The organism is Segatella copri (assembly GCF_019249765.2).
Taxonomy (GTDB): domain Bacteria; phylum Bacteroidota; class Bacteroidia; order Bacteroidales; family Bacteroidaceae; genus Prevotella; species Prevotella copri_K.
In genome coordinates this window covers 3,577,843-3,635,513 of the sequence record NZ_CP152484.1, presented here as the reverse complement: position 1 = coordinate 3,635,513, position 57,671 = coordinate 3,577,843, and the positions used below count along the sequence as shown (strand labels likewise).

General features: G+C 42.8%; 45 protein-coding genes (2 of these 45 only partly in view). 29 read left to right on the top strand and 16 right to left on the bottom strand.

Annotated elements, in window-relative coordinates:
• The 9 genes from KUA46_RS15360 to traN form a co-directional block, all read left to right on the top strand.
• On the top strand, window positions 1–67 hold the final stretch of the coding sequence (locus tag KUA46_RS15360) for a TraG family conjugative transposon ATPase (RefSeq protein ID WP_218487009.1). It extends 2,492 nt beyond the left edge of the window; 67 of the gene's 2,559 nt are visible here — the last part of the coding sequence; its start codon lies off the left edge, out of view; its stop codon occupies window positions 65–67.
• A gap of 6 nt (window positions 68–73) precedes the next feature.
• Window positions 74–2,635: a hypothetical protein gene (locus KUA46_RS15355; protein WP_218487010.1), complete on the top strand. Its 2,562-nt coding sequence runs from the start codon at window positions 74–76 to the stop codon at window positions 2,633–2,635.
• Window positions 2,636–2,696: 61 nt separating this feature from the next.
• Complete coding sequence (locus tag KUA46_RS15350; protein WP_118066315.1) at window positions 2,697–3,425, top strand: hypothetical protein; 729 nt, start codon at window positions 2,697–2,699, stop codon at window positions 3,423–3,425.
• Between the two features lie 43 nt (window positions 3,426–3,468).
• Window positions 3,469–4,254 carry a DUF5045 domain-containing protein gene (locus KUA46_RS15345; protein ID WP_420377703.1) on the top strand — a complete coding sequence of 262 codons (786 nt, stop codon included), beginning with the start codon at window positions 3,469–3,471 and terminating at the stop codon, window positions 4,252–4,254.
• 6 nt (window positions 4,255–4,260) lie between these two features.
• Window positions 4,261–5,397 (top strand): hypothetical protein, encoded by a 1,137-nt coding sequence (locus KUA46_RS15340; protein WP_218487011.1) that lies wholly within the window; start codon window positions 4,261–4,263, stop codon window positions 5,395–5,397.
• Window positions 5,398–5,442: 45 nt separating this feature from the next.
• Entirely contained in the window at window positions 5,443–6,057 is a 615-nt protein-coding gene (gene traK / locus KUA46_RS15335) for a conjugative transposon protein TraK (RefSeq protein ID WP_010537146.1), read from the top strand.
• A gap of 44 nt (window positions 6,058–6,101) precedes the next feature.
• Window positions 6,102–6,494: a hypothetical protein gene (locus KUA46_RS15330; protein ID WP_218487012.1), complete on the top strand. Its 393-nt coding sequence runs from the start codon at window positions 6,102–6,104 to the stop codon at window positions 6,492–6,494.
• The gene (gene traM / locus KUA46_RS15325) at window positions 6,491–7,672 is read left to right on the top strand and encodes a conjugative transposon protein TraM (protein WP_218487013.1); all 1,182 of its coding nucleotides are present in this window, start codon (window positions 6,491–6,493) and stop codon (window positions 7,670–7,672) included. The genes KUA46_RS15330 and traM overlap by 4 nt, the downstream gene beginning before the upstream one ends.
• Window positions 7,673–7,772: 100 nt before the next feature.
• Window positions 7,773–8,639, top strand: coding sequence for a conjugative transposon protein TraN (gene traN / locus KUA46_RS15320; protein ID WP_218487014.1), 867 nt, complete (start codon window positions 7,773–7,775; stop codon window positions 8,637–8,639).
• Between the two features lie 2 nt (window positions 8,640–8,641).
• On the opposite strand, the gene KUA46_RS15315 is transcribed toward traN, so the two are convergent.
• Both KUA46_RS15315 and KUA46_RS15310 read right to left on the bottom strand, forming a co-directional pair.
• Window positions 8,642–8,950 carry a helix-turn-helix domain-containing protein gene (locus tag KUA46_RS15315; RefSeq protein WP_029425402.1) on the bottom strand — a complete coding sequence of 103 codons (309 nt, stop codon included), beginning with the start codon at window positions 8,948–8,950 and terminating at the stop codon, window positions 8,642–8,644.
• A gap of 13 nt (window positions 8,951–8,963) precedes the next feature.
• Window positions 8,964–9,515, bottom strand: coding sequence for a hypothetical protein (locus KUA46_RS15310; protein ID WP_218487015.1), 552 nt, complete (start codon window positions 9,513–9,515; stop codon window positions 8,964–8,966).
• 79 nt (window positions 9,516–9,594) lie between these two features.
• On the opposite strand from KUA46_RS15310, the gene KUA46_RS15305 reads away from it, so the two are divergent.
• The 11 genes from KUA46_RS15305 to KUA46_RS15255 all read left to right on the top strand — a co-directional run bounded on the left by KUA46_RS15305 (window position 9,595) and on the right by KUA46_RS15255 (window position 22,294).
• A complete protein-coding gene (locus KUA46_RS15305) occupies window positions 9,595–11,778 on the top strand; it encodes a type IV secretory system conjugative DNA transfer family protein (RefSeq protein ID WP_218487016.1) in 2,184 nt (727 codons plus the stop codon).
• A 101-nt stretch (window positions 11,779–11,879) separates the two neighbouring features.
• Window positions 11,880–12,362 (top strand): glycoside hydrolase family protein, encoded by a 483-nt coding sequence (locus KUA46_RS15300; protein WP_334650112.1) that lies wholly within the window; start codon window positions 11,880–11,882, stop codon window positions 12,360–12,362.
• An 881-nt stretch (window positions 12,363–13,243) separates the two neighbouring features.
• The gene (locus tag KUA46_RS15295) at window positions 13,244–13,837 is read left to right on the top strand and encodes a UpxY family transcription antiterminator (RefSeq protein WP_334650113.1); all 594 of its coding nucleotides are present in this window, start codon (window positions 13,244–13,246) and stop codon (window positions 13,835–13,837) included.
• A gap of 14 nt (window positions 13,838–13,851) precedes the next feature.
• Entirely contained in the window at window positions 13,852–14,919 is a 1,068-nt protein-coding gene (locus KUA46_RS15290; RefSeq protein ID WP_071122647.1) for an HAD-IIIA family hydrolase, read from the top strand.
• 1 nt (window position 14,920) lies between these two features.
• Window positions 14,921–15,904: a bifunctional heptose 7-phosphate kinase/heptose 1-phosphate adenyltransferase gene (locus KUA46_RS15285; RefSeq protein WP_218487019.1), complete on the top strand. Its 984-nt coding sequence runs from the start codon at window positions 14,921–14,923 to the stop codon at window positions 15,902–15,904.
• A gap of 5 nt (window positions 15,905–15,909) precedes the next feature.
• Entirely contained in the window at window positions 15,910–16,890 is a 981-nt protein-coding gene (locus KUA46_RS15280; protein ID WP_218487020.1) for an IS982-like element IS1187 family transposase, read from the top strand.
• A gap of 13 nt (window positions 16,891–16,903) precedes the next feature.
• A complete protein-coding gene (gene rfaE2, locus KUA46_RS15275; RefSeq protein WP_218487021.1) occupies window positions 16,904–17,344 on the top strand; it encodes a D-glycero-beta-D-manno-heptose 1-phosphate adenylyltransferase in 441 nt (146 codons plus the stop codon).
• Window positions 17,341–19,986: an ADP-glyceromanno-heptose 6-epimerase gene (gene rfaD / locus KUA46_RS15270; RefSeq protein ID WP_218487022.1), complete on the top strand. Its 2,646-nt coding sequence runs from the start codon at window positions 17,341–17,343 to the stop codon at window positions 19,984–19,986. Before rfaE2 ends, rfaD begins: the two co-directional genes overlap by 4 nt.
• 106 nt (window positions 19,987–20,092) lie before the next feature.
• Entirely contained in the window at window positions 20,093–20,509 is a 417-nt protein-coding gene (locus tag KUA46_RS15265) for a helix-turn-helix domain-containing protein (RefSeq protein WP_106812837.1), read from the top strand.
• Window positions 20,485–21,102, top strand: a complete 618-nt coding sequence (locus tag KUA46_RS15260) for an IS630 family transposase (protein WP_106812727.1) — start codon at window positions 20,485–20,487, stop codon at window positions 21,100–21,102. The genes KUA46_RS15265 and KUA46_RS15260 overlap by 25 nt, the downstream gene beginning before the upstream one ends.
• Before the next feature lie 22 nt (window positions 21,103–21,124).
• A complete protein-coding gene (locus tag KUA46_RS15255) occupies window positions 21,125–22,294 on the top strand; it encodes a serine/threonine-protein kinase (protein WP_434725803.1) in 1,170 nt (389 codons plus the stop codon).
• On the opposite strand, the gene KUA46_RS15250 is transcribed toward KUA46_RS15255, so the two are convergent.
• Window positions 22,275–23,561 carry an IS1380 family transposase gene (locus KUA46_RS15250; protein WP_434725798.1) on the bottom strand — a complete coding sequence of 429 codons (1,287 nt, stop codon included), beginning with the start codon at window positions 23,559–23,561 and terminating at the stop codon, window positions 22,275–22,277. The genes KUA46_RS15255 and KUA46_RS15250 overlap by 20 nt on opposite strands.
• 128 nt (window positions 23,562–23,689) lie before the next feature.
• Window positions 23,690–25,165, bottom strand: a complete 1,476-nt coding sequence (tnpC, locus tag KUA46_RS15245; RefSeq protein ID WP_434725783.1) for an IS66 family transposase — start codon at window positions 25,163–25,165, stop codon at window positions 23,690–23,692.
• A 412-nt stretch (window positions 25,166–25,577) separates the two neighbouring features.
• Here tnpC and KUA46_RS15240 point away from each other — a divergent pair, with 412 nt between their 5' ends.
• The 3 genes from KUA46_RS15240 to KUA46_RS15230 all read left to right on the top strand — a co-directional run bounded on the left by KUA46_RS15240 (window position 25,578) and on the right by KUA46_RS15230 (window position 28,746).
• Window positions 25,578–25,940 (top strand): hypothetical protein, encoded by a 363-nt coding sequence (locus KUA46_RS15240; RefSeq protein WP_218487968.1) that lies wholly within the window; start codon window positions 25,578–25,580, stop codon window positions 25,938–25,940.
• A gap of 118 nt (window positions 25,941–26,058) precedes the next feature.
• Complete coding sequence (locus KUA46_RS15235) at window positions 26,059–28,257, top strand: peptidase domain-containing ABC transporter (RefSeq protein ID WP_218487967.1); 2,199 nt, start codon at window positions 26,059–26,061, stop codon at window positions 28,255–28,257.
• A 12-nt stretch (window positions 28,258–28,269) separates the two neighbouring features.
• Window positions 28,270–28,746 carry a hypothetical protein gene (locus KUA46_RS15230; protein ID WP_256625114.1) on the top strand — a complete coding sequence of 159 codons (477 nt, stop codon included), beginning with the start codon at window positions 28,270–28,272 and terminating at the stop codon, window positions 28,744–28,746.
• A gap of 176 nt (window positions 28,747–28,922) precedes the next feature.
• Here KUA46_RS15230 and KUA46_RS15225 read toward each other — a convergent pair whose 3' ends face one another.
• The gene (locus KUA46_RS15225) at window positions 28,923–30,101 is read right to left on the bottom strand and encodes an IS4 family transposase (RefSeq protein ID WP_118064592.1); all 1,179 of its coding nucleotides are present in this window, start codon (window positions 30,099–30,101) and stop codon (window positions 28,923–28,925) included.
• A 236-nt stretch (window positions 30,102–30,337) separates the two neighbouring features.
• Here KUA46_RS15225 and KUA46_RS15220 point away from each other — a divergent pair, with 236 nt between their 5' ends.
• Both KUA46_RS15220 and KUA46_RS15215 read left to right on the top strand, forming a co-directional pair.
• The gene (locus KUA46_RS15220) at window positions 30,338–31,624 is read left to right on the top strand and encodes an IS1380 family transposase (protein WP_434725798.1); all 1,287 of its coding nucleotides are present in this window, start codon (window positions 30,338–30,340) and stop codon (window positions 31,622–31,624) included.
• A 532-nt stretch (window positions 31,625–32,156) separates the two neighbouring features.
• Complete coding sequence (locus tag KUA46_RS15215) at window positions 32,157–33,326, top strand: ATP-binding protein (RefSeq protein ID WP_218487378.1); 1,170 nt, start codon at window positions 32,157–32,159, stop codon at window positions 33,324–33,326.
• Between the two features lie 115 nt (window positions 33,327–33,441).
• Here the strand turns inward: KUA46_RS15215 and KUA46_RS15210 are convergent, their stop codons facing one another.
• From KUA46_RS15210 to KUA46_RS15165, 10 genes are all read right to left on the bottom strand, one after another.
• A complete protein-coding gene (locus KUA46_RS15210) occupies window positions 33,442–33,696 on the bottom strand; it encodes a PD-(D/E)XK nuclease domain-containing protein (RefSeq protein WP_254975267.1) in 255 nt (84 codons plus the stop codon).
• An 84-nt stretch (window positions 33,697–33,780) separates the two neighbouring features.
• On the bottom strand, window positions 33,781–35,412 hold the full coding sequence (locus KUA46_RS15205; protein ID WP_218487377.1) for an ATP-binding protein: 1,632 nt from the start codon (window positions 35,410–35,412) through the stop codon (window positions 33,781–33,783).
• A 139-nt stretch (window positions 35,413–35,551) separates the two neighbouring features.
• Window positions 35,552–37,114: an ATP-binding protein gene (locus KUA46_RS15200; protein WP_218487376.1), complete on the bottom strand. Its 1,563-nt coding sequence runs from the start codon at window positions 37,112–37,114 to the stop codon at window positions 35,552–35,554.
• A 198-nt stretch (window positions 37,115–37,312) separates the two neighbouring features.
• The gene (gene xyl3A / locus KUA46_RS15195; RefSeq protein WP_218487375.1) at window positions 37,313–39,919 is read right to left on the bottom strand and encodes a xylan 1,4-beta-xylosidase; all 2,607 of its coding nucleotides are present in this window, start codon (window positions 39,917–39,919) and stop codon (window positions 37,313–37,315) included.
• Window positions 39,920–40,033: 114 nt separating this feature from the next.
• Window positions 40,034–42,571, bottom strand: coding sequence for a glycoside hydrolase family 31 protein (locus KUA46_RS15190; protein ID WP_218487374.1), 2,538 nt, complete (start codon window positions 42,569–42,571; stop codon window positions 40,034–40,036).
• 66 nt (window positions 42,572–42,637) lie between these two features.
• On the bottom strand, window positions 42,638–44,128 hold the full coding sequence (locus KUA46_RS15185) for a family 43 glycosylhydrolase (RefSeq protein ID WP_218487373.1): 1,491 nt from the start codon (window positions 44,126–44,128) through the stop codon (window positions 42,638–42,640).
• 20 nt (window positions 44,129–44,148) lie between these two features.
• Entirely contained in the window at window positions 44,149–44,853 is a 705-nt protein-coding gene (locus KUA46_RS15180; RefSeq protein ID WP_218487372.1) for an acetylxylan esterase, read from the bottom strand.
• A gap of 13 nt (window positions 44,854–44,866) precedes the next feature.
• Window positions 44,867–46,564, bottom strand: a complete 1,698-nt coding sequence (locus tag KUA46_RS15175; RefSeq protein ID WP_218487371.1) for a glycosyl hydrolase family 8 — start codon at window positions 46,562–46,564, stop codon at window positions 44,867–44,869.
• Between the two features lie 120 nt (window positions 46,565–46,684).
• A complete protein-coding gene (locus KUA46_RS15170; RefSeq protein WP_218487370.1) occupies window positions 46,685–48,481 on the bottom strand; it encodes a RagB/SusD family nutrient uptake outer membrane protein in 1,797 nt (598 codons plus the stop codon).
• 19 nt (window positions 48,482–48,500) lie between these two features.
• Window positions 48,501–51,602 carry a SusC/RagA family TonB-linked outer membrane protein gene (locus KUA46_RS15165; RefSeq protein WP_256625061.1) on the bottom strand — a complete coding sequence of 1,034 codons (3,102 nt, stop codon included), beginning with the start codon at window positions 51,600–51,602 and terminating at the stop codon, window positions 48,501–48,503.
• A 395-nt stretch (window positions 51,603–51,997) separates the two neighbouring features.
• Between KUA46_RS15165 and KUA46_RS15160 the strand changes: the two genes are divergently transcribed.
• From KUA46_RS15160 to KUA46_RS15150, 3 genes are all read left to right on the top strand, one after another.
• Window positions 51,998–53,872 carry a sialate O-acetylesterase gene (locus KUA46_RS15160; RefSeq protein ID WP_420377696.1) on the top strand — a complete coding sequence of 625 codons (1,875 nt, stop codon included), beginning with the start codon at window positions 51,998–52,000 and terminating at the stop codon, window positions 53,870–53,872.
• Window positions 53,873–54,873: 1,001 nt separating this feature from the next.
• Window positions 54,874–55,878 (top strand): Rpn family recombination-promoting nuclease/putative transposase, encoded by a 1,005-nt coding sequence (locus KUA46_RS15155; protein WP_218487368.1) that lies wholly within the window; start codon window positions 54,874–54,876, stop codon window positions 55,876–55,878.
• A gap of 376 nt (window positions 55,879–56,254) precedes the next feature.
• A complete protein-coding gene (locus KUA46_RS15150) occupies window positions 56,255–57,166 on the top strand; it encodes an Rpn family recombination-promoting nuclease/putative transposase (RefSeq protein WP_153113300.1) in 912 nt (303 codons plus the stop codon).
• 124 nt (window positions 57,167–57,290) lie between these two features.
• Here KUA46_RS15150 and KUA46_RS15145 read toward each other — a convergent pair whose 3' ends face one another.
• Entirely contained in the window at window positions 57,291–57,461 is a 171-nt protein-coding gene (locus KUA46_RS15145; RefSeq protein ID WP_153093145.1) for a hypothetical protein, read from the bottom strand.
• Window positions 57,462–57,667: 206 nt separating this feature from the next.
• Here KUA46_RS15145 and KUA46_RS15140 point away from each other — a divergent pair, with 206 nt between their 5' ends.
• On the top strand, window positions 57,668–57,671 hold the beginning of the coding sequence (locus KUA46_RS15140) for an AAA family ATPase (protein ID WP_218487367.1). It continues 1,439 nt past the right edge of the window; the window shows 4 of its 1,443 coding nt (coding positions 1–4); it begins with the start codon at window positions 57,668–57,670; its stop codon lies beyond the right edge, outside the window.

Sequence of the window (57,671 nt, the reverse complement as noted above, 5' to 3'; positions counted from 1 at the left end):
CGCTTTTGCTCAAAAGGTAAATCAGGCAGGGAAAGTACTGAATTTAGGGAACAAAAATAAAAAGTAATCAAAGATGAAACGACTTCTATCCATCATAATGCTGATAGTCTGTGTGTTGGCAAAGGCTGACGCACAGTACTACAGCGTGAACTATGACAAGCAGACGGTGGCTGCTATGGCTGCTGCATATGGAGCGGAAGCCGTGGCAGAGGCATACTATAACGAGCAGGTGCAGAACATATTGAAACACTATAATGCTGCGGAAGTGGCGAGTGCCGGTATCTATGCCTCCAAGTTCTTGGAACGCAAGGCAATGACAGAGTTGGGCATCTGGAACAGTAGCACAGAGAACTACTATTACCGCCGTATCTACAACATGGTGAGCAACAAAATCATGCCGAAGATATGGACGGTGGCAGGAATGATGCTGAAAAGTCCACAGACTGCCCTGTATTGGGGAACCTATCTGATGAAGATATGTGACGACACCAAGAACCTGTGCATGCAGTTTGAGAGTGTGGTAACAAACAGCACCCTCACATTCTCGGACATCGCCTTTCTACAAATCAACCAGGAGATAGCTGCCATACTGAAACTTTCAGAGATTGGCAACGTGGATTGGAAGAAGATGTTGGACGATTTGTCGAAGGTGCCAGGCAATTTTACAGTGGACAATCTGAAAGCCGACATCGACAATCTGTATAAGGCAGGAGCCAACCTTGCAGGAGCAGGAATGAACAATATCGGCAATGCCCTTTTGCAGAGCAGCCAGTTCAACGACCTCTTCCAAGGCAAGCTCAGTGCAGCCATCGACATTGTGGATAACTATTCCTCGCTGTTCAAAAGTCTCGACAAGAGCGTAGGCAACACCCTCTTGGGCATGATTGGAGGCAAGGACAACGTGGCAGGACTTTTCTCTCTTGCCAACTATAACCTCACCTCATGGATGACGGACTATCTGGATGAGACGGCAGGAAACTACTACACGCAAAGATGGTATATCGCCCGACGAGACCAAGGACGAGAGAAATTGTGCGACTATGTACCGCCCACCGATGACAACAGCATCTTGAAAGGCGACCACTGGTACAGAATCAACACCAAGGATGCCAATTTCTATCCCAACAATAGCCAAAAGGAAGCTATCCTGCAAAACTCGGAGAATCATGCAGGATGGTCAAGAACAAGGGTGCAACAGCTCAACAACCAGAATGATAGCTTTACCTACAGTATCAGCTATTGGTTGAACAGCTACATCATCAGTAGCAAGAAAAAAGGACAGAAACAGAAGGCATACGCCTACGAGATACAGGTGTACAAGAGTTGGAACAGGACAGAAGAAGTGTATGAGGCAGTCTTTGACTCCTATTCGATGGACTTGAACACCTTCAAGGCACAACTGCAAGCCCGGTTGAGCGAATGGAATGACAACGAGGAAGGCTATACCTTTTATATAGGCAGTGATGCACGCAACTACTATCAGGCAACCGATGCCGCCAAACTGAAGGGATGCGAGAGCGTGACCATAAGTGTGACATGCAGCGACGGTGTGCAGTTGGGGCAAGGCACCACACAATACAAATGCAAGAGTTGTGGCGGTTCGCTGAATGACCACAGCAAGAAATGCGCCATGACAACATCTGTGACAGAGAACAACCTTGACCTCTCGGACTTGTATAAACAAGAGCAGGAAGCCAATGCCAAGATAGCCTCTCTGCAATCTCAAATCAGTCAGTTGGAAGCCGAGAACAAGTCGCTTGTCAAGCAAATCGCCAATGCAAGTGTGGAAGATGCAGCCAAGTATCGGGAGCAATACAACAAGAACAAGGCTTCCATCGAACAACTGAACAAAGAACTTGCCACATGGCAACAGAAACAAAGGGAAATAGAGGAAGCCAAGGCAGAGGCAGGAAAGGACAATGACGTGGCGACGGATGACTACTATCGCATACCAGCCATTATGAACGACTGCAAGAGTGCCTACAAACTGACTTGGCAAGGGGAAGGAACATGGATCGGCTATACTTACATTCGAAAAGCCACCATGCCCAACATCAACGGCATCATCACCTTCAAGGCAACATTGAAGATCGCCCGAAAGCCAAAATACTTCTTGAGCATCAAGATACACAGAGCCATCCTGCAGATCAGTTGGGAGCTGACATCGGAATACACCAACACCTCGGTAGTGGATGTGATAACGCTTGACCCAAGCAAGACCGAGCAGGAAAAGGCGGACGAAGTGAACAAGCGCATCTCGGAAATTGCACAGGAATATCCATCGTGCAAGATAACCACTGAATATGCTAAGAGCGCACCTGCCGATGACAATAATACCGATGACACCTATCACCTGCTATGGTCAAGCGATAGGTTAGAGATAGCCAGAGAGGTGGACAGCAGAATCACCAAGATATACGCAGACTTGGTATCGTTGGAGAAGATGATGCACTACAAGCGCAACATCATCGATGTGCTGATGGACATCGCTCCACATATCAATGCTGACGAAGGACGACGGTTGACACTGGTGGAGAAATGCAAGAAACGTTGGTTAAGGAAAGCTGCCGACACCAAACATTCAGATGATTATCACGGCAAGTTTAATGATGAAGACAATGAAAATGAGAAATAGAAAAGAATACAAGGCTGATGCAGCGGAGAGGGTTGCAGGGTCAGTGAGCAAGAAGCGACGAATGGATATTGTGAGAACATTGCTGGTAGCAATCTTGCTCCTCGCCCTCCCCTCTAAAACATTCGCCCAATGGGGATTTGATGTTGCCAGCGTGGAAGCCTACATCAATGACCACAAGAAACAGCGGAGTCTGTTGCTTGCACGGAGCACGTTGGAATACAGCAATAAACTATTGCACAGTTACAGTAAGGACGAGACCAAGGCATACAAGGAACTGAACGTGGACCTGGATAAGTACACCAGAGCGTTCGATGTGATAGATGTGCTATATCAAAGTTTACGAACCAGTTTGAACGTGTACTCCACCTACGAGGGTGTGAGCGACAGAATATCGGACTATAAGAAGCTGTTGGATGACTACAACAAAAAAGTCATCAAACGAAAGCGCATCTCGCTTGCCGATACCATACTGATAGGCATTAACCGACGAGCCATAGAGAATATCGCAAATGAAGGCGAATACCTCTACAAAAGCGTGAGCGACTTGGTGCTGTATGCCACAGGAGCGGCAGCGTGTTCTACGGCAGACCTTCTTGTGGTGTTGGAAAGCATCAACACCTCGCTTGACAATATAGAGAAGCATCTGAACAAAAGCTACTTTGAGTCGTGGCGATATATCCAAGTGCGCATCGGCTATTGGAAAGAAAAGGTTTACCGAACCAAAAGCAAGCAGCAAATACTGGAAGATGCCTTCGGTCGGTGGAGAGTGGCAGGTAAACTCGGATATTGAGAGAACGAAGAATTTATAATCCCATATATAATAATGTATAGGCATGGATAGAAAGAAAACAAGAATAGGAACCATCATGTTGATGTTGGGAGTCGCTATCAGCGGCAATGCCCAAAGTGGTGTAACATACAATCATGACAGTTCGAAAAAGAACCAGATAACGGTGATGGAAATCGGTAGTGGTAGTCTGTCACCAGAATTGTACTATCAGTTACTGCACAGCAGTTACAAGAAATCGGCTGCCAGCAAGAACAAACTCGGTTTTCGTACCACGGCAGGAATCGGAGCTTACAATCAAGTGGAATATGCCGAAGCCATCGACTCTGCCCTGACCAAAAGAGCAGAGATTGAGGCGTTGAATATGGCAGACCGTCAGATTGACCTCGCCTGGAAAGTGGAAGGAAGCAAAATTAACAGCAAGATGAATGCCTTCAAGAGCAACATCGACCGCATCCTGCCTGTAGGCGGATCCATCGGTGACAAGCAACGCTGGACAGGATACTATCATGTCTTTGAGACAGCCATCAAAGCCACCAAGGATGCCTATATGCCCAATGCCAAGCGTAAGAAGATGTACCTACAGATTTATGCAGATGTGGCAAAACAGAACGAGACACTTGTGAAGCAACTGGTGCAGATTTCGAATGCCAGCAAGACCAAGGAATTGTTGACAGCAAACGGCAACTACCAGACCGCCAACAAACGAAGTATCATCAGCAGTGCATCCAGCAAATGGCGAGAGGCAGGAATGGCAGTGAGAAACAACACATCTTCTGGCAGTAATAACGGTTCGAACGAGGATGACAATGATTTGAAAATAAATAGATAAGGAGTTATGGCAGACAACAGCAGCATATTATCAGACTTCGGTATCAACATCTTGGAAGAAGAGATTGATGACGTGATTTTCCAGACCAACGAGTTCCTGTGCGACGCTACTTTCACAGGCTCGAATGGGCCTTTTTGGTGGGTCGTTCAAATGTGTATGGCACTCGCAGCCCTCTTCTCTATCGTGGTGGCAGCGAACATGGCCTACAAGATGATGGTGAAGCATGAGCCACTGGATGTGATGAAACTTTTCAAGCCATTGGTGATAAGCATCATCCTCTGTTGGTGGTACCCACCTGCCGATACAGGCATGACGAACAGTGGCAGCAATTGGTGCGTACTGGACTTTCTGAGTTACATACCAAACTCCATTGGAAGTTATACCCATGACCTATATGAGGCGGAAGCCACACAGATAGAGGACAAGTTTACGGAAGTTCAGCAGCTCATCTACACCAGAGACACGATGTACACCAACGTACAAGCCCAGGCAGACATTGCCCATAAGGGAACAACAGACCCGAATCTGGTGGAATCGACCATGGAGCAGACAGGTGTGGATGAAGTGACCAACATGGAAAAGGACGCAGCCAAGCTGTGGTTTACCTCACTGACTGCAGGAGCCGTAGTGAACATCGACAAGATAGTAATGCTGATAGCATTGATCGTCTTCCGTATCGGTTGGTGGAGCACCATCTATTGTCAGCAGATACTGTTGGGAATGCTGACGATATTTGGACCGATACAATGGGCGTTCTCGCTACTGCCGAAATGGGAAAGCAGTTGGGCGAAGTGGCTGACAAGGTATCTGACCGTGCATTTCTATGGAGCCATGCTCTACTTCGTGGGCTTCTACATGCTATTGCTCTTCGACATCGTGCTCTGCATACAGGTGGAGAACCTGACGGCTATCACCGCCAGTGAGCAGACGATGGCGGCATATTTGCAGAACTCGTTCTTCTCGGCAGGGTATCTGATGGCAGCAAGTATCGTGGCTTTGAAGTGTTTGAACTTAGTTCCAGACCTTGCGGCATGGATGATACCAGAGGGCGATACCGCATTCTCTACCAGAAACTTCGGTGAGGGTGTGGCACAGCAAGCCAAAATGTCGGCACAGGGAACATTGGCGCATGTTGTTCATTAAAGGTAAAAGGGTAAAAGAGTAAAAAGGTAAAAAAACGAAATAGCAATGGTAATCAAGAATTTAGAGAATAAGGTGAAGTTGGTGACTATCATCTGTAGCCTGTTTCTGGTTGGGTGTGTGCTGATAAGTATCAGTAGCATCTGGACTGCGAAGAATATGGTGGTGGATGCACAGAACAAAATCTATGTGTTGGACGGCAACGTGCCGATTCTGGTACAGCGCACAACGATGGATGAGACACTGGATGTGGAAGCAAAGAGCCATATCGAGATGTTCCATCATTATTTCTTCACATTGGCACCCGATGACAAGTACATCAAATACACGATGGAGAAAGCCATGTATCTGGTGGATGAGACAGGATTGGCGCAGTACAATACGCTGAAAGAAAAGGGGTTCTACTCCAACATCATGGGAACAAGTGCCGTGTTCAGCATCTTCTGTGACAGTATCAAGTTCAACAAGGAGAAGATGGAGTTCACCTACTACGGCAGACAGCGCATCGAGCGCAGAACCAATGTGCTGACCCGTGAACTGGTGACGGCAGGACAGTTGAAACGAGTGCCGAGAACTGACAACAACCCACATGGATTGCTGATAGTGAACTGGAGAACCTTGCTCAACAAGGATATTGACCAGAAGACAAAGTCGAACTATTAAAGGTAAAAGGGTAAAAAAGTAAAAAGGTAAAAAAAGAAATAACGATGAACACAAAAGGATTTAAGCAGATGCTCATTGGGGAGAAGATGCCTGACAAGGACGATCCCAAATACAAGGAACGCTATGAGCGAGACGTGAGAGCTGGAAGAAAGTTTGCCAGTATGTGCAGAATCGACAAGGCCGCAGCTAAGGTACAGAGGTTTGCCGACCTGCATAAGACACTGTTCCTGGTCATCGTGTTCGGTTTTGTAGGTGTGAGTTTCAGTTTCAACATCTATCGCATGGCAAGAGCTTATCACTATCAGGGAGAGCGACGCACTGCTACGGAGCGGCAGGACTCCTTGATAAAGGCTCGCCATCAGAATATGGGGAATGCAAAGAACATAGTAAGAACCAATGAGGATGCACGCCATCCTCATAAAGACAAAAAACGATGAAGCTGACAGAAAGAATCAATTTCAGACAACCCAAGTACATGCTACCTGCGATTGTCTATCTTCCACTGCTCGGTGCATCCTACTTTATCTTCGACCTCTTTGATACCAAGGTGGCGGAGAAGAAAGATGCCAATATGCAGACCACGGAATATCTGAATCCGAACCTGCCACAAGCCCATATCAAGGGCGGTGACGGTATTGGAGGAAAGTATGAGAACATGTTGAACGCCTACGGCAAGATAGAAGACCATAGTGCCGTGGAAAATATAGACCGAGACAATGAGCAAGAAAAAGAAGAATACCAAAGCAAGTATTCGGATGCAGAACTGCAACAGTTGGATGCCGAAGCCAAGAGGCAAGCTGAACTGGAGAAAACGAGAGAAGCGCAAGAAGCCCATGAGCGACAAAGAGAGAACGAGGCGTTGGCAGAGCTGAACAAGGCACTTGCCGAAGCAAGGCTGAAGGGACAGCAAGCCACGCAACAGAACTCATCGTCTTCAGCAACAGTATCCGATGAAACAACAGTTACAGCCAAGGGCGGTATCAACATTGAGGGCAAAATCAAGGTGAATGAAAATGCCCGAAAGGAAACTGACGAGAATGATAAGCCAAGTGAAGTGGTGAAAAAGGTGAAGACATCATCGGATTACTTCAATACCTTGGCAGTGAATGAGAAAGAGCCGACACTGATAAAGGCTATCATTGACGAGAATGTGAAAGCCGTGGATGGAAGTCGTGTGCGCTTGCGCTTGCTTGATGATGTGGAAATCGGTGAGATTGTGGTGAAGAAAGGCGCATACCTGTATGCCATCATGAGCGGTTTCAGTTCACAACGAGTGAAAGGTACGGTGAAAAGTGTGTTTGTGGATGACGAAATAGTGAAAATCAACCTATCACTCTATGACACAGACGGCATGGAAGGCTTGTATGTGCCAAGCAGCCAGTTCCGTGAGACCACCAAGGATGTGGCAAGCGGAGCCGTAACCGGCAATGTGGATATGAATACCACCAATACAGGCAGCAGTTTTTCGCAATGGGGCATGCAGACCATGCAGAATGCCTATCAGAAAACAAGCAATGCCATAGGTAAGGCAATCAAGAAGAACAAGGTGAAACTGAAATATGGCACCTTTGTGTACTTGATAAATTCTCGTGCCAACGAGAGCAGAGGAAAATAGTTTTTCCTTTGCCGAGTGCAGCCGAGAATCTGCGAAGCTAACAGCAAAGACACCAAGAGTAAGTAAACATTAAACACTACAAAGTAAACATTACACCCATATGAATATCAAGAAGACCATTGGCGCACTGATGATGTGTGCGATAAGTGCCATACCAATGATGGCACAACAGACCTGTGCGGAGAGTTATCAGCCCTGCACCTACCAGGAGATGGAGCAGCTGACCGTGAACGAGCAAGTGACTACGGTCATTACGGCAAGCGAACCCATCCGCTTTGTGGATATATCCACTGACAAGATAGCAGGAGACCAGCCCATCAACAATACCGTGCGACTGAAGCCCAAGGAAGGAATGCATGAAGATGGTGAGGTGCTTGCCATCGTGACCATTGTGACGGAACGATACCGCACACAATATGCGCTACTCTATACCACAAGACTACAAGAGGCAGTGACGGATAAGGAGATACAACAGATAGAGAAGAATGCCTATAACAACCCTGCCGTAACGTTGTCCTCCACTGACATGGCTCGATATGCTCGTCAGATATGGAGTTCGGAAGCCCATGTGAACAATGTGAAGACCAAAGCCCATAAAATGGTGATGAGACTGAATAACATCTATTCGTCTGGTGACTATTTCTTCCTGGACTTCTCGGTAGAGAACAAGACGCACATACCATTTGATATAGACCAAATACGATTGAAGCTGACGGATAAGAAGACCGCCAAGGCAACCAATTCACAAATGGTGGAGTTGCATCCAGTCTTCACGTTGGAGCAGACCAAGCGATTCCGCTATGGCTACCGCAATGTGATAGTCATTCGGAAAATGACATTCCCGAATGACAAGCAATTAACCATCGAAATGACGGAGAACCAAATCAGCGGTCGCACCATATCACTGAAAGTAAACTACAGCGATGTGTTGTCGGCAGACTCATTCAATCCGATATTTCTGAAATAGAGCTACGCTAAATGATTCAGAATAGGCAGTTGAAGACAACGCTCTATCTTAGCCAAGGTTTCGAGGGATAGGTTTTCCTGTCCTTTGAGTACCTTGGAAACATATTGCTGGCTACAGCCCATGAGTTCAGACAATCGCTTTTGGGTCATACCCAATTCCTCCATCTTGTCGAGCATCATCATTGCAATGTGCTGAGAATAGCGAAGCCATGACTTGTTAGCCATGCGCCACTCTGCATTCTCACGCCATTTGGATGGAGTTGAAGACTGATGTTCTCTCAGTTTAGAAACAATTTCGTTTGTAGTTCTCATAATAACCTCCTTTCTATATGATTTCATTTAAGAAGTCCATGAAGGAATCCTTGTCGGCAATATCGTTGTCAAGTAAGAAACGTCTCACCTTTTCCATTCGGGCGAGTTCAACCAAAGTATGTTCACGTTCCTGCATAGTACGAGTCAACTTGATTGCACCGCCAGTGATAATGTAAATACCCGGTTCGAGTTTGATAGCATAGATGCGGAGCCAAGAAGCATGACGTGGCGTATTACGCAAGCGTGCCTTCTCTTTGCCCAACAACATTTCCGAAGTACGACTATTCTCCAATGGGCGGAAAATCTTGTCAAGGTCAGCATCAGGAGAAATATCCATGATGAGACATTGCAAGCGTTCGCTATCTTCAATCGTATCATAGATGGCTTGATTGACATCAGTGATTTTGAAGTAGGACGCCAAATCATCAATGTTATGCTTGAAGAAGCTACGCAACCATGTAACATCGTTCCATTGTCCAAGGATGGAGTCAAGAACGTTGTCGAGGCAGTCATCATATCTGACAGCCCAAAGGTGCTCGTTTTCTGTAATCAGGTCGAATGTCATAATCTTATTGTTTTATAGTGCGAAGATACAACAAATAATTGAGAAATACAACTTATAGGTTGATTATTTAAGAATATTTATGGAAGAAAGCAAGGAGTTACAAGGATTTTACAAGATATTCAGGGCGGTCATCTACATATCCGTGTTGATGGAGTTCTTTGAGTATGCCATAGACCCAAGGGTGATAGACGGCTTTGGCGGTGTAGTGTGCGACCTGCACGACCGCATCAAGCAGTGGTTCATCTACCATGACGGGAACCTGGTGTATAGCAAGGTGGTGACATTCCTCTTGGTGTGCATCACCTGTGTTGGCACGAGAAACAAGAAACACTTGGAATTTGATGCCCGAAGGCAGGTGCTGTACCCCTTGGTGAGTGGTGTGCTGCTGTTGATATTGTCCGTGTGGCTCTTCGGCTATGCGATGGACACTCGTCTCTATGCCCTAAGATTGAACATCATCCTATATATGGTGGCAACCATCATCGGAACGGTGCTGGTGCATGTAGCCTTGGACAACATTTCGAAGTTCCTGAAAGAAGGACTGATGAAAGACCGTTTCAACTTTGAAAACGAGAGTTTCGAGCAGTGCCAGAAGGAAGAATATAACAAATACAGCGTGAATATCCCTATGCGCTACTACTATAAGGGTAAATTCCGCAAGGGATGGGTAAACATCGTAAACCCATTTAGAGGTACTTGGGTTGTTGGTACGCCTGGAAGCGGTAAGACTTTTTCTATTATAGAGCCGTTCATCCGTCAGCACAGTGCAAAAGGTTTTGCCATGGTCGTTTACGACTACAAGTTCCCTACCTTGGCTACCAAACTGTACTACCACTACAAGAAGAACCAACAGTTGGGGAAACTGCCAGAAGGCTGTAAGTTCAACATCATCAACTTTGTGGATGTGGAATACTCCAAACGAGTGAACCCGATACAACAGAAGTATATCAATAATTTGGCAGCAGCGAGTGAGACCGCAGAAACACTGCTTGAATCCCTACAAAAAGGTAAGAAGGAAGGCGGAGGCGGTAGCGACCAGTTCTTCCAGACCTCAGCCGTCAACTTCCTCGCCGCCTGTATCTACTTCTTTATTAACTATGGCAAGGAGCCATACGACAAAGACGGCAAGATGCTGATAGCAGAGAAAGTACTTGATCCGAAGACCATGCAGATGAAACCGACCGGAAAGGTGTTTAACCATGCAGGAGAAGAAGTGGAGCCAGCCTATTGGTTGGGCAAGTATAGCGATATGCCCCATATTCTGAGTTTCCTGAATGAGAGTTACCAGACCATCTTCAATGTGCTGGAGACCGACAATGAGGTGGCACCATTGCTGGGGCCATTCCAGACCGCCCTGAAGAACAAGGCAATGGAGCAGTTGGAGGGTATGATTGGTACCCTGCGTGTCTATACCTCTCGCCTTGCCACCAAGGAGAGCTATTGGATATTCCACAAGGATGGTGATGACTTCGACCTGAAGGTCAGCGACCCGAAGAATCCAAGCTATCTGCTGATAGCCAACGACCCAGAGATGGAGAGCATCATCGGAGCATTGAACGCCCTCATCCTCAACCGACTGGTGACACGAGTGAACACAGGGCAAGGCAAGAATATCCCTGTGAGCATCATTGTGGACGAGTTGCCGACACTCTACTTCCATAAGATAGATCGACTGATAGGTACAGCCCGAAGCAACAAGGTGAGCGTAGCCCTGGGCTTTCAGGAGTTGCCGCAGTTGGAAGCAGATTATGGCAAGGTGGGCATGCAGAAGATTATCACCACCGTAGGTAATGTGGTGAGCGGTTCGGCACGAAGCAAGGAAACGCTCGAATGGCTGTCCTCCGACATTTTCGGAAAAGTGGTGCAACTGAAGAAAGGTGTGACCATCGACCGAGACAAAACAAGTATTAACCTGAACGAGAACATGGACAGCCTTGTCCCTGCCTCCAAAATTTCGGATATGCCGACAGGATGGATCTGCGGACAGACCGCAAGAGACTTTGTTGCAACCAAGACAGGTATGAATGGCAGTATGAACATACAGGAGAGCGACGAGTTCAAGACCAGTAAGTTCTATTGCAAGACCGACTTCAATATGGCAGACATCAAAAAGGAGGAAAGCGAGTATGTGCCACTGCCCAAGTTCTACACCTTCAAGAGCCGTGATGAGCGTGAGCGCATCCTCTATAAGAACTTCGTGCAAGTTGGCGAGGACGTGAAAGCCATGATATCGGAGATATTCAACAAGAAGAATGCCAAGTGACAAGCCAATGACACTCCAAATGCAAAACAAAGACAACATCCATGACGAAAAAGATAAGAACATATATTACCCTAATGCTCTTGTTTCTGTGCCAAAGCATCGTGGCACAGAACAAAACACCTACAAACGATAGCCAAAGCCAAACCGACTTGGGCATCTTTGCTTTGCCACCCTTTGAGCGAGCCGTGCGGTGCATCAAGTATTACGAGGGATGGCACGATATTAAGCGCAACTATCCCTATATCGGATGGGGACATCGGATATTGCCACATGAGAAGTTCAAGAATAATCTCACCTATCAGCAAGCCGACTCCCTGCTACGCTCAGACCTCACCAAGTTATGTGCCATGTTTCGTAAGTATGGCAAGGACTCACTACTCCTTGTCGTACTTGCCTATAATGTCGGACCCTACAAAATATTAGGGAACAAAAGATTTCCGAAGAGCCGTTTCCTGCAAAAGATTGAACGAGGATTGCGTGACATAGAAAAAGATTACCTTGACTTTTGCAGATGGAGAGGCAAATGCATTCCGTCCATCAAAAGGCGAAGAATGACAGAACTTCAACTATTATACATCCCATAAAAACGAAATATTACTTCATCAACCATCGAAGTAGCACTCCATAGCCTGTCGAAGCTATACTTCATCGGCACTTCAAGTATATTGGCCTAATAACATACAAAAATTGCATAAGAACAGCATTTGTATATACAAAAATTCCGAGATATTAAAGCAATTAGACTTAAATAGTCTTAAATTTGTATTGTGGTATTTATATTTCCTGTCATTTCTTGTCTTTTCTCAATAAATTTTCGTATTTTTGCACTCGGATTGTATAGCCAGACCGCAGTTGTCGCTGTAAGACGAGTTCTTTCATGATAACCGAGTCGGCAGCCTACGCCGTGCTGAGTGTAGTGAAGTCAACCATGACATATCTATACGAAAGCGGGCTTTGGGTGGGAAGACAATCCAGACATAATGGAAGGCGTTTATCGACGCTGTGTTTAAGACGGACCGAAATCTAGCAAATTCACGGTAATATTATTGTCTTGAACGTGGTCAACGGTAGATGTCCCGGGTGTGATTATATCAATCCCGTGGAGACCTTGTAAGCATAGATTGTACCCTTTCGGGCGCAGTCAAATGTGTTATATAGGTCTCTTTACGGACATGATTTTCATATCGGCGTGGGCTCTGACGTTGTCTGTTCGACAATAATAGGCAATTGCTAGAGCCTCGGTTCGTGGAATGGACAACAGGACGATTCCACGCTCTTTTTTTCTGTCGCAATTTAACGGATTTCTGTCTAGAAAAAAGTTAGCACCGATATGAAAGTCGATGAATGGACATCAGAAGATGTACACACCTCAGGAGGAGGTGAATTCCCTCCTTGCGCTGGACTTACCTCCAACGCCCTCCCCGAAGCTCAAAGCACTGTGTCTGCTGAGAGTTCACAAACAGGGGTGTCCACCAGAAATGTCCATATAGCAAGTAAGCCTAAAGCACAAAAAGAGGAAGAATTTCCTCATTGGTATGCCTTACGTACCACATATGGTAGAGAGAAAAAGGCATACGACTACATGACTGCCAAAGGTATCACGGCTTTCTATCCTACTACAGATACTGTAAAACTTATAAAAGGTAAGCGCAAAGTTGTTACCGAGTCACGTTTACCAAACATCTTCTTCGCCTACGGTACCGAAGAACAACTTAAATATTTCGTTTACGACAACGTAAACCTCCCATTTCTTCGTTTTTACTATCGTCACGTCCATGTTGGGCGCAGAATAGAGAAGATTCCTATGATAGTTCCAGACTATCAGATGGAAAGTCTCAAAATCATCTGTGCAGCCGATGCGGACAATACCATCGTATCATTAGGTGAAGTGCCTAAGTTCGAGAAAGGACAGTTGGTAAAGGTTATTGATGGTGCGTTTAAGGGAGTGATTGGCAGAGTCGCAAGATGGCAGGGACAGCAAAGAGTTGGAGTGGTTGTGGACGAATTGGTAACTGTAGTTACAGCGTATATACCGAGTGCATTTCTAATGTCTATTTAATTTCTTCGATTCCAATGGAATTACTAGTAAAAATAAATAAAAAGTTAGAGCAACGTAGAGCTATTTTGAATACAATCATTCAAAATGTTGGAATTCAAAATAAAATATTAAAATCTGCACAAATCTTGGCTGAATGCCTAAAACTCGGAGGAAAAATAATCACAGCTGGAAATGGTGGTTCAGCTTCTCAATCAGAACATTTTTCCTCAGAAATGATGGGGCGTTTAAAAAATAGCAGAACACCTTTTCCCTCATTATCGTTGAGTTCCAATGCATCTCTATTAACTTGTATAGGAAATGATTTTGGATTTGAAAGAATTTTCTCTCGGCAAATAGAAGGCATTGGTACAACGAAAGATGTGTTTATTGCATTTACAACATCATGTAAATCAAGGAATATCATAGAAGCATTGAATGTGTGTAAGAATTCTAATATAAAATCAATAGTTTTCACAGGACAATGCGTACATGATATTGATTTGTTAGCAGAAGAAATAATAATGATTCCAAGCAATGATGTACAGATTATCCAAGAGTGCCATGATATCATATCTCATATAGTGTGTGAACTGGTAGAGGAAATAGTAGATTTAAAAACAGTCAATGAGTGGGAGCAAATAAAAAACGAATTCAAAAATGGTTATAAGTTCCTTATACTTGATCGTGATGGCGTTGTCAATATAACAAAACCCAATGGCTATATTTCATCTTTTTCTGAGTTTGTTTTTACTGATGGCTTTAAATCTAACATTAAATTACTCTCGGAATGTTTTGATAGGATTTTCATAACAACGAATCAAGCAGGAATAGGAAAAGGTATTATGACCGAGAATGAATTGTTAACATTACATGAATGTATGTTGAGTGAAATCAAGAAGCTTGGGGGGTCTATAGATAAAGTCTATTACAGTAAAGGTATAGACGATACGGACAAAACAAGAAAACCTAATACAGGAATGGCAGAAAACATAAAAAGAGATTTTCCTGATATTGATTTTTCAAAAACAATTGTTGTTGGAGATTCCTTTGCAGATAGATTATTCGCTAATAGAATTAATGCTAAATTCATACTTGTTCAATAATATGGATACCGGAGAATTACAAAAGAAAACTATTGTTATTGGCGATCTCATGTTAGACAAATATGTTTTTGGTATAGTCGAAAGAGTCTCGCCTGAATCAGGTTGCCCTATTTTGAAACAAACTACATGCGAATATCAATTAGGAGGAGCTGCAAATGTTGCAAAACAACTAAAAAGGTTAGGAGCTAATGTAATTTTGTTTGGAATAATTGGAAACGATGAAAATGGTAAAATGTTTAAGAAATTACTAAAGCAAGAAGGTCTAGAGGTCGATTTTTTATCAACATATAATACCGATACCACGTGCAAAACAAGATTCGTAAATGACCTTCATCAGCAAATGTTTCGTACAGATCGAGAAACTTTTGTGTCCTATAGTGACGAAGATAGACATAAAATTATGAATTATCTGACTCGGAACCAAATATGCAACATTGTAATATCTGATTATAATAAAGGCGTTATTACCACGCAAATGTGTCAAGACATTATCCGTTATGGACAAAGAAATGGCATTAATGTCATTATAGATATCAAGGAGAATGACTTGAAAAAATATAAAGGAGCAACTATTGTTAAAGGCAACAAAAAGGAAATACATAAACTTTTAGATAAATTGTCTCAAATATGGATTAGTGATAGTTCTTTACAAAAATTAAGAAGTGTATTAAATACAGAGCGATTAATTATGACGTGTGGTGAAGAAGGTATCATTGCTGTTGATGAAAAAAATAATATTATAAAACATAGCTGCCAAAAGCATCTCGTTTTTGATGTTACTGGAGCTGGAGATATAGTAACAGCATATATTTCTTATTTATCCAAGTATAAAGACATGTCATTTGATAGAATTTTATACTTTGCCAATAAAGCTGCGAATATTAAGGTTGGGCGTTTTGGAAATTCTATTGTAGAATTAGACGAAGTTCTAAATGGGTACATAAAAGTATTGAATGTACCCGTTGGCGGAATTAATTTAAGTTGATAAATATGAGTAAAAAGTTGTACATATCGCTGATTTTTAGTAACTTAGTGGTGATCAAAACATTAAGTTCAAACCATCGTATGTACAACCTTTATACAAAATTCGTCAAAATACTTGAGATATGCAAGCAATTCTCTGAAAATCTCGTCAATGAATCAGGTAATGTTCCACGTCGTGGTCCTGTTCCCAAGTTTTCGGATTTGGAAGTGGTGGCGCTATCCCTGACGGCAGAGACCGAGAGCATTGATAGTGAGAAGTGGTTGTTCGACTATAAATTGCAAGAGTACAAGGACAGCATTCCCAATCTCATATCAAGGAGACAGTTCAATGACCGCAGGAAGAAGACGGCAGGCCTGTGTGAGGAACTGCGAAAGAGGATTGCCATGGAAATGGATGGCGGAGAGGAACAATTCTTTGTTGACTCCAAGCCGATAGAGGTTTGTAGGGTTGCAAGAGGAAAACGTTGCAAGATGGGGCGTACCGGAAATTTCTCGCAAGCTCCTGACTTCGGCTTCTGTGCTTCGCAGAATACGTATTATTTTGGTTATAAGTTACACGCTCTCTGTGGGTTAAGTGGAGTTATCCATTCCTATGATCTGTCAAAGGCAAGTGTAGCTGATCTCCATTATATGAAGGATGTAAAACATACTTATCACGACTGTAGCATCTATGGTGACAAAGGGTATATTGGAGCTGACGTACAGCTTGACTTGTTCGAAACCGCACACATAAGACTGGAGTGTCCGTATCGGCTCAACCAAAAGGATTGGAAACCGACATTTATTCCGTTTGCAAAGGCAAGAAAGAGGATTGAGACAATATTCTCACAACTTACAGACCAGTTCTTGGTCATCAGGAACTACGCAAAAATAACGAATGGTTTGTTTGCCAGAATCATTGGCAAAATTAGTGCACTTACCATTCTACAATACGTAAACTTCATTAACGACAAGCCCATTGGCAGAATTAAGTATGCACTAAATTAATTCCGCCAACAGGTTGAATGTACATGAAATTATCAAGAAGACAAAAGGAAAGAAAGTTGTCTTTACAAATGGATGTTTCGATGTTATTCACGCAGGGCATATAGACTTATTGCAAAAGGCAAAAGAAAAAGGTGATATTCTTGTTGTAGGATTAAACTCAGACTCTTCCATAAGAAGATTAAAAGGTAATAGTCGCCCAGTTAATACACTTAATCAAAGAATAAAAGTATTGTCTTCAATCCAATATATTGACTATATAGTTGTCTTTGACGATGATACTCCATTGCAACTTATAGAAGCAATAAAACCAAATGTGTTGGTAAAAGGCGGAGATTATAAATTTAAAGAGATTATAGGAGCTGATTTTGTCACAAAAAATGGAGGACAGGTTTTTAGCATCCCATTTGTATATAACCTATCATCAACAAAAATAATAGATAAAATAAAACTATGATTATTGTAACAGGTGCTACAGGTTTTATAGGTTCAAATTTGCTTGCAGAATTAGAGCTAAGACAATATAAAGGTCTTGTTGCCGTTGACTCATTCGGGGTTGAAGATAAATGGAGGAATATATCAAAACGTATATTCCCATATCTTGTTTCCCCTCAAGATATAGATTCATTTATAGAATCTAATGTTCAAAAAATAAAAGCCATTATTCATCTTGGAGGTATTTCCTCTACTACAGAAAATAATGTAGATTCTATTGTTGAAAATAACATCAAATTAACGATTAGATTGTATGAGTTTTGTAAAAATAATCACATTCGATTCATATATGCATCTTCTGCTTCTACCTATGGAGATGGTGGAAAAGGATATATAGATTCTGATGACATAGAATACTTAAATCAGCTATCTCCATTAAATCCATATGCATGGAGTAAAAATTATGTCGACAAATATATTTCATATGATAGATATGTGAATAAAAACAAATCATTATCAGTTGGATTGAAATTTTTCAACGTGTATGGACCTAACGAATATCACAAAGGTTTACAAGCAAGCGTTATATTTCATTTTTTCTTGCAGATGCTCCAAAACAATACTGTAAACTTATTCAAATCTAATTGCGCAGATTTCAAAGACGGACAACAAAAAAGAGACTTTGTATACGTTAGAGATTGTGTAGATGTCATTATTTGGATGCTGGAACATCAGGAAATTATAGGACTCTTCAATGTAGGAACAGGATGTGCAAGTAGCTTTTTGGAAGTCGTAGAATCAATTAAAAGAGCCTGTCATATAGAATGTAAAATCCATTATATAGATATGCCCGAGAAACTTAAAAAACATTACCAAAATTTCACAGAGGCTAATTTGACGAAGTTAAGATCGGTTGGTTATACAAAAGAGTTTACTTCGTTAGAAGCTGGCATATCTCAATATGTAAATGAATTTTTAAACAAAAAAATAAAAGATATGAGCCGAATTATATTTAATGTCGCAGCAAAGTGTGATAGAGCAGGGCGAGCTCAAAATCAAGATAACTATTGGATATGTCCAGACTTATCTCTTTTGAATTCAGACTCGAGTCCCAAAATAGGAAACGATACAGACATAGAATTGTCTGAAAAAGGAACGCTTCTTGTTGTAGCAGATGGCATGGGAGGAATGAACGCTGGTGAAATCGCATCTATGCTTGTCGTTGAAAGTATAAAGAAACATTTTTCTAGTGTTCCTAACGAAATATTAAGCAACGAAGTTGACATTTTGGATTTTATCAAGGAGTCAATCATCGACGCAGATAATTCAATTAAGCAATATGCAAAAGAACACAAAGAAGCTGAAGGACTAGGTAGTACTATTGTTCTACTATGGCTATTAAATGGTAAAGCATATTGCGGATGGTGTGGTGATAGCAGAATATACAGATTCAATCCAAATAATGAGTTAGTTCGTCTATCTCATGACCACTCTTATGTACAATCTTTAGTTGATGAAGGCAAAATATCAGAAGAAGAAGCGTTCAATCATCCAGATGGCAATATTATAACGAAATCACTTGGAGATAATGGTGAAACTGCAACTCCAGAATTGCGAGTATATAATATTTATCAACGTGATGTATTTATTCTTTGCAGTGATGGGTTATGTGGATTACTCACAGATTCTGAGATAAACGAGACTGTTGAGAGTACCTGTACTTCTTCTAAAGATTCATTAGAAGCATTGTGGGAAAAAGGACAAGCTACAGGTTGGACAGATAATGTAACTATAGATATATTATGTGTGTCCGATGGAGGCAAACCTGCAAAAGGTAGACCTGATGGATATCCGAGAGTGGAAAAAAAACAGAGCAAGAATAGAGACAAAAAAGTTCCTATTGTAAATAGTAAGGATTCTCTCAGTTCGAAAATTCTAAAGTCTCCTTACATCTATATTATCGGCATTGTTTCTATATGTGTTTTAGGGATAGTGTTGTACTTTTCTTTTGTAAAAACACAAACTGAAGGGAATTCTAATTTTGAATTTAATGTCGAAGTTCCTAACAAAGAAACGGATGAAAGTGACACCAATATCAATGATGACTCTTCAAGCTCACATAGCAGTTCTCAGGCTAACAACAATCACCAAAATGGAAGAAATAGAGATCATCGACGAAACCAAACAACAACTCATGGTGCAAGACAAACGAATACAGGAAGTTCAAATAACACAACTCAAAATCAAGGAACTCAAACACAAAACAATTCTCCTATAAATTCTGGGGTGATAAACCAACTTCCTCAAAACAATAATGGTCATAATACCAATATAGAACAGAGACCTTCTGTAGAATACACCCAGTTGTTTAATAATGTCCTAAACGATTACAATAAAGCAAAGAAAGCATGGGATATTATAAAACAGCAAAAATACAAGACTCGTAGATTAGAAAATATGGTTCTTGATTTTACTGATAATATCAATAAGAATATAGCAGCCTTAGAAAGGGATAAAGCGAACTATAACGCACTTAAAGAAAAGAATAGAATAAAAGACTTCAAGAAACTTTATGGCGAAATTAAACACGATTGGAGGAAGTATGATTATCAACCACCTATACAAGGTGGTGGTAATGAAATGGGGAGTCAAGTGTATTTATAGCTAAAAATAGTAAACAATTAAAATATAAATAAGTAAGTGATCTAAATTATTTATATATATCAGTACTAATATGGTTCATTTTCCGTTTTATAGAAAAAGTAGAATTATGAAACCAATAAAAGTACTTGAATTATCAGAGGTTGATCGCCTCAAATTAGAGAAAGGCTATCATAATGGCCCTACTCATAGTTTTCGTATCAGATGCAAATCCATATTGCTGAAGTCAGAAGGTAAATCAGCTCCCAAAATAGCAGAAATGCTTGAGGTGACTGTACCTACTGTCTACGCATGGGTAAAACGTTATGAAGAAAATGGCATCAAAGGCTTGGAGACACGTCCTGGTCAGGGTCGAAAGCCTATTATGGATTGTTCTGATGAAGAAGCAGTCCGCAAGGCAATTGAGGAAGACCGTCAAAGCGTGTCTAAAGCACGTGAGGCATGGCAGAATGCGACTGGTAAAGAAGCCAGTGACATTACCTTCAAACGTTTTTTAGAAACATTGGTGCAAGATATAAGCGTATAAGAAAACGCCCAAGGGGCAAACCCTCACCGCAGCTCTACGCATACAAGAAAGAGAAGTTGCAAGAACTTGAAGAACTTGATTCCAAAGGGGAACTTGTGCTATATTATGCCGACGAAAGCCATGTCTGTACAAATGGATATGTTCCATATGGCTGGCAATTCAAGAATGAGGATGTTTACATCCCATCCGAGAAAGCTGCCCGGCTTAATATCTTTGGTATGATTACCAAAAGGAACCAATATAAAGGCTTTACCACAAAAGAGTCCATCAACGCAGACAAGATTGTGGACTATCTTGACAGATTCTCTTTCAATGTCACGAAGAAGACTGTAATTGTCTTGGACAATGCTTCTGTTCATAGAAATCGGAAGGTGAAAGAACTGAGGAAAATTTGGGAGAATAGAGGATTGTTCCTCGTCTATCTTCCACCTTATTCTCCAGAACTTAATCCTGCCGAGATTCTTTGGCGTATACTTAAGGGCAAATGGATAAGACCGATAGATTACGAGACTACGGACTCGCTTTTCTATTGTACGAACAGGGCCTTGGCCTCTGTGGGTACGAACTTATTCGTGAATTATTCATATTTGTAAAATTAATTTTGAACAGTTACTTATGTCAGAAAAAAAAGCAATACACAAATTCAAAGCTGGAGATGTCTTTGATGAAAGATATATATTAGAGAAACTAATGGGTTCAGGTGGTTTCGCTGATGTGTGGAAAGCTAAGGATAAAGATACAAATTCATCCATCGCATTAAAGATATATACTAATCTTGATGATGATGGAATTAATGATTTGGCCTCAGAGTATACTCGTATGCAGAACTTAAACCATACAAATATACTTAAAGCTGATTATTTTGCGAGATGGGGGAATATTCCATATCTTGTAATGAAAGTATGTGAAGGGGGAAGTCTTAGTAAAAAAGTTGGCTGCATTGATGATACAGAACTTATGCATGTCATCCAAGATATAGCTGAAGGATTAACTTATTTGCATCAAAATAAAATTGTACACCAAGACATTAAACCTGCCAATATTCTTGTTGATACACGGGGAGACAAACCCATATATGTTTTAAGTGATTTTGGTATTAGTAGTAAAACTAAAACTCGCCTAAGCCATAGTGTTAATATCAATAGTAAAAATCAAGGGACAAGTATGACGGAAGCATACGCTCCACCTGAAAAATTCAGTTCAAAACGAGAAGATCGTAAACCAGACAGAAAAGGGGATATTTTTTCTTTTGGAATTTCTTTATACGAATTAGCTTGTGGAAATCTTCCATTTGACGATTTATCAACAGGTCGTGAATTATTACATAGTGATGTCGAGGTTGATTTTTCTGAAATTAAAAATGAAAAATTAAAAAGAATCATTCAATTATGTATGCAACCTGATAAAGACAGCCGTCCTTCCGCCGCTGAACTTTTGAATATGGTAAAATCTGAGAACATGCCTGAAGACAAAAAAGTTACTGGGCATGGAAAACATACGGTACGGGTTAGGGATAATAAAAACAATACGACAAAACTCTTTTGGTTTCTTTTGTCATTAGTTATTTTTGGAGGAGGATTGTATTGCCTAATAAACCTCAAATCCGCAACCTATAGGGTTTCGTGGGAATTTACTTGTAAAACGACAAAAATTCTTTTATTGTACATATTCCTTGGGCATAACAGAAACGTCGTAAACACAAAATTCCCTTACCCCATAAAGCGACTTGAGGTAATACGCCGGTTTAACCAGAAAAGCATGGCCTTTAACCAAAGTCTGTCTTGAACAGGTTGGCATAAGCATAGTTGTCTGAATAAATGTTCAATACATGCCTACGTGACGTCTTAATCCATTTTGCAGGAACAGAGATGAACTTGAACACAAAGGTCTTGATTCTGCTGGTGGCACGCAATCCAAATTCATGGGTTTTCAATCTCTGCATAATAGCTTTGTAGAAGTTTCTGATGAAAGCTGTCATAAGCAGGAATACAGTATTCTGTGCCATGAACGATTTTGGCAACCGATTCCAGCCAAAGCCATTGTTCATGTCATCGAAGATGCGTTCCTTGCCACCACGAAGATTGTAGAATTCCACAATGTCTCTTGCACTCGACTTGTAATCGTTAGTCAGTATACATCTGTAGGTATATTCGCCTTCCCAAATGTCAAGGTCTCCCTCTATTCGCCTTTGTCTCTGTATGACAAGACGATACGGTTTTCCTTTCCATTTCTCAACAAGGATGGAATTCAGCTCAAATTCAATACCGTTGATTTCAACAGTTTTCCATCCAGTCAAGGCAAACATGGAATCGTAGAAGGAAGAGCATCTGTTGGCACGAATATAAAAATGCCTGCAATGGGCCTCTACCATATCTACGATTTCCTCCGAGCATGAGCCGCAATCCATGCGGGCACGGGATATATATACTTCTGATGCCTCCAGTCGCTTGAAGATTCTTTCCAAAGTCTCTCTTTGGTTGAAGCGCACGTTTGTGTTGCCGTCTCTATTTTCAATACCGACAATCATGTCGTTAATGACTGCCACACCTGGACTATAGCCCAGGAACTTCTTGTAGGTTGGTTTTGCATCATGCTTCTCTGTTTCAATGAACTGATGGTCAAAGTCAAAATCATACTCTTGACCGGATTTCAATTGACCAGTAGCAAGCAGGGCTTTGATCAATAAGCAGTTCATCTTGTCTGCAGTATTGAAATCATAGGAGTTGCCAGAAGCAGATTTATAGGTGATGTTCTTACAAGTCAGTTCTTCGATAGCACGCAATATGGTGTCTGCGCTGCAAGTGCGAAGAGTTGGATGAAGAGACAAATGTTTCATCAAGTGAGTTGTAACATCCTCAATACATGAGCCGCCACAAAGATATACGCACATCAGAGAGCGTAGAATTTCGCTATATTGATAACCAAACATAGTGCATCTCAATCCCAAGGTGGAATCTATGGTTTGAGCTAAAAGAGCATCAAATTGCTCCATAATAGAAAAAATTCCTCCAAAAGGAGTGAGTTTCTCAGATTTTATTTGTACTTTTGCCATGTCATTCAGAGTTTTATTTGTTTTTTATTTGCAACACTAAGATAAGTGAAATTTCTGACATGGCAAAATCCTGAGCAACTTTTTGTTGCTGTAACTACTCAGCACCCCTATGGGCATGAGTAATCGTCTTACTGTTGTACTACAGCAAGAATTGCATTGAATTTAGAATTTCCGTTCTTCATAGCAGTTTCAGCAATGGAGTGCAACTTGGCAAAATCATCGGCACCGCTGTCTGTTCGGAAGCAACCGCTGACTTTCTGCTTTATCTTGATTTTCCTAACTCCCCGCTCACTGGCATTGTTCTCGTAAGGCACACTTGGATTGGAGAGAAAGGTAAATAGGTAGTCTTTGACTTTAAGGATACCCCTCTTGAATTTCTCAAACTCGTTATCTAAATGCGTGAGGCTTTCACCCAAGAGGTTCTTCATCTTTGTCTTCAGTACCTTTATCTTTCTAGAGGTAATGTTGTCCTCTCTTCTGAGATTTATAGAGTGTTCTATCAGATGGATGAATCTCCGTGACCAGTTCTGGTTTGGATCCAGTTCGTTCAGATACTCTGCATTCCTAAGAAGATGAGCCAGGCAGACCTGATGGTCCTTAACATTCATCTTGAAGTAGCTCTGATGTCTGTCAGTCACAAGTGTCGAATAGGGAAGTCCCTTTGGAAACCTGGAATCTATGGCCTTCTGACCTCGCGATTCTGACTGGAACACGTATGTAAGCAGGTCGTTCTGGAATATCCAGTTCCAATGCAGATGCTTTCCTACCGTAGCACCAGTTTCATCGGCTCCTACGACAGACGCTGTTTCCAGCCTCTTGCGTATTTCCTCATATGCACAGTCTGCCTTGCCGCTATTCTCTTTGAGTATGTTCTGCACTGTACCCTCACTTATATTCTGGCCGGACAGGTCGGATATAAGTTCTGCAATCCTTTTGAACGGAATACACTGCACTACATTAAGGTATGTCACCAGTGCACGGAGGTTGTCACCATACTTGATACGACAGTTGGGAGCTTCGCAGTTGTTTACGCAACCGCATTCACAGACCTTCTCGTAATACTGTTCCTCGCAGGTCTCTACGACCACCTTGATATCAACAATTTGTGTCTTACGGATCTTCTGGCATGGTATATCAATCAAGAGCCGACCACAGCATTTACAATAGACTGGTTCGTGCTTTACAATTACGTCTGGTTCTGCTATAGTCTGCAGTGTGTGACCCTTGTGGCCAGGCTGTCCACCGCTCGGCTTTCCGCTTGGCTTGCGAAGAGACTTTGTCCTGCGCAGCTCACGGGAAGCGATACTTTCTTGGGATGGAGGGATACTGCTGTTACTGCTGTTTTTCTCGGGCTTTCCTGGTGTACTTGATGTATCGTCATCAGCTCCCTCGAGTTCCTTGATGCGCTCTTTAGCAACGGCAAGTTCTGCCTTTGTGGAAGCAAGTTCTGTCTTTAGATTATGTATCTCCACGTCCTTCTGGTTAATGACACGGTTGAGGCGTCCGATCTCCTCAGTCTTCTCGGAGTCGGACTTCTCAAGTTTGCGCAGACGCTGGTTTATCTGGCGCAAAACAACATCTATGTCAGTACAGTCGCTTGCCATTTTTTTGGTGCAAAGATAAGCATTTTTCTCCACATGGCAAAATCACGATTTACATCCATTAACGCAGACTTTTGACTTACGGGGAATGCAAAAACGCATCTCCTGGCAGATAATCTGTTGAAGGGAGATAATAGACAAAGGAGACATGTTGGAGGCATCATCGGAAAAGAACTCGTTAAATGAACTGTTTTAAACAGCCTACGTCCTCATCGACTCAATCATTAAAAAGTTTGTAATGATGAAGAAAATAAGCAAAATCAAGTTTATGCTTTATTAACGAGAAGTTTTCTATAGGGGTGCTGAGCAGTTACTTGTTGCTCAGGTGCTTATAAAAAATATTAAATTATAGTGTTGCGGAATTAAGGATTTTCAAGTATCTGGTATAGTAAACAAATATGGTTATTATAACAGTTTGCTTAGACAGTTAGGTATCTTCGGGCAATTAACTTATCAACTTTCGTCTCCGTTTTCATTTACAGCATTTGCATATTACTATGGTAATAATGTTATGCCATTAATGCCAAATGGGGATTTTATGACACCCTCTATGCTTGGCTATTATGAAGTTTCTAGGTTTGGCGGTTATATTAACTATAACCCATCAGAGCATTTTGGAATACAGATGGGAGGACAAGTCGTTGAACGAATGGGACCCAAAAACCATTATGAAATGGAACCAATTGTTACGCCATACATAAATGTAGGACATGGAAAGAAGAAAATAGGAATAGGACTACCTGTGGGACAAATAATATATGGCATATTTGGAAAGTAAGATTCTAACCAATTGAGGTTGTCAGATAGTGTCTTATAGGATAAATGTTTCCAATGAACATCTAGCCGAATAAGAAAAGCTGCATTTATAAATGTTACCTTGTATCATATATTGAGAAATGAGTCTTCTGTTTTATAAGCAACATGACTCCATGCAATGTGGCGTAGCTTGCTTGCAAATGATATGTAAATATTTAGGCAGAGAGTATACGGTGGACTCTCTGTCGAAACTTTGTTTTGCCACAACTGAAGGGGTTTCTCTGCTAGGTATCAATGAGGCTGCAAATACTCTTGGGCTGCATACTGTATGTGCGAGAGCAACTACTGATATGCTAAGTAATGAACCACTACCATGCATCCTTTATTGGAATCAAAATCATTTCGTTGTCCTATATAAGGTTAAAAGGAAAAAGAAATTCTATGTGGCTGACCCTGGAAAAGGATTGGTAACTTATAGCTTAAATGAGTTCAAGCAACATTGGATAAGCACCAGTTCCAATGGTGAAGACAAGGGCATTGCTATGTTTCTGGAAACAACTCCTGCATTCTTTACCTATAATATGGAGTGCGAAGAGAATGTCAAAGAAAAAAGATCTTTTCGGTTTCTCTTTGGGTATGTGAAGAAATACCGCAAGTATTTCGGACAAATCATCTTGGGATTAGTGATTGGAAGCCTTTTGCTACTTGTTTTGCCTTTCCTTACCCAATCTATAGTTGATGTTGGCATCAAGAATCAAAACATAGGGTTTGTTTGGCTTATCCTGTTGGGGCAGTTGATTCTCACTATCAGCCGAACGGCTATCGACTTTATCCGTAGGTGGTTGCTGCTTCACATTTCGCTGCGCATCAACATTTCGCTAGTGAGCAACTTCTTCATTAAGCTTTTGAAATTGCCAATGTCTTTCTTTGATACGAAACTCATGGGCGACTTGATGCAGAGAATGAACGACCATAGCCGTGTGAACAACTTCCTCACGCAGCAGACGCTCAACATCACCTTTGCCATGCTCACCTTCGTGGTGTTCTCCGTAGTGCTGTTCTTCTACAACAAGTTGGTGTTTGCCATCTTTCTGTTGGGAAGCATCCTCTATGGAGGCTGGATGACATTGTTCTTGAAGCGGAGAAAGGTGCTCGACTATGAACTGTTCGAGCAACAAGCCATCAACAACAACAAGACCTACGAATTTATCACCTCCATGCAGGAAATCAAGTTGCAAGATTGTGAGCAGCGTAGAAGATGGGAATGGGAGGACACGCAAGCAGACTTGTTCGGTGTGCAGATGAAATCGCTCAAGCTCCAACAAACTCAGGAGGCAGGAAGCATCTTCATCAATGAGGTGAAGAACATCATCATCACGGTAGTGGCTGCAACAGCCGTGATTCATGGACAAATGACACTCGGTATGATGCTTGCCGTACAATACATCATCGGACAACTCAACTCACCAGTGGAGCAACTGATGAACTTCTTCTATTCTCTGCAAGATGTGAAGATTAGCTTGGAGCGTATCAACGAGATTCATCAAATGGATGATGAGAACGGAAAGGAAGGTTTGCAAACTTCCATTGAGGACAAGAATGATGGCATTGACATCAAGACCATCATGTTCAAGTACGACCCACATGCTTTGCGCAAGACCATAGATGATGTGAACATTCACATTCCGCAAGGTAAGGTAACAGCCATCGTTGGCGCATCTGGCAGTGGAAAGACCACCCTCATCCGTTTGATGCTTGGTTACTATCCTGTCTTGGAGGGAAAAATCAACATTGGAAATACAGACATTAACAAACTCAACAAAAAGTGGTGGCGCAGACAATGTGGTGTTGTCATGCAGGATGGTGTTATCTTCTCGGAGAGTATCGCACGAAACATTGCTGTTGACGATGGCGACATAGATAAGAAGCGATTGTTGAAAGCTGCTGAGATAGCTTGCATCAAGGATTACGTGATGGCTTTGCCTCTGAAATTCAACACCAAGATTGGGCGTGATGGCGTGGGACTTAGCCAAGGACAGAAACAGCGCATCTTGATAGCGAGGGCGGTGTATAAGAATCCTGACTACATCTTCCTTGACGAGGCAACCAACTCGCTCGATGCCAACAATGAGAGAAGCATTGTGGAGAACTTGGATAAATTCTATAAAGGTAAGACTGTTGTGATTGTGGCTCATCGCCTAAGCACGGTGAAGAATGCCGACCAAATCGTGGTCATCGATCATGGAAAAGTGGTTGAGGTAGGCAATCATGAGTCTTTGACCGCCAAGCGAGGGGCATACTATAACCTTGTGAAGAATCAGTTGGAATTGGGAAACTAAAATGTTTTTGACATGGAACAGAAAGAAAAAGAATCAGATAATATCGAGTTGAGAAGCGAGAAGGTGAGGAACGTAATAGGTAAAGTTCCTCCTCGCCTCGTCAGCTTGGGGACAGTTATCATTACCATAATAGTCCTCGCTCTCGCAGTTGCTTTCTACAAGATACCTTATCCTATATCCATAGAGGCTAATGGTGAGGTCATCAATCAAAGAATAGTGCAAGTGTTTGTACCATATAAGTATTTGCATCTTTTCGATGAGCCAAGGACAGCTCATGTTTCTTTCGAGGGCAACGACAATGCATCTTATAACTGCAACATCATAAGCCATAATGCCAAGCTCATACATAGGGAAGATGGTAACTATTTTATGGCTATAGCCACAGTGAGTACAAAGGGACAAAATACTCCTATACTGCAAAAGTATATGAAAGCCGATGTGAGAATCATCGTCAGCAACAGAACGTTGTGGCAGCAGGTATTTGGATAGTCTATGTCCGAATACCTGCCGTTTGTTTTAGGATGCATATTGTGTTGCTAAGCATCAGATTTTACGCAAAAGTTCTAAATTCCATAAATTTCTCCTAACGAGTTATGGGATATTTGGAAAAATATAGCCTTAATTCCGCAACACTATAATTTAATATTTTTTCACTGCTGTCCCGTTTAGAAATCATCGGGCCTGAAAAGGCTAGGATATAGCCAATCCTCCGTCTCTTCTGTTGGAACAGCTTTGTTAAACAATTCATTTAAAGGAGTCTTGTCCGTAAGGAATAGACCCACGTTCTTTGAAATAGTGTGTAGCGATTGATCTATGTGCATCACTTTCTTTGCATAAGCTAAAAGCAAGTATGTGCATATGGCAATCCAGATTTGCAGATATATGGCATTCTCGGAAGTTCCATAAAAGGATTTGATGTGAAGGTGTTGCTTAATCCATTTAAAGTAAAGTTCCACGTTCCATCTTTCCCTATATAATTCAGATATGGTAAGCGCTTCATATTCCATGTTGTTTGTGAGAAACCTATACACCTTACTTGTTGCATAGTCCTCATAGGTTACCATTCTAAGTTCTTCAGGATACCATTTGGCAGTATGTAGTCCTGTTAATTTGATACGTTCATCAGAAATGATACCAGTACTCTTGTCAACTTCGGCTTCTGATACAACTTCAAAAAGCATGTTATCTTTTGCCCTAGTAACAAAGAATGCATTCTTCTTAGTTATCAACTTGAAGAGTCTGTTGAAATCTACATATCCTCTGTCCATCAAATAGATAGCAGAAGGTTCTATGTAGAGATCATCAAGAGCTTTTACATCATTAACCGATGCAGAAGTCAAATAAACTGAGACTGGAAGATTTCCTCGCAAATCGACTAATGTGTGCATTTTGATGCCACCTTTGTTTTTGCGATACTTTGCCCAAGGACATAATTTGAGACACAGACTTATAGTACTGCTATCAAAAGCATATACCATGTTGTCTAGGTCTAATCTGAACTTGTCTTTGACATAAAGAGGACGTACTTTTTTCAAAAGAACGTCTGCAAAATCTTTATAGATATGCCAATCTCGCTTCTCGTTAGCTTTTGCTAGAGTATTACGTGGTACAGCATAACTAATACCACAATGGTAAAGTTTGCTGGAGAGTGCCGTAAGGCAGTTTTCTATATCTCGAAGACTATCACGACCTGTTAATTGAGCATAGCTCATTACTAGGAATTGGTCTTTGCAAGAGAAGTTTCTTGCTCTGTAGTTTCCCTTATAACGGTCTACACAAGTTTTGAAATCACGTTCTGGTATAAGTGACATAATCTGAGAGAATATAGTTTTGCCTTTGTTCATCGCACACGTATTTTAAATATGCGTGCAAAGATACAAAATCAAATCGAATACACTATAAAAAGTCCGTAAACTTTTGAGTATTAATAACTTATTTAATAATCGTCTCGTTTTAACGGGACACTAGTGATATTTTTTATAAGCACCTGAGCAACAAAAAGTTGCTCAGGATTTTGCCATGTCAGAAATTTCACTTATCTTAGTGTTGCAAATAAAAAACAAATAAAACTCTGAATGACATGGCAAAAGTACAAATAAAATCTGAGAAACTCACTCCTTTTGGAGGAATTTTTTCTATTATGGAGCAATTTGATGCTCTTTTAGCTCAAACCATAGATTCCACCTTGGGATTGAGATGCACTATGTTTGGTTATCAATATAGCGAAATTCTACGCTCTCTGATGTGCGTATATCTTTGTGGCGGCTCATGTATTGAGGATGTTACAACTCACTTGATGAAACATTTGTCTCTTCATCCAACTCTTCGCACTTGCAGCGCAGACACCATATTGCGTGCTATCGAAGAACTGACTTGTAAGAACATCACCTATAAATCTGCTTCTGGCAACTCCTATGATTTCAATACTGCAGACAAGATGAACTGCTTATTGATCAAAGCCCTGCTTGCTACTGGTCAATTGAAATCCGGTCAAGAGTATGATTTTGACTTTGACCATCAGTTCATTGAAACAGAGAAGCATGATGCAAAACCAACCTACAAGAAGTTCCTGGGCTATAGTCCAGGTGTGGCAGTCATTAACGACATGATTGTCGGTATTGAAAATAGAGACGGCAACACAAACGTGCGCTTCAACCAAAGAGAGACTTTGGAAAGAATCTTCAAGCGACTGGAGGCATCAGAAGTATATATATCCCGTGCCCGCATGGATTGCGGCTCATGCTCGGAGGAAATCGTAGATATGGTAGAGGCCCATTGCAGGCATTTTTATATTCGTGCCAACAGATGCTCTTCCTTCTACGATTCCATGTTTGCCTTGACTGGATGGAAAACTGTTGAAATCAACGGTATTGAATTTGAGCTGAATTCCATCCTTGTTGAGAAATGGAAAGGAAAACCGTATCGTCTTGTCATACAGAGACAAAGGCGAATAGAGGGAGACCTTGACATTTGGGAAGGCGAATATACCTACAGATGTATACTGACTAACGATTACAAGTCGAGTGCAAGAGACATTGTGGAATTCTACAATCTTCGTGGTGGCAAGGAACGCATCTTCGATGACATGAACAATGGCTTTGGCTGGAATCGGTTGCCAAAATCGTTCATGGCACAGAATACTGTATTCCTGCTTATGACAGCTTTCATCAGAAACTTCTACAAAGCTATTATGCAGAGATTGAAAACCCATGAATTTGGATTGCGTGCCACCAGCAGAATCAAGACCTTTGTGTTCAAGTTCATCTCTGTTCCTGCAAAATGGATTAAGACGTCACGTAGGCATGTATTGAACATTTATTCAGACAACTATGCTTATGCCAACCTGTTCAAGACAGACTTTGGTTAAAGGCCATGCTTTTCTGGTTAAACCGGCGTATTACCTCAAGTCGCTTTATGGGGTAAGGGAATTTTGTGTTTACGACGTTTCTGTTATGCCCAAGGAATATGTACAATAAAAGAATTTTTGTCGTTTTACAAGTAAATTCCCACGAAACCCTATAGGTTGCGGATTTGAGGTATAGTATCTTTGTCCCCGAATTAAGGCGTTCTTTGCATATTGCAAAATACAGAAACGAGCAGAAGTCCGCTCGTTTCCATATTGTTACCTATATAATATAGGCAAACGACCAACTTCTTGATTTTCAATCAAAGTCCAATTTAGAGCGAGTTAGATTTTTTAACATAAAGCTCTAGAGCAGCAGCGTAAGAGGAAAAAATCAAATTTGCTTCTCTAAGTATTTTATCGCTACAACCTTATATATATTCGCAAATTGCACTGAGTAGAGTGCAATTTACGTTAAAAATTGCACTCTACTCAGTGCAATTTCGTATTTAATTCGTATATTTGCACCCATAAAGAGCAATATAACAGGCATAATATGGAACAATTACAAGCAACATTCGACAAATTGCTGAGAGAAACGAGTACTACGTTTCATCGCTATATGTATAATCGCATCAATTGGGATGCTCGTATGATTGGATTAATGGGACCAAGAGGTGTCGGTAAAACAACTTTGGTGCTTCAACACATCAAAGAACAACTACCAAGAAAAGACTCTCTCTATGTACAGGCAGAAGATTTTTATTTTGCCAGTCACAGACTCACCGAACTGGCAGATTCATTTGCAAAGATGGGAGGAAAGTATCTTTTCATTGATGAAATCCATAAATACAAGGATTGGGCAAGGGAGCTGAAATTGATATATGATTATCATTCTGAACTCCATATAATGTTTACAGGGTCATCTGTTCTCGACATAGCAAAGGGGGCATTTGACCTGAGCCGTCGTGCACTTATGTACGAGATTCAAGGACTCTCGTATCGCGAATATCTGGAACTCTTTCATGGAATCCATTTTCCTGCATGTACTTTAGACCAGCTCATGCAACAGGAAGTCGATATACCAAATGGTTTCTTGCCTCTAGAACATTTCGCGGACTATCTGCAACGAGGATATTATCCTTTTTCTGATGGCGACATCAAAATGTATATTCAGCAAGTAGTCAATGCAACGATAGAAACCGATATTCCGCAATATGCAGACCTTACGGTTTCAACTGCAAGAAAGCTCAAAAGACTACTTGCCATCATCGCTCAAAGTGCGCCATTCAAACCTAACATGAGCCAGATAGGAGGTCAACTTGAAGTTTCAAGAAACAATATAGCCGACCTTTGCGCCTACTTGGAGAAAGCAGGACTTATTGGGCAACTCCGTACTTCAACAGGTGGCATTCAAGGTCTAGGCAAAGTGGATAAGATCTATCTGGATAATCCAACACTCATTTATACCCTTGCCGGAAAGAGTGTGGAGATAGGAACTGTTAGAGAAACTTTCTTCTTCAATCAGACACGCTCTCTCATGCCTGTCACAGTATCCCCTATATCAGATTTCCTGATTGACGGGAAATATACATTCGAGGTTGGCGGAAAGAAGAAAAAGCAAAATCAGCTACAGAACATAGAGAATGGATATGTGGTAAAGGATGATATAGAAACGGGCTATGGCAACATCATTCCGTTATGGATGTTTGGCATGCTCTATTGATAGATAATCCTTGATTACAGAAAAGATGACCCCGCATTTTGCAAGGTCATCTTTTCTGTTGCTACTCCCCAAACTTCCACCAATCCAGGAAGAAGAGGTTCTGCTACTAAGGGAACTATTTTGCCCAATCCAATACAATCGTCTTATCTTCATCAATCATAAAGTTCATACCAATCTTTTCCACGGTTTTGCCTCTTAGGGCAAAAGCATCAGCATAATGCTTGTTGTTGATTTGGTCAAGAGCCTCTTGTGCCGACTTATTAAATTTCAGTTCTATCACATAGATGGTATCCTTTGTTTCCATCGTAATGTCTGTTCTTATACCGAGACTTAAAATCTCTTTTATGAAATATAGGAGTAGAAAAAGAATACTGAAAAAAGAAAGTCACTGATTATTAGTTCAATACATGATTTTTAACAGTTTTTTCTTTTTCAGACCTTTTTTTTTATGCCATTACTTTATATAATATTTACTATCAAATCGAGTGCCCTCTTTTTCTATCTCCTTCCCAACCATAGAATAGAGCATCTTTCGAATCTCTTTCATATCTATATCAGGAATGCGCTCTGCTATATCAGATATTTTACTCAAAGGATGCACACGGAGATCTTCCATAATTAGTGCCTTAAGAACATGTGGTTCTATAGTCTTCAAACTAGTAACAATGTTAGATTTTGCATTTTTCAGCAAAGTTGTATTGATTTGGAAAAATGATCCTTTCTTGACGCCACCTTTCGTTATCAGATTGCTTTTGTCTAAGTTATCGATATAGCTTCTCAATCGTTCTTCTGCAGATAGCTGGAGGATTTTAGATAAATCAGTTGCGGCAATGCGTTTCTCTCTGGCTATGATACCGAAAGCTATTTTGTTCTTTTGGGAAAGCTGATAATTATGGTCAACATAATCCATCAGGCGAACAACTTCTTTATCCGTAATCTCTGCACTTTGATATACCGTGACAGTGTTGAATGTTGATTCTATCTCTGGTTGTTTCTTTGCTTCAACGGCATCCAACTCATAAATCAAGTCATAGCCAGAGCCCTCACCTTCCATCAATCCAAGTGCAGTCAGTATCTCAATCATATTCGGATTACGTCTGTGCTTGGTATGAAGGATGTTGTCTTTGGTTACACCCAAAGGGAGACCACCAGGATTGGAGATGCTGATATAACCTGGATATACCTTGATTGTGATGTCGTTAGAGATGGTTCTTGAACTATGAGCCAAACTGTTAACAAGCAACTCTCTGATTAAGTTCTCGTTATAATAGCGTACTGTCTTACGGAAGAGTCCATTAGGCATCTCATAGCTATAGGTCAACTCTACAGCCTTGTCCATAATATCTTCCAAAAGTTCTTTCGGATTACGTGTATTGTCACGCCATTCCAATTTGTTGGTTTTGTTCTCCAAGTCATCATATACGATATATTGCACAGTGATAGGATAGCAAATACGGCTACGCTGTTTGGCTGTACCAATCCATAAGACACCAAGATTAGTCATCTTGTTACCGTCAAGAAGATGGTACTGTTCGCCAATTTCCATATCGTCGAGCTGCTTGATATGCTGCTTCACTCTATCAGATTGGCGTATATCATTAGCGAATTTAGAGAGATTCGTCTTATTCTCATCTTCCAATTCAAATCGTGTTGGCACAAGTTCCCATTGGAAAGCTCCTTTCTCTTCTCCTACACGTTGAATATCTTCACTACGAACCGGCTCGCATTTGTCTGCGACACGGATGTACATTTTGCCATCAGAAGTGGAGGCATATGAATGGAGTGAAGGGAATACTGTGATGGCAAAGTACTGACTGCCAGTTTCGTCTGCACAAACGTCGCCTACAGCAAGACCTACGTTGAAACAGAGTCCACGCAATCTTGTAACAGCACTATTTGCCTCTTCTTGCGGTATAACCTGATTGGGAGCAGGCTTCTTGGTCTTGTCTTCTACGCCAATCATAATTTGTCCACCTTGTGCATTGGCTAAAGCCACACAAGTAGTGGAGAGCTCTTTGAATCCTTTCTCTCCAGTTCGAATCTTTTGCAGACTCTTGTATTCTATCTTTTGTTGCTCTGTATTCATGTTTATTTGTGTCTCCTAATTTTAATTAGTGTATCCAAATTTATTCCATGCTTTGGGGACGAGGTGCTTGGTACGGTATTTTCCAAATCGGCGTATCTCGATGGCACTCTGCTGAGCCGCAGGCAATTTGTAATGGCGATTATTTTGCCCAATCCAATACAATCGTCTTATCTTCATCAATCATAAAGTTCATACCAATCTTTTCCACGGTTTTGCCTCTTAGGGCAAAAGCATCAGCATAATGCTTGTTGTTGATTTGGTCAAGAGCCTCTTGTGCTGACTTATTAAATTTCAGTTCTATCACATAGATGGTATCCTTTGTTTCCATCGTAATGTCTGTTCTTCCCCGGAAAGTATGCTGTTCCACCAATATTCGGAAATTCGTAAGCAGGGCAAAGATGATATACATTGTCTGCTGATAATGCCCCTCATAATCGGTATTATCGCAATAAGGTACCGTCTCCCAGAACGTTTTCAATAGCTGAAGAGCACCATCCATGTTACCCTTATTGATAAGAGAAGACATCTTGGCCACGGTCGTATTGCACATTGCAGACTTTGCCGCTAAATAATGCGGTAACATACTGCGATACAAACCTATCCTCACTTCTTTGTTAGGCAGAGCCAAGGTATAGAGTTCCGTTTCCGGATCATAATTCTTGATTGTGATATAACCACTCTGATAAAGTAAAGGCATGATAGTAGTCATCGTCTCAGTGGCTGCATCGAAATCATCCTTTGATGCATCCATCTGTTCACCCAGGTCAATCGGTGTAAAGTCATATTTCCGCATCATATTAAGGAGATAAGTAGGAGTGCCTGAGCCAAACCAATAGGAATTCATCTGTCCTTCAGCTAAACAGTTCAACAAGCTATAAGGATTGAAAATATCTGATGATGGCCAGGTAAAGTGATAGCCATCATAATTTTCCTTCAGTTTTGACAAGGCTTGTTCGTGTGTCAATCCCAACCTACCTGCTAACACATCAATATCCTCATCAAACTTATCCAACAATTCCTCCTTGGTAATGCCGCAAATGCCAGCATACTCTTGGTGCATACTCACATTAGTAATATTATTGAGTTCACTGAAGATACTAAGTTGCGAGAACTTGGTGATGCCTGTCAAGAAGACGAAACGCAGCATACGGTCGCTATCCTTTAGGGGACTATAGAAATTGCGCATCACCTCCCTTAAGACACCCAAGCTGGTATCCTCGTGCACCACATCAAGCAAAGGAGCATCGTATTCATCGATGAGCACAACAACCTTCTGCCCAGTCTGCTCATATACCGTTTTTATTAAATTAAGCATACGGACATTCGGGTCGGGAGACTCATTGACGATGCCAAATTTTTCTTCATTTACCTTCAATATGTACAAGAGATAACGCACCAATTGGTCTTTCTCCATGTGCTTTCCACCTGCCAAACTAAAATGAAGCACAGGATATTCCGTCCAATCTTTTTCTAGCTTTTCGATGGCAAGCCCCTTAAAGAGTTCCTTCTTTCCCTCGAAATAGCTCTGCATAGTAGAGACGAGGAGTGACTTTCCGAAACGACGTGGACGCGCCAAGAAGAAATACTTTCCACTCGTATGAGTCATACGATAGATGTACTCCGTCTTATCTACATAGAGAAAGTCCTCCTCTCGAATCTCAGAGAAGGTCTGCATGCCTATTGGATATAACTTCGTTGCCATATTATCAACAATTTACTATTTACGTTGGCAAAGATAAGCAAAAATCCCGAAACCGCCAAGCGATTTCGGGATTTATTATGTATTCAACTGTGTACCCAATACCTTAAAGGGAATTTGATCACTCTATCAACGTCTATCAAAGAGTTTCACACCCTCTTTTCTTATTTACTCAGCTCCTTGATGATTTTCTCAAGTTACTTAATATTCAATAGAAACATCCAGTTTCTTCAAATCCTTATCAGCCGAACTGCTGCCGTAATAAACCTCATACTTTCCTGCCTTGGCACGCACGGTATTGGTGGCAGCATCGAAGAGTTCGAAGTTCTTGCTGTCCAGGGTGATGACAGCCTCAGCAGTCTTTCCTGCCTTCACCTCCACTCTCTCGAAAGCCTTCAAGCTCTTCAATGGTCCATCAGCATCAGTTGGATCCTTCACATACACCTGCACAATCTCGGTTCCATCTTTCTTGCCAACATTACTTACAGGCACCTTCAAGGTAATCTTTTCACCCTTCTTCAGGATAGAGTTGGAAAGTGTAGCATCACCCATACGGAAAGAAGTGTAGCTTAAACCATATCCGAATGGGAAAAGCGCATCGTTCATATAACGATAGGTTCTGCCCTTCATGCTGTAATCCTTGAAATCAGGCAACTGCTCTGAATTCTTATAGAACGTAATAGGCAACTTGCCGGCAGGATTGTACTCACCAAAGAGCACACGAGCCACTGCCTCACCACCTTCCTGACCAGGATACCAGGCCTGGAGAATGGCATCGCAACTCTCTGTCTCTGGAGTCAAGGCGATAGCCGAACCCGAGCAGTTGACAAAGACAACCTTTTTGCCCGCTTCCTTCAAAGCCTTCAGGAAATTGCGCTGAACCTTAGGCAATTCGATGTTGGTGCGGTCACCACCCTTGAAGCCAGAAAGCTCGATAGGCATTTCCTCACCTTCCAACTGTGGAGAGATGCCACCTACGAAGACCACTGTCTCGCAATCCTTCAACTGCTTGAGCGAAGCCTGATAGTCGATAGGATTCTCATGACCGACATTGATTTTCATATTCGCATTATAATTAGGCATCTCTGCATATCGTATTTCTATCTTATACTCCTTACCTTTCACGCCCTCAAACTCGATGCGGGATTCTGCAGTACGCCAATCGCTCTTCTCTGACTTTTTCTCACCATTCAGATAAACCTCATAATGACCGCAGGCAGCCACATCGAGCAATACCTTGGCGTTCTGCTTAGGACGGAATACAGTTTCATACTTGGCAGAAAAGCCCGTCAACTTCACATTGGGTGCAAACGAATGCTGACCATAGGTAGTTACCTGCACTGGATTCTTTTCCTGGGTGATGGTAACAGGCTTACCGTTCATCTCACGATTGTTCCAGAAAGTGCCCTTAAAGCCCATCTTGCCATCCATGCTGCACTGGTCGAAGTAAGAATCCAAAGTCTGGTCGTTCACCAGGTCGCACCCTTTAAAGGTGACGACCTGGTTTTTCTTCAAACGACTCTTGATACCATCCAGGATGGTAATTGTCTGTCGTGGAGTACCATTATAGTTTCCCCACATCATCGGTTCGTTATCCACATTTGGTCCGATGAAAGCAATCTTCTTTAGCTTTTTATCGAGAGGTAATACCTCATTATTGTTTTGGAGCAGCGTCATGGTCTGCAGAGCCATATCGAGCGAGAGCTGGCGATGTGCCTTGCTGCAAAGCACAGATACAGGAATCTTCGACCATGATACTATCTTGTTGTCATCCATCTCACCCAAGTCGAAACGACCTTCGAGCAGACGAATCACATGCTTATCAACTTCTTCTTCAGTCAGGGCACCATACTTCACAGCCTCAGGCACTGATTTATATACATAATTAAATCCACATTCTACATCGGTTCCAGCCAATACGCCCTTAGCTGCTGCATTTCTGGCATTGCTCGAAACCTTATGGTTCTCCCAGAAATCAGTAACAGCGCCACAGTCGGAAACTACCAGGTACTTGAATCCCCACTCGTCCCTGAGAATCTGCTGCAAAAGGCGGGTGTTGCCGCAGCATGGTTCATCATCCCAACGCTGATAGGCACACATCACCTCACGCACCTTGGCATCCTGCACCAGCGATTTGAAGGCAGGCATATAAGTTTCCCAAAGGTCGCGCGGTGTAACATCGGTAATATTGTCTGTATGGCGAGCCCATTCCGGTCCGCTATGAATTGCATAGTGCTTGGCACAAGCCCAGAGTTTGCGGTATTTCGTATCTTCAGGTCCCTGCAATCCGCGCACCACGGCACATCCCATCCTACTGGTAAGATAAGGATCCTCACCATAGGTTTCCTGTCCACGTCCCCAGCGAGGATCACGGAAGATATTCACGTTTGGAGTCCAGACAGAGAGGGCATGGAAACGGGTTACATCTCCTCCCTTCTGCTGCAGTTCATTCCATTTGGCACGCATCTCATCAGATGTTGCATCAAAGACTCTATACACCATTCTGTCGTTAAACGAAGCTGCCATTCCGATAGGTTCCGGAAAGACGGTTACATCTCCCATGTTCGCCACACCATGCAGCGCCTCGCTCCACCACTGGAATCTCTTGATTCCCAATCGCGGGATAGCCGGCGAATCATCCAGCATCAGAGAAGCTTTCTCTTCCAAAGTGAGACGACCACATAAATCTACCGCTCTCTCATGAGCCGAGAGGGCTGGATTCTGATAAGGCAACTGCTGAGCTGAGGCATTGCCGGAGGACATAGTTACCACAAACATCAAAGCTGCGTATATAACATTCTTGTTCATTGTAATTACTATTAAGCTATTAGTATATTAAATTGTTATTTGTGCTGCAAAGGTAAGCAAAAAAGCAGAATTCTACTTTATCACAAGTATCAAATACTTTATATGATGTTACACTTACAGCTGTATCTTTACAGCCTTTCCGTCATATTCCACACTCTTGCTTGCCTGCATAGGCTGATCGCCCGCTCCACTATTGGCATCCACCAATACGATATGGAATCTGCGATGCTGGAGCATTCCCTTATAGCTGCCCTTGCGTGGAGCGATGTTCAGGGTTCGGTCTGCTTCATTCCAAACAAACTGGATTTCAGAGAATTTACCCTTCTCGTAATTATAGTTGTCGCCCTCGTCCTCATAGAGCGTAAATTTACCATCAGCACCAGGATAGACACGGATTTCCAGCTCATCCCAAGGCTTCTCTGAACTATACTGCACTTCAGGACCGAATGGCAGGATGGTACCTGCCTTGATGAATACAGGCATGATGTCGATAGGACAAAGGCGCTGGATATCCTGACCGCCCTCATACTGGGTGTTGCTCCAGAAATCATACCATTTATTACCCTTTGGCAAGTAAACATTCACAGGCGCAGCTGCCTTCCTTACATCAGGATAGATGGTATGGCCCTTCTTCTCCTTATCCTTCCAGGTGTATAAAGGATTGGTTACCGGCTTCACCAGGATGTTGCGGCCGAAGAGATACTCATCGTTCAGGCGGGAAGCCTTCTTGTCTGCCGCATAATCCATTACCAGGGCACGCATCATGCTTCCGCTATTCTGTACACAGTCGCCAGCCGTACTGTAGATATAAGGCAAAAGTCGATAGCGCAGCTTGATGGCCTTAATCATAGCATCATAAGCCCAGTCGCCCTGCTTTCCGAATTCATACAGTTCGCTTACCATCGGCGAAGAACAGTGGTTGCGCATCAATGGCATGAAGGTTCCCCACTGCATCCAGCGGGTCTGCAGTTCCTGAATGGCAGGGTTCTTTGGATTCTGTTCAAACTCCCAGTAGAAGAAACCACCCAGGTCGGTATTCCAGAATGGGATACCGCAGAGCGAGAAGTTCAAGCCCGATGGAATCTGATTCTTCATCTCGTTCCAGGAAGCCAGCACATCACCGCTCCAGCAAATGGTGCCATAATGCTGAATACCGAGACTGCCGCTTCGGGTCATCTGGAGCGAACGCTTTGTGTTGCCCTTCATCGCTCTCTGGTGCTCATAGATGCTCTTGTTGTGCAACAATGGGAAGGCGTTCTTCACGCCCAACCATGAACCATCGAAGGTCTGATAGTTCTCATCGCCCGGCTTCTCAAAATGGTCTGGCTCCGTAGAATCGGTCCACCAGGCATCAAAGCCCATCTGGTAGAGATGACTAAGATACTTCCAGTAGAGGTTGCGAGCCTTCGGATTGAAGACATCGTATGGCATCACGCCACTGTTTCTTGGCCACGTTTCAAAAGGAAGGAGGGCATTCATCTTCTTCAGTTCACGATACTGCTCTGTCCAAGGACCGAAACTTGCCCAGATGGAAATCATCAGATGGGCATCGTTCTTATGAACATACTTCACCATCTCTTCCGGACTCTTCAGGCGAGGTTCTCCCTGTGCCTTCATCTGCTTCATATCGGTAGGAAGATACTTGGCATAGGCTGGATCGCCCACCTTATTAATATAATATGGGTTCTGGAACTTCATCGCATTCCAGTTGGAGTCGCATCCCCAATACTGCCAGTCCTGCACGATAGCATCGGTAGGAATCTTCAGTTCGCGATACTTATCCAATACGCCAGCCAGTTCATCGCTGGTCTTATAGCGTTCACGGCATTGCCAGAAGCCCATCGCCCATTTCGGGAACATCGTAGCCTGTCCGGTCAGTTCTCGGATGCTGGCGATGACTCCATCCTGCGTACCATCCTTGTACATGAAATAGTAGTCGGCGCAGGTTCCCACTTCGCTGGTGAAGGAAGTACATGATGGCTGGTTGCTATTGTTCTTGGATGCTACAATATCATTGAAATAAGTTTTTCCCGCATTGTCCCAGTAAAGACCATAGCCCTTCTCACTGGTGAAATAAGGGATGGCGATATAAGTGTTATGATTCCAGAGTTCAATATTCTGTCGACCACGCTGATTCATGTAAACATCGCGCAACTGTCCCAGGCCATAGATTGCCTCGTCATCAGCAAGACGGAAGTCCTGCTCTATGCGGTACTTGCCCTTGTTGGCTTCATCCTTGCGAGCTTCCAGACGAGTCTTCGTATCGGTAAGCAGCAGCTTTCCATCCTTCGAAAGGAAGCGGATTTCGCCAGTCTGCTGATTCAGTTCGACGGAAATAAAACTAGAATTGATTTTTACAATATCTCCGTTTTCCTGTATTTGAACGCCCTTCATCTGCTGAGGTTTCAAGATGACAGAATAGCTTTTCTTCTGAACAGGAGCACCAAGTCCGGCATCTGATTTCAAGATGCGGACGATGGATGGAGAATAGAATTCGATGGTTACATTCTGCTGAGCCACCTGACGGGTGATAGACTTGGCAGCCGTACCTTTCTGGGTGCCTGCCACCTTTACGCTCTTGGCGCTGAGTTCACTTGGAACGCCAACGACAGCGATGCCCAAAAGGGCAATGAGAGATAAATTCTTTAGCATACTTCTGTTTATTTTATTAGAGGGTTTATGATTGGGACGCTTCTCGATTGTCAATTCATCATGAATTTATTGTTGCCTGAAATTCCATTTAGAATTATCGCTATTGAAATCGAAGGGAGCCAAGCCTGGGGTACAATCGCCGAGTGAAACCAATGCCAGTTTCTCTTCTGTGCCTGGCACAGCCTTCGGCATGATGCGATAGGTACCATCGGTAAGCTGCTCGATGCGCCAAAGCTGGGCATCTTCACCCGTAAACTCAGGTTTGGCAATGACATCATGCTGAGCGGTTGCGGTAAGATAGCGAGTGGTGCCTTCTATGCAGATTTTATAATAAGGACCACCCAGATAACCACCCTTTCCGGCAGGCATGATACTCCACTTCTGATGAGGACGGAACATATAATCGTTCATTCTTACCTTCACCTCGCCCTTAGGCCATTCTGCCTCTACCTCCTTCAAGGTCTGAGGTTCAATATTCTTCAGAGGCTTGGTCGGCTTAATCCAGAAAGGTTCGATATCCCGCTGCATTCTCACGAAATCTACGGCAATCTCCAGGGCATAGCCTCTTCGTTCCGATTCTATCTCGTAGGTTCCGGCATGAAATTCATCACCAGCCACAGGCCAGTCGTTCTTCCACAACAAAGGACGGATAGCCAATACACTTCGTCCTCCCTGTCTGAAATCAGACTCATAGTGGAACGACATCTTTTCCACACCTTCTTCCTCAATATAGCGGCCGAAGTGACCGGGACCCGTCTTCAGATTGTTGGCAGCAATCACCATCTTTCCACCGCCCTGCAACATCTCTCTGCCCACATTATCCACGTATGGACCGGTTATCTTTCTCGAACGTCCCACCACGATATTGTAGGTAGAATTAGGACCATCACAGCAAGTGCCATGAGTGCCTAGAAGATAATACCAGCCGTTGCGATAAATCAAATCAGTAGCTTCGCAGTCGATGGCGATATTGATGGGTTCGTTGCCTTCCATCCGCTTACCCGTCTTCGGATCAAGTTCTACCAGACGGATAAATCCGAAATAGGTACCATAACTGAGCCAGAGTCTGCCGGTAGTAGGGTCGAGCAACAAGCCCGCATCAATGGCATCACAGTCTTCATCATCCAATGAAGAAGCAACCACCACCGGTTCAGTATATTTGAAATCAGGCGATTTCGGATCGAGCGTTTTGTTCCACATCGTCAGGACATCACCGCGATGACTGCCACCCAATCCACCACCCGTAGCACTGTAGGCTACAAGATAACGGTCGCCAATCTTCAACACATCAGGAGCCGCTCCTCTTCCGGGACGAACAGCACCACCCTGCCAGGTCCAGCCATCCTCCGACCAGATTCCGCCTTCACCCGTTCCAAAGGTATAATACTTTCCATCACACAAGGCAATGGTAGAAGGATCATGAATGAAAGGTTCGCCAACCTGGGCTTCTGCCTCGTAAGCAGAGGAAGACAACAAGGCAACCAAAGCAGCGACATAAAGTTTCTGCTGAGCAGCAACCGGGCTAAAATATCTGAAAAATATATTATTCTGTTTCATAACTTTCTTTATTGATTGCACTACTTCACGTGAATAGACATGTTTCTGACAGGCTTGCCCTGTCCGTCGATGAATCGGACACAGAAGTCACTCATACCAGGACCATTGATTACCGCACCACGAAGGATATTTCTACCTTTCTTCAAGGTAAGTTTCTTAGAAACCACATCATCGCGAACCATTCTTCGGTCGCCTTCGAGCATCACCGCCTCCTCACCATTGAGCCACCACATGGAAGCACCATTCGAGCCAACAGACAAGCGGACGTCTTTCATCTCCTCAGGGCAATCGATAATGGTAACCGCCCAGAACAAGACACCATACTTGGGCTTCTTAAACGAAGTAGCGAAACGGAAGAGCTTCACATTAAACAGTTTACTGTCCAGCGCATGCCATTTCAGTTTTTCCTTGCCCAACTTCACGACGGCTCCATCCTTAGGAACAGTTTCCATCTGTTTAGGGAAATACTGCGTATGGAATATCTCCTTCAGATAAGAATCTGTAAAAACGACATTACTCTTGACCGGCATAGAGATAGGCTCCAGGAGCAACCATCTCTGAATAAAGCCAGCCGCATTAGGCATGACAGGCTGCTTGCCGACTGGTCCGAAATAAGGATTGATGTCTGCAGGTAAATTCCTATTTTGGGCATCCGCAGAGGAATGTCCAAAAAGGAATACACATAAACAAAACAATCTAACTATTTTATTAAAAAATTTGTACATAGACTATTCATTATTATTGAGGTTCGATAATCTGATAACGGCCACTCAGATGCATGAAGGCGAAGAGACGCAACAGTCCGTCGTAATAGCCATCGAAGAAGCCTTCTTTATCTGGTTCATGCTTGGCATTCCAGAAATGACTGACGAATTCCCTGCCCTTCACATGATTGCTGACCAAAGAAGCCGCAGCCGAAGTGGCAACAAAACCGATGGAATGGCGGAGTGCCTTAGGAGCTGTACCTGCCGGCAGAATATCTTCTACCATCGTTCCATCTACATTATACTGGTCCAGGAAAGAATCAATGCCCTTACTATACAGGAAGTTCTGCAGCGTATTGGCATATTTCTGCTGCCACTCCTTATCCTTACAAGCCCAGGAATAATCGAGCGCTATGTTCATTGGCACTCGCCATGAGTCATAACGGAAAGCATCACCCAGCAACTGACCCGTCTTCATCAGACTGCCATCATAGTAGCAATAGTCCGGGTTCAAGCCCGTCTTCTCATTGATACACTTATGCAGGAACTCACGGCTTTTCTCAGCACACTCCTTCCAGAACTGGGAACGTCCGTCGTTAGCCCATTTCGCCCAAACCTCGTAAAAAGCAGGGAGATGGTAAGAAGGATCGGTAAACTTCCCGCCCCAATGATCGGGCGTAAAGGTGATGAGCTGATGTTCAAGATTGATGAGCGGAGCTGTGCGGTCCATTCCCGCCTTCTGCATGCTACAATCCAGAATATGCTGCGCTTCCTTCAGATAGTTGATGCCTGTATCATTTCCCCATCGGTTGGATGCAAAGATGAGCGAAGTTACGAAATAGAGTTCACCATCCGATGCGGCTCCCTGCGCATTTCTCGTTCCATCAGTCTTGCAACTCCATGCGAAATAGCCCTTATAAGGTCCTTCCTGATGCTGCATGTATTTCTTGCTCCATCGCCAGAGACGGTCGAAGATGTTCTTCTTGTCAAACTGCACGGCAGCCATCATTCCATACGACATGCCTTCGGTTCTCACATCATTGTTCTTTATATCGCTGACATATCCCATGGAATCGCCCACCTCGAAATAAACCTTGTTCTTACCGTAGAACACATCATTGAACACTTCGTTCACCTTCCTGTCTATATCAGCCTGCTTATAGCCCATCTCGGCAAAGAGATTACGATACTGGTGAGTTTCGAAAGCACCCTTTTCCCAAGGCAACGCATCGAAGCCCAGCCAGTCAACCTCTACATCGGCTCCACTCTGCAAGGATACGTGTAGAGTATGGACGCCCAAAGGAGCATGGAGCACCTGGGCTCGGATATTCTTCCAGCCAGCCGACTTTGGAATCTTCACCTTAGCGATGATATTACCCTTCTTGCCATCGGCTCTGACTACGAGCACACCGCCCTTTGAAGACTTGGCACGAACGGTGATTTCTTCCACCTTCTCGTTACCGAAATCCACCTTATTATATATAAGGGCAGTATTCGATTTAGAGAAGAGAGTCTTCCATCCGGCAAAACAGTTGTTCTTATCCAGATAATCAATACCAATACCCTTGCCTTGCAGCGCAGAATAACGGTCAATCTGAATACGCGAACGAGCGTTCGTCAATCCCACACCTCTTAGCGTAGGTATCACCTTCTGTATCGTTCCGTCAGGATTGAAGTTCGCCGAAGCTCCTGTCGATAACGCCAGCATCAAGGCACACATCCATGTTTTCATACGTAAATTCCTTTAAAGAAGAAAAAAAGGGGGTGCTTCTTTTCAAAACACCCCCTAATTATCAAACTAACCTATAGTTCTTTTAACTTAAAACGTTTTATTTACAAAACAACTTCATGATTACCAACCAGGATTCTGCTGCAGGTTAGGGTTCTTATCCATCACGGTCTGTGGATAAGGGAAGAACTCATGCTTGCCCTCCTTGAAACCTACCTTGAAATTAGTCTCAGGAGTGTTGGTCGTATAGAAACGGCTGTTTGCTTCTGATCCATACTCCCAAGTTACATTCTGGTCGTCTGCCTTTGGAGCTCTGAAAACCTTATCAAACAAATGTGGCACGACTGTACCAGCCTTAGTCAAACGCTCAATGGCCTTTGTATCATTCCATCGTATGATATCGAACCAACGACAGCCTTCAAGCCAAAGTTCATATGACTTTTCTTTCTTCAACACATCCATATCAACAGTTTCACTGACTGTCTTGGAACCAGCACGTTCCTGAATCTTATTGATATATTTCTTAGCTTCATCCAAATCGCCTGTCTGAATACAAGCCTCTGCATAATTGAGCAAAACCTCAGCGTAACGCATGACAAGATAATTATTCAAGCGAATGTTATCACCATATTTCTTGCCTTGAGTATCAGAAGCTCTCATTACTTGCTTGAACGGCAACCAGGTAGAGTTGCCGTAGAGTCCCTGAACAGGGTCATTGATGCCAATCTTGTCACTGGTTTTCTTCTGCTCGTCAGTCATTTTATCGATTTCATCCTTGCCGTAAGACATATGATAAACCGCATCATCAATACGCTTTAAAGTAGCATTCAAGCGATAAGAGTGATCGCCATCGTTCTCATGGAACTCGTCACCAAACCACTGAGGCACGCCAAGGCCACCCCAGCCATCAGCGCCGCCACAATAAACCTTGTTAGGAGAAACAACAAAGTGATCAAAACGCCAATTCCAATAGTTGGTCTCCATCCAGCTAGAACGCTGAATCATACCAGCCCAATTGGACTTACCTGTATTATACTCGAAGTTGATTTCAAATACCTTCTCCTCGTTGGCATCACCCTCGATATGGAAGTTGTCGGCATATCGCTCACCAGGAACAAGATCATACTTCTCCGAGTCTATAACCTTTTTAAGGGCAATTTTAGCCTTGTCATACTGCTTGGCGAAAAGGTAAGCCTTTCCGGCAAGAGCCCATGCAAAGCCCTTGGTTACCTTCACTGCTCCATCCTTGTCATCCTTACTTTTACGCTCATCCAAATCGTTGGCAGCATTCTCACATTCCTGCGCAATCCACTCTATCAACTGTTGGTGATCCATAGGATGCTCAGGATCCTTATCACAATTAAAAGGCTGTGCAGAAGGATCCAGAGCTTTAGTTACCAATGGTGGAGTACCCCAGAGATTAGCCAACAGGAAATAATCATAAGCACGAAGCACACGAGCCTCTGCAGCGCAACGTTTCTGCACAGCGGTAGTAGCATCGGCAAAGTGATCGAGTACAAGGTTACAGGCATATACAGAGTGATAGAGGCCTGTGTACATAAACTTTGGCACCTCAGCCTCAGCATCATAATAGAACTGATTGAGCATGATACCAAACGTATTATCACCAGAGTTGGAACCTGCTGCCAACACATCGTCTCCACAATCATTGACTATCACTCTCAATGGAGTATAAAGACCTGGACCACCACCATCGTGGTTACGTCCCACCACATTACACATAAAGCTTTCGTATGCAGCAACGAGAGCCGCCTCTGCATCAGCATCGGTCTTATAGAAGTTCTCGGTAAGTATTACACCCTTCTGCTCAATGTCAAGCTGATCCTCACAAGATGTAGTGAGTGTCATTGTTCCTGTGGCAGCAAGAGCCAATATTGTTGAAAATAATATTTTCTTCATTGTTTTTGAATATTAAAGGTTAGAATGTTACATTGATACCAAATACCACCTTCTTGGAAGTTGGATAAGTACCATTATCAAAACCACGAGAGGCACCACTGTTGATAGAAGCAGTCTCCGGATCAGCACCAGGATACTTGGTGATGGTGAAGAAATCATCCAGTGAGCAATATACACGAAGATTGCTGATACCTGCCACGCTAGAGATAGCCTTTGGCAATGTATAGCCCAACTGAATCTGCTTGATCTTGAAATACGAGCCACTGAACACAGCTGCATCAGAACTGAAGAACTTCCAGTCTGTAGCAACCTTTTTCATATCAGGATATTTAGCATTAGTGCGGTCTGCTCTCCAAGAATCCTTCCAGTAGGTATCAATTCCATTGATCAACGGACGGTCAGCAGAAACCATCAAGTTGTAAATCTTGTTGCCAGCAGAGCCTGTTCCAAATACGGTGAGGTCAAAGCCCTTATATTCTGCATTAAGAGTAATACCATAAGTAAACTTAGGAATACCTGAGCCCAAATCCTGCTTATCTTCATCGGTTGGAGATGAAGTTGTTTCGCCATTCTTATTATAATAGAGAGCGCTACCATCTTCGGCTACACCTGCATACTTGTAACCACGGAAATACCATACCTGATGGCCAGCCTCGAATGTAGGCTTAAGCTGGTTATTGAATCCATCAATACCTACTTCGGTCAAACGGCTTACAAGGTCAGAAACCTCCTTCACCTCATTCTTCAGAGTTGAACCATTTACGGTCACACTATACTTAAAGTCCTTGATGTGATCTCTCCAACCCAACTCGAAATCAAGACCAGAGTTAAGTACCTTACCTGTATTGACAACTCTCTTGTTTACACCAATCTCTGGAATAGGAGTGATTTCAATCAAGAGGTCCTTGGTTGTCTTACGATACCAGTCTAAGCCCAAAGTCAAACGGTCGTTAAGGAATCGCGCATCAAGTCCAAGGTCAACCTGCTCTGAAGTTTCCCACTTCAAGTCAGGGTTAGCAAGTCCAGAAGGCATAGAACCTAAAGTCAGCTTACCATCACCGATAGAAGGATTATACTGATAGAAACTCTGATTAAGAGCTATGGTAGAAGCATAACGATAATCGCTCAAGATATTGACGTTACCATTCTGACCCCAAGAACCACGAAGTTTCAAGAAAGAAATGGCATCACGGCTTATATTGTCCTTGAAGAACTTCTCATTGCTGATAGCCCATCCTGCTGAAACTGATGGGAAGTTACCCCAACGTGCCTTCTTTGAAAGTTTTGATGTATCGAAAGCATCACGACGGAAGTTAACCTGCATGAAGTAACGGTCGTCATAGCTGTAAGATACACGGCCAAAGTAAGATAACTCTGTGGCATCTGAAGGAGCGTTACCTACATTCTTGGTTGCATCAGCCAACAAGTAGTTGATGTAATGGAAGTTTGGCTGATAAGATGTGAGTATGTTACCTCCTGTAGAACTGATGGAACTGTTATCCCAATGATTCTTGGTAAACGACATACCTGCCATGGCACCAATAGTGTGCTTGCCGATTGTTGTCAAATAGTTGGCAAAGTTCTCCCACTGATAGTACAAACCATTATTGGTATTCGCTTCAATGGTATAGTTTTCACTATGTGCCAGAGATGATAACCAATATGGAGTCTCGTAGTTATGATAGTTACTCTGAGTGATGCGATAACCTAAGCGAGAAGTAAATGTAAAGCCCTTGAATGGCTTGATATTGGCAGCAACGGTACCACGTACATTGATACCAGAATTCCATGTATCATGACGGTCGCGCTGATAGAGAGGGTTACCAGCAGCTTCTTCTACATATTTAGAAGTACCATAGTAGTCATTGTTATGGCTTGGATCTCTTGGAACTGGGCCACCGGCTTCTACCTGTGCCTTCATGCCAGGAGCCAAATCCTCCACATTACTGATATAAGCTGGAGTCAAAGGATCGATAGAAACCACAGAGTTCAGCAATGAACCATAACCCTTGGTCACACCTTTGGTCTTCCACTTTTCAAAAGATGTATTAGTAGTCACGTTCAACCACTTATAGATATCATAGTCGGCATTGATCTGACCAGTGAAACGCTTATAAGTATCCTTGCTACCTTTAACGATACCATCATTGTTCAGGATATTCAGGCTGGCGAGGAAACGTCCCTTACCGTTACTTGCCTGCAAGGTGAGACTATGCTGGTGAGCCAAGGAATTCTCAAACACCTCGTCATACCAGTTGGTATTCTGTCCATTATAACCGTTTTTCTGGAGCAAGGCATCATCAATATCACCCAAGTACTTATGATACTCAATATACTCAGGAGCATCAAAGATATCAGCCCTCTTTCCCAACGACTGGATGGTGAACTTGCTGCTGTAAGAAATCTGAGCCTTACCGCCATTGGCAGCACCCGTCTTGGTAGTAATGATAACGACACCATTACCCGCCTGCGCACCATAGATGGCAGCAGAAGCGGCATCCTTCAATACCTCCATGCTCTCAATCATAGATGGATCCAGGTACTGGATGTTATCCACCTTCAGACCATCGACAATGAGCAACGGACCGATATTACCACTATTGGAAGAATAACCACGGATACGGATATCGGCAGCCTCACCCGGACCACCCGAGTTGATAATCTGCACACCGGCAGCCTTACCCTGGAGGGCAGCACCGGCATCGGTAGCTGACAAACCCTTGATGTCATCGCTCTTGATAGATGCAACTGCACCAGTCAGGTCGCTCTTCTTCTGAACGCCATAACCGATGACAACGACATCATTAAGAACTTTTGAATCATCCTTCAAGGTAATGGAAAGTGTTTTACCAGCCTCAGCTTTCACGGTCTTAGGCTCCATACCCACATAGGTAATAGTCAATGTTGCATCAGGGGCAGCATCAATGCTAAACTTACCATCCAAGTCGGTAATAACACCCAGCTTGCTACCATCTACTTTAACAGTAGCACCAATCACAGGTTCTCCACTTGGATCAGTCACTATACCTTTTACTATGCTCTGAGCCGAAACTCCCAAAGGAAGCAAACAGAGCAGGAATAGCAAAACAAACGGCTTTTCAATCATTTTTAAATTCTTCATCTTAAAAATAGATTAATAGTTTTACTTACTAGTCAGTTGTTTAATACTACATTATTATATTCTACATCCTAAATTTTCAAAAATTTCATTAAGGATGCTGAAACATGTCGCAAAAAATAGATAAAAACATTAAAACGCATTTTATCTCAAGTAACAAATACTTTATCACAAATAACATCTACCCAAAAAGAGACAAAATGAAACATATTCTGAAACCTGAGACAAAAGAATCACCTTATTATATAAGAAAGGGAAAAGTTATTGATATATGAGACAAAGCACGTATGGAAATCTTTTCATAACTTTGCAAACAGAACAGAAGATGAAAATCAATCTAATAATTTAATTAAATATAAACTATGAATAGATTATCAATCTTAGCATCGATGCTCGCGATGGCGTGCCTACCTATGATGGCACAGAAAACGGGCAGTAAGGTTCAGGAAAAGCCTGATCCTAATTTTCAGATTTATCTCTGCTTCGGACAGTCGAACATGGAAGGAAATGCGGCTATCGAAGACATCGACCGAACGGGCGTGAACCCGAGATTCCAGGCTATGTATGCCGTGGATGATGAAAAGGCAGGATGGAAGAAGGGACAATGGCACACCGCCGTGCCGCCACAGGCAAGACCCTCTACAGGACTGACTCCTGTTGACTATTTCGGAAGAAAGATGGTGGATAACCTGCCAGACAGCATCAAGGTGGGAACCATCACCGTGGCCGTGGGCGGAGCCAGCATCGACCTCTTCGATAAGCGTACCTATAAGGCTTATCTCAAGAAACAACCCGACTGGATGAAGAACTTTGCATCCCAGTACAACGGAAATCCATACGCCCGACTGATAGAACTGGCAAAAATAGCCAAGAAACAGGGTGTTATCAAGGGCATCCTCCTGCATCAGGGTGAAACCAACAACGGCGATGCCAACTGGCCTAACCGAGTAAAGACTGTTTATAACGACATCTTGAAGGATTTGAATCTGAAGGCAGAAGACGTTCCTCTGCTCGTAGGCGAAACCGTACAGAAGGATATGGGCGGAAAATGCTGGGCACATATCGCCATCGTTGATGATATTGCCAAGACCATTCCTACAGCCCACGTCATTTCTTCAAAGGGCTGTCCGCAGCGTGGCGACGGTCTCCACTTCATCGCAGAAAGCTACCGCACCATGGGCAAGCGCTATGCAAACATGATGCTCGCCCTGCAGGGAATCATTCCAGACAGCAACTATCCGCGTGTAGATAAGGACCGCAGAGCTTATGTAAAGCTCCATGCTCCTGAGACAAAGAAAGTAATCTTCGACATCTGCGGCAAGCAATATGAGATGAAAAAGGATTTGAATGGCGACTGGTACGGCGTGAGCGATCCGCTGGTAGTAGGATTCCACTACTATTTTCTGAATGTAGATGGCGTGCAGGTAGTTGACCCTTCCAGCGAAACCTACTTCGGCTGCTGCCGTGAAGCAGGCGGTCTGGAAGTTCCAGAAGGAGCAGAAGGCAACTACTATCGTCCTCAGCAGGGCGTAGCCCACGGTCAGGTTCGCTCAGTATCTTACTATGCAGCCTCCCAGAAGCAGTTCCGCCGTGCCATGGTTTATACCCCTGCCGAATATGAAACCAACACCACCAAGCGCTATCCTGTGCTCTATCTGCAGCATGGCATGGGCGAAGACGAAACGGGTTGGAGCAAGCAAGGAATGATGCAGCACATCATGGACAACCTGATAGCAGAAGGCAAGGCTGAGCCTATGATTGTGGTCATGGAGAGTGGCGATGTAAAGAAGCCTTTCGTTGCCCGTCCAGGCAAGAATGTAGATGAAGAGCGCAACCACTATGGAGCTTCTTTCTATGATGTGATTATCAAGGATCTGATTCCGATGGTTGACAAGACATTCCGCACTTATACCGACCGCGAGCATCGTGCGATGGCTGGATTGTCATGGGGCGGTTGCCAGACATTCAACACGGTATTGCCTCACATGGACAAGTTCTCTGCCCTTGGAACCTTTAGCGGTGCACTCTTTGGCGTGGATGTAAAGACCTGTTTCAATGGAGTTTTTGCCGATGCAGAGAAATACAACAAGAACATTCATTATATGTTTATGGGCTGCGGTTCGGAAGAGAACTTCGGTACAGAGAAGATGGCACAGCAGTTGAAGGAGCTGGGCATCAAGCTCGATGTTTACGTATCACCAGGCACTCATCATGAGTGGCTCACCTGGCGCCGCTGCTTCAAAGAATTTGTTCCTCACCTCTTTAAGTGGTAAACAAACTATCAGACATAATAAATCCCAGAACCGCTTGGAAGAGCGATTCTGGGATTATTTATATACTTCTTGCCATTGAATTCCTGCACTGAAATTACGTCACGACGTATCTTTTACTACGTCCGGACGTAACTTTTGCTGCGTCGGGACGTAGCAAATCCCTCAAAAACACCGTTATTTTGCTGATTTTATGCCAAAAGTGGTAATAGGTGGCAATAAGGTGACAATAAAAACACCCCTTATTGCCACACGTTATCCCCTAATAATCAAAGAGTTAAGTATAAGTGTGGCAAATATGGCATTAAATTAGAAAAAAAATACACATGTAATACTACAGAATACTGATATAGCTCAGTCAGCTAACTCAAGTAGTTCAATCAGCTAACCCAAGTAGTTCAGTAAGCTAACTCAAGTAGTTCAGTCAGCTAACTCAAGTGACTCAATCAGCTGACGCAGATATCTCGACAAGCCGAAGGATACGTCTCCGTTAGCCTACGGAGTCGTATCCGTAACCCAACGGAGTCGTATCCTTAACCCAATGCAGTCGTATCCTTAACCCCACGCAGTCATATTCTTAACCCCACGCAGCCATATCTGTAGGCAAACGGAAGCACATCATGGCAAACTATCAGACATAATAAATCCCAGAACCACTTGGAAGAGCGATTCTGGGATTTTTTATACCATTTGTTTAATATTTATATTATATAGATTAATTCGTTACTGAAGTTTCGCATGTAAGCCCCATACGCCCTGAACCAACGGTCACCGGCCGAAGGGAATTGAAAATCGCTGGCCGAAGGGTAAAGCAAAGGTAAAGGGCGTGTGGGTAATTTCAACCGTACAGGTCGAAAAGTCTTAGAAAAAGTTATCAGATAGTATTGGGGATAGCAAAATCTTTACTTTTTTACCTTTTTACTTTTTTACCTTTAAAAATCCTAGAAATCTCTTGCAGATATGAAAATAAAACCGTAACTTTGCGGCATGGATTTTTAATACAGATGATTATGAAACAGGTAGAAGAAAGATACATCAGCTTGCTGACCGACTTCGGTTTCAAGCGAATTTTTGGAACAGCGATGAACAAGGATTTGCTCATTTGCTTCCTCAACAGCTTGTTTAATGGCAAACAGGTTGTGAAGGACGTATCGTATCTGAACCCGGAGCATGTGGGAGATGTATATACCGACCGCAGAGCCATCTTTGATGTATATTGTGAGGGCGAAAACGGCGAGAAGTTCATCGTTGAAATGCAGAATGCCTACCAGACGTATTTCAAGGATCGCGCCCTTTTCTACTCAACCTTCCCTATCCGTGAACAGGCACCCAAGGGGAATGAGTGGGATTTCAAGCTCAATCATATCTATACCGTTGCCCTGCTCAACTTCAGCATGAACGAGGATGCATTCGACAAGGAGAAAATCCGCCATCATGTGCAGTTGTGCGACACTGCTACCCACAAAGTATTTTACGACAAACTCGAATATATCTATGTAGAGATTTCCAAGTTCAACAAATCCCTGGAAGAATTGGATACGCTCTACGAGAAGTGGCTCTATGCTCTGAAGAATCTCTATAAGCTTACCCAGCGCCCTAAAGAACTGTGCGACAAGGTCTTCGACCGCCTCTTCGAGGAAGCCGAGATAGCCAAGTTTACTCCGCAGGAAATGAGGGAGTATGAGACCAGCAAGATGGCATATCGCGACATCAAGAATTCCGTAGACACTGCCAAGCGTGAAGGCAAACAAGAAGGTCTTGCAGAGGGTATAGAAATAGGCAGGGAAAAGGGCATGAAGGAAGGCATGGAAAAAGGTATGGCAAAAGGTATGGAAAAAGGTATGGCGAAAGGTATGGAAAAAGGTATGGAGAAAGGTAGAGCAGAAGGCAAGCATGAGGCCAACACAGAAACAGCACAACGATTGCTGGCAATGGGACTTTCTGCCGAACAGGTTTCCAAAGCTACCCAGCTACCTTTGGAAATCATTAAGAATCTGAGCAATACATAAAAAATATAATAGCGGAGATATTGATGACAAATATCACCATAATAAATCCCAGAACCGCTTGGAAGAGCGATTCTGGGATTTTTTATACCATTTGTTTAATATTTATATTATATAGATTAATTCGTTACTGAAGTTTCGCATGTAAGCCCCATACGCCCTGAACCAACGGTCACCCGGCCGAAGGGAAAGGTAAAGGGCGTGTGGGTAATTTCAACCGTACAGGTCGAAAAGTTTTAGAAAAAGTTATCAGATAGTATTGGGGATAGCAAAATCTTTACTTTTTTACCTTTTTACTTTTTTACCTTTAAAAATCCTAGAAAACTCTTGCGGGTTTGAAAATAAAGTCGTAACTTTGCGCTATAGAATTTTAAAACAGATGGTTATGAAGTACTTAGACCCTAAGGCAGACCTTACGTTCAAGAAGATATTTGGCAATCATCCTAAAAGACTAATCAGTCTCCTGAACGCCCTCCTGCCACTCAGCGAAGAAGAGCAGATACACGAGATAAAGTATCTGCCTACAGAACTTGTGCCCCAGCTCGAAGGGGGCAAGAACACCATAGTGGATGTACTCTGCACAGATGTCAGAGGCAGGAAGTTCTGCGTGGAAATGCAGATGGAATGGTCTGATGCCTTCCAACAGCGAGTACTGTTCAATGCATCCAAGCTCTATGTGAGTCAGGCAAAAAAGGGAGGCAAATACAGCGAACTCCAACCTGTGTATTCTCTCAACCTGATAAATGATATCTTTGCGCATGATACTCCGGATTTCATCCACAACTACCGCATCGTGCACGATAAGGACAGCAATAAGGTCATCGAGGGCTTGCATTTCACCTTCATAGAACTCCCTAAGTTCACTCCTCATTCCATTGCCGACAAGCGCATGATGGTATTGTGGCTCCGTTTCCTCACAGAAATAAATTCCAATACGAAGGATATTCCTGCCGACCTGCTTAATGACCCAGAGATTGGAAAAGCCGTAGAAGATCTTGAAGTTTCCGGCTTTACTGATGCCGAACTCCGTGCCTATGATAAATTCTGGGATTCGGTAAGTGTTGAAAGAACCCTTCTGGATGACAGATATCAGAAAGGAATGGAAGAAGGCATGGAGAAAGGCATGGAGAAAGGTATGGAAAAAGGTATGGAGAAAGGTAGAGCAGAAGGCAAACATGAGGCCAACACAGAAACAGCACAACGATTGCTGGCAATGGGACTTTCTGCCGAACAGGTTTCCAAAGCTACCCAGCTACCTTTGGAAATCATTAAGAATCTGAGCAATACATAAAAAATATAATAGCGGAGATATTGATGACAAATATCACCATAATAAATCCCAGAACTGCTTGGAAGAGCGATTCTGGGATTTTTTATACCATTTGTTTATTATTTATATTATATAGATTAATTCGTTACTCTTCGGCGCCGTCCCAGAGGCTGAATTTACGAGAATGGAATGTAACATCACTTGGAGTTTCATCATTCAATTTTGTATTCACTTCATTGCCAGAGCCAGAGGCAGCCAACAGACTCACATTCTCCAACTTAACAATATCCATAGATGGTTTGATGTATTTCTTCATTATTTCTTTTTTTTAAAGTTCGTATTCCTATTGTTCATATTAAGAAAGCTTTGCCTAATACAACACGTCCTTCTCTGGGAAGCCAAATTAAAGATTTTGGCACGAAAACGCACTTTTTCTCGAAAAAAAAGTGAGAAAAAGTGCGTTTTCGTGCCATTTTAAGGAAAAATATCGTAATTTTGCAGTCGAACCAAAACATTAGAAGTATGA

What these genes read in the sequence shown, in the direction of transcription:
- KUA46_RS15355 (WP_218487010.1), top strand. Translation starts at nt 74, where the DNA reads ATGAAACGACTTCTATCCATCATAATGCTGATAGTCTGTGTGTTGGCA.
- KUA46_RS15350 (WP_118066315.1), top strand. Translation starts at nt 2,697, where the DNA reads ATGGATATTGTGAGAACATTGCTGGTAGCAATCTTGCTCCTCGCCCTC.
- KUA46_RS15345 (WP_420377703.1), top strand. Translation starts at nt 3,469, where the DNA reads ATGGATAGAAAGAAAACAAGAATAGGAACCATCATGTTGATGTTGGGA.
- KUA46_RS15340 (WP_218487011.1), top strand. Translation starts at nt 4,261, where the DNA reads ATGGCAGACAACAGCAGCATATTATCAGACTTCGGTATCAACATCTTG.
- traK (WP_010537146.1), top strand. Translation starts at nt 5,443, where the DNA reads ATGGTAATCAAGAATTTAGAGAATAAGGTGAAGTTGGTGACTATCATC.
- KUA46_RS15330 (WP_218487012.1), top strand. Translation starts at nt 6,102, where the DNA reads ATGAACACAAAAGGATTTAAGCAGATGCTCATTGGGGAGAAGATGCCT.
- traM (WP_218487013.1), top strand. Translation starts at nt 6,491, where the DNA reads ATGAAGCTGACAGAAAGAATCAATTTCAGACAACCCAAGTACATGCTA.
- traN (WP_218487014.1), top strand. Translation starts at nt 7,773, where the DNA reads ATGAATATCAAGAAGACCATTGGCGCACTGATGATGTGTGCGATAAGT.
- KUA46_RS15315 (WP_029425402.1), bottom strand. Translation starts at nt 8,950, where the DNA reads ATGAGAACTACAAACGAAATTGTTTCTAAACTGAGAGAACATCAGTCT.
- KUA46_RS15310 (WP_218487015.1), bottom strand. Translation starts at nt 9,515, where the DNA reads ATGACATTCGACCTGATTACAGAAAACGAGCACCTTTGGGCTGTCAGA.
- KUA46_RS15305 (WP_218487016.1), top strand. Translation starts at nt 9,595, where the DNA reads ATGGAAGAAAGCAAGGAGTTACAAGGATTTTACAAGATATTCAGGGCG.
- KUA46_RS15290 (WP_071122647.1), top strand. Translation starts at nt 13,852, where the DNA reads ATGGAATTACTAGTAAAAATAAATAAAAAGTTAGAGCAACGTAGAGCT.
- KUA46_RS15285 (WP_218487019.1), top strand. Translation starts at nt 14,921, where the DNA reads ATGGATACCGGAGAATTACAAAAGAAAACTATTGTTATTGGCGATCTC.
- KUA46_RS15280 (WP_218487020.1), top strand. Translation starts at nt 15,910, where the DNA reads ATGAGTAAAAAGTTGTACATATCGCTGATTTTTAGTAACTTAGTGGTG.
- rfaD (WP_218487022.1), top strand. Translation starts at nt 17,341, where the DNA reads ATGATTATTGTAACAGGTGCTACAGGTTTTATAGGTTCAAATTTGCTT.
- KUA46_RS15265 (WP_106812837.1), top strand. Translation starts at nt 20,093, where the DNA reads ATGAAACCAATAAAAGTACTTGAATTATCAGAGGTTGATCGCCTCAAA.
- KUA46_RS15255 (WP_434725803.1), top strand. Translation starts at nt 21,125, where the DNA reads ATGTCAGAAAAAAAAGCAATACACAAATTCAAAGCTGGAGATGTCTTT.
- KUA46_RS15250 (WP_434725798.1), bottom strand. Translation starts at nt 23,561, where the DNA reads ATGGCAAAAGTACAAATAAAATCTGAGAAACTCACTCCTTTTGGAGGA.
- tnpC (WP_434725783.1), bottom strand. Translation starts at nt 25,165, where the DNA reads ATGGCAAGCGACTGTACTGACATAGATGTTGTTTTGCGCCAGATAAAC.
- KUA46_RS15235 (WP_218487967.1), top strand. Translation starts at nt 26,059, where the DNA reads ATGAGTCTTCTGTTTTATAAGCAACATGACTCCATGCAATGTGGCGTA.
- KUA46_RS15230 (WP_256625114.1), top strand. Translation starts at nt 28,270, where the DNA reads ATGGAACAGAAAGAAAAAGAATCAGATAATATCGAGTTGAGAAGCGAG.
- KUA46_RS15225 (WP_118064592.1), bottom strand. Translation starts at nt 30,101, where the DNA reads ATGAACAAAGGCAAAACTATATTCTCTCAGATTATGTCACTTATACCA.
- KUA46_RS15220 (WP_434725798.1), top strand. Translation starts at nt 30,338, where the DNA reads ATGGCAAAAGTACAAATAAAATCTGAGAAACTCACTCCTTTTGGAGGA.
- KUA46_RS15215 (WP_218487378.1), top strand. Translation starts at nt 32,157, where the DNA reads ATGGAACAATTACAAGCAACATTCGACAAATTGCTGAGAGAAACGAGT.
- KUA46_RS15205 (WP_218487377.1), bottom strand. Translation starts at nt 35,412, where the DNA reads ATGAATACAGAGCAACAAAAGATAGAATACAAGAGTCTGCAAAAGATT.
- KUA46_RS15200 (WP_218487376.1), bottom strand. Translation starts at nt 37,114, where the DNA reads ATGGCAACGAAGTTATATCCAATAGGCATGCAGACCTTCTCTGAGATT.
- xyl3A (WP_218487375.1), bottom strand. Translation starts at nt 39,919, where the DNA reads ATGAACAAGAATGTTATATACGCAGCTTTGATGTTTGTGGTAACTATG.
- KUA46_RS15190 (WP_218487374.1), bottom strand. Translation starts at nt 42,571, where the DNA reads ATGCTAAAGAATTTATCTCTCATTGCCCTTTTGGGCATCGCTGTCGTT.
- KUA46_RS15185 (WP_218487373.1), bottom strand. Translation starts at nt 44,128, where the DNA reads ATGAAACAGAATAATATATTTTTCAGATATTTTAGCCCGGTTGCTGCT.
- KUA46_RS15180 (WP_218487372.1), bottom strand. Translation starts at nt 44,853, where the DNA reads ATGTACAAATTTTTTAATAAAATAGTTAGATTGTTTTGTTTATGTGTA.
- KUA46_RS15175 (WP_218487371.1), bottom strand. Translation starts at nt 46,564, where the DNA reads ATGAAAACATGGATGTGTGCCTTGATGCTGGCGTTATCGACAGGAGCT.
- KUA46_RS15170 (WP_218487370.1), bottom strand. Translation starts at nt 48,481, where the DNA reads ATGAAGAAAATATTATTTTCAACAATATTGGCTCTTGCTGCCACAGGA.
- KUA46_RS15165 (WP_256625061.1), bottom strand. Translation starts at nt 51,602, where the DNA reads ATGAAGAATTTAAAAATGATTGAAAAGCCGTTTGTTTTGCTATTCCTG.
- KUA46_RS15160 (WP_420377696.1), top strand. Translation starts at nt 51,998, where the DNA reads ATGGCGTGCCTACCTATGATGGCACAGAAAACGGGCAGTAAGGTTCAG.
- KUA46_RS15155 (WP_218487368.1), top strand. Translation starts at nt 54,874, where the DNA reads ATGATTATGAAACAGGTAGAAGAAAGATACATCAGCTTGCTGACCGAC.
- KUA46_RS15150 (WP_153113300.1), top strand. Translation starts at nt 56,255, where the DNA reads ATGGTTATGAAGTACTTAGACCCTAAGGCAGACCTTACGTTCAAGAAG.
- KUA46_RS15145 (WP_153093145.1), bottom strand. Translation starts at nt 57,461, where the DNA reads ATGAAGAAATACATCAAACCATCTATGGATATTGTTAAGTTGGAGAAT.